This window comes from Sphingopyxis sp. H053, assembly GCF_001468225.1.
Taxonomy (GTDB): domain Bacteria; phylum Pseudomonadota; class Alphaproteobacteria; order Sphingomonadales; family Sphingomonadaceae; genus Sphingopyxis.
The window spans coordinates 228,310-285,040 of record NZ_LNRU01000006.1 but is presented as its reverse complement, the minus strand read 5'-3'; the positions used below and the strand labels follow the sequence as shown (position 1 = coordinate 285,040).

Here is a 56,731-nt window from a genome sequence, read left to right as displayed (position 1 = left end):
GCGTCGCATATTTCTCCAGCACACGCAGGCCCGGGATCGTCTTGCGCGTATCGAGCAAGGTCGCGCCGGTTCCGGCGAGTGCGTCGACATATTGGCGTGTCATCGTCGCGATACCCGACAGATGCTGGACGGTGTTGAGCGCCGACCGTTCCGCTGTCAGCATCGCGCGCGCATTGCCCGCCAGGCGCATCAGGTCGCTGCCAGGCGCGACCTGCGCGCCCTCCTCGACCAGTATCTCGATCTCCATGGCGGGTTCGAGCGCACGAAAGAATCGCTCGGCAATCGGCAAGCCTGCAACGGTGATCGCGTCGCGGCTGTCCATCACTCCGCCAAAGCGTGCATCGGCGGGAATCGTCGCCATCGAGGTGATATCGCCCCCCGCCCCCAGATCCTCGGCCAATGTGGCGCGGACGAAGGCATCGAGGTCGAAATCGGGCAGGGAAAATTGGGTCATGAACCCCGCGATAATCCGCCTGCCCAGCAAATCAACTTGACGTTTACGTCAACTGACGCTGACATGGGTGCAAATAGACAAATGGAGAGGTCCCCCATGCAATCCCCGATCTGCGCAATGCTCGGCATCGAATTTCCGTTGCTCGCCTTCTCGCACTGTCGCGACGTCGTCGTCGCGGTGTCGAAAGCCGGGGGCATGGGCGTGTTCGGCGCCGCATCACTGCCCCCCGAGCGGCTTGAGGAAGAGCTCGCGTGGATCGACGAGCATATTGGTGGGCGCCCCTATGGCGTCGACCTGATCGTCCCCAACAGCTTCGTCGGCAAGGGTGAGGCGCCTTCCTCCGCCATCGCGAAAGTGCCCGAGACGCATCTGAACTTTGCCGCCGGTTTGCTCGAAAAACATGGCGTCGATCCAGCGGGCTTGTCCGAGGCGATGGCGGGTCGGCAGAGCTTCGGCGACAATATGCATGAGGACGGCGCCGCCAAATTGCTCGAGGTCGCCTTTCGTCACCCGATCGCGCTGATCGCCAACGCGCTCGGCGTGCCCCCGCCGTTGATGCTCGAACTCGGCAGGCGTCACGGCGTGCCCGTCGCGGCGCTCGTCGGGACGCGCGACCATGCGCTGACCCAGGTCCGCGCCGGGGTCGATATCCTCGTCGTCGCGGGCGGCGAAGCGGGCGGGCATTGCGGCGAAGTCGCAACGATGGTGCTCGTCCCCGAAGTCGCCGCGGCGGTCGAAGCCGTCGGCGCTAGCACGCCGATCCTCGCCGCGGGCGGCATCGTCACCGGACGCCAGATGGCGGCAGCGATGGCGATGGGCGCGCATGGCGCCTGGACGGGTTCGGTGTGGCTCACCACCGCCGAGGCCGAAACCAATCCGGTTGTGAAGGAAAAGATGCTCGCCGCGTCGTCGCGCGACACCGTGCGATCGAAGAGCCGCACCGGCAAACCCTCGCGCCAGCTCCGCTCGCCATGGACCGACGCATGGGAAGCCGAAGACGCGCCGAAACCGCTGCCGATGCCGTTGCAATCGCTGGTCAGCGAACCGGCGCTGCGCAAGGTCGATAAATTGTCCGAAGGCGGCCACGAAGGCGCGAAAGCGCTCGCGACCTATTGGGTCGGCCAGGGCGTCGGCCTGATGAACGAGGCGATGGGCGCCGGGCAGGTCGTGCAGGAGTTCAAGCAGGACTGGGTCGCGGCCTGCGAGCGGCTTAATGGCTTTATCGGCGACTAGGCAAAAAAATCCCCGCCGAAGCGGGGATTTTCGTAGATCAGCTGACGGTCGCCTTGACGATCTTGCCGGGCTCGCGCGGCGGCTCGCCCTTGGGCAGCGCGTCGACATTTTCCATGCCTTCGATCACTTCGCCCCAGACGGTGTACTGCTTGTCGAGGAAGCGCGCGTCATCGAAGCAGATAAAGAACTGGCTGTTGGCGCTGTTCGGGTTCTGCGCGCGCGCCATCGAGCAAACGCCGCGGACATGCGGTTCGCTGCTGAATTCCTGCGGCAGGTCGGGAAGCTCGCTGCCGCCCATGCCGGTGCCCGTCGGGTCGCCGCCCTGCGCCATGAAGCCCGGAATCACGCGGTGAAACACGACGCCGTCGTAAAAGCCTTCGCTGGCAAGACCGGCGATGCGCTCGACATGCTGCGGCGCGAGATCGGGACGAAGGCGAATGACAACATCGCCGGTCGACAGCGAAAGGGTGAGAGTGTCGGACATGGTAGAACTCCTGCGGTCTATGTTGGCGGTCCCATAGCCGGGGCGGCGGCCAAAGCCACGCATTAAATCGCGAAAAGGCGTTCGCGGCGTTGCTATCCGCGGGCCGCAGCACTAGGGGAAAGCTCGAACGCCGCAACTTTCAGGGAGGACCGCGCGATGGATAAACGCGAAGAATCCCTGCCGCCGGAAGATGTTGTCATCGCCGATGACCGCGACCGCGAACAACCGGCACGCGAAACCGACACCGAACTCGACGAAGACGACCGGCTGAGGCCCGAATTCGTGCGCGACGTGATCGAGTTGGCCGAAGCCGGCGAAGGTGAAGCGGCGCGCGAACGGATCGGCCGCCTCCACCCCGCCGACATCGCCGACCTGTTCGAACTCGCGCGCGCCGACGAGCGCCCAATGCTCGCCGCGGTGCTCGGCGACATGCTGTCCGCCGACGTGCTGGCGGAAATGAACGATTATGTCCGCGAGGAACTGATCGATCTTCTCGCGCCGGAGCAAGTCGCCGAACTCGCGTCCGAACTCGATACCGACGACGCCGTCGCAATCATCGAGGATATGGAGGAGGACGAGCAGCAGGCCGTTCTCCAGGCGATGGAGCCCGAAGATCGCGCCGCGATCGAGGATGCCCTCTCCTTCCCCGAGGAATCCGCCGGGCGCCTGATGCAGCGCGATCTGGTCGCGGTGCCCGAACATGTGACCGTCGGCGACGTGATCGACCGGCTACGCGAAGATGCAGACCTCACCAGCGACTTCTGGGAAATTTACGTCGTCGACCCGCGGCACCGCCCGGTCGGCACGTGCCAGCTGAGCTGGATCCTCCGTACCCCGCGCGACATCGCGATCAGCGACGTGATGAAACGCGAGCAGACGCTGATCCCGGTCGACATGGATCAGGAAGAGGTTGCGCTGCGCTTCCAGAAATATGCGCTGATCTCCGCCGCGGTGGTCGACAAGGGCGGCAGGCTCGTCGGCATGATCACGGTCGACGACGTCGTCCACATCATTCAGGAAGAGGCGGGCGAGGACATTTTGCGCCTGTCGGGCGCGGGCGACGGCGACATCAACGAACCGATCCGCGAGACATACAGCGCGCGGGTGCGCTGGCTGATCGCCAACCTTGGCACCGCGCTGCTCGCTTCGTCGATCGTCGGATTTTTCGGCGGCGCGATCGAGCATATGGTCGCGCTGGCGGCATTGATGCCGATCGTCGCGGGCGTCGGCGGCAATGCGGGCACGCAGACGCTGGCGGTCACCGTGCGTGCACTCGCGATGAACCAGCTCACCGACTCGAACAGCTGGCGTGCGATCTGGCGCGAAATGAAGATCGCGTTGCTCAACGGCGGGACGATAGCCCTAATCGCGGGGACCGCGACTGCGCTATGGTTCGCCAATCCGCAGCTTGGCGCCGTCATCGCCGCGGCGATGGTCGTGAATATCTTCGTTGCCGGTGTCGCCGGGGTCGCGATCCCCCTGCTGCTCGATCGACTTGATCAGGATCCCGCGGTTGCGAGTTCCATTTTTGTCACGATGACGACCGATTCCATGGGATTTTTGGCCTTCCTGGGCCTCGCCGTGCTCAGCGGATTGACCTCTCTCTGAAGGCAAGTCGCTGAAATTCAAGCGATTCAAAAAGACCCGAAAAAAAATTCATTATCGCAATTTTTTTTCGGAACTTATCCGCCGCTTTGGTCGTTTCCCATTTCGAGCAGCGGTCATCGCCCCCCCGCAGCGCTGCTCAGCAACATTGGCCCGGCCCGCATTCCCTCCCCCCCCTCGAAAGCGTGCCGGGCCATTTTGCAACAAATCCTGAGAGGTAGAAATATGACGAGTTACCGCGCAATCCTTCTCGCCCTGATGGCAAGCTTTCTGGTCGCTGGCTGTAACACGGTAAAGGGTGCCGGTCGCGACATCGAATCTGTCGGTCAAGCTGGCAGCGATGCCATCGACTAATCGGGACTGAGACTAACTTACCCTAAGCCTCTTCGAGAGGCTCGACAGGCGCCTCTTCGGCGCCTGTTTTGCGTCGGCGCTGAGTAAACCAGATCGCGAGCAGCGACATTTCGTACAGGAACACCAAAGGCACCGCGAGCAGCAGCTGGCTCAAAATATCGGGCGGCGTGAACACCGCGGCGATCGCAAAGGCCGCAACGATCATATAGCGCCGCGCCGAAACCAGTTGCTCGCGCGTGACCAGCCCCGACCGCTCGATCAGCATCAACAGGATCGGCAGCAGGAACGCGATGCCGAACGCCATGATGAATTGCATCGTGAAGCTCAGATAATTGCCGACCGAAGGCAGCGCTTCCTGCGTAATCCCGCCAATGTCACCCTGATATCCGAGCAGGAATTTGAGCGCGATCGGGATGGTGATGAAATAGGCGAAGCTGGCGCCGATTGCGAACAACACCGGTGTTGCGAGCAGGAAGGGCAGCAGCGCGCGCTTTTCCTGCTTGAACAGCCCCGGCGCGACAAATTTCCACAGCTGGTTCGCGATCACCGGAAAGGCGATCATCATTGCCGCGAACAGCGCGACCTTGATCTCGACGAAAAACGCCTCGAACAGCTGGGTATAGATTAGCTTCCCCTGCCCCGCACGAACGAGCGGCTGGACGAGAATGCCGAAAATCGGCTTGGCAAAATAGAGGCACACGCCAAAGGCGAGGCCGATCGCGATCAGCGATTTCAGCAAGCGCGAACGCAGTTCGATCAGATGATCGAGCAGCGGCATCTTGCCGCCGGCGCCATCCTCATCTGTCGCGGTTTCTTCGGTCACGGCAGCGGGCCGTCCTTCGGCGGTATCGCATGCGTTTCGGGCGGATTGGTAGCCGCGGCCTCGTCGATCTCGGCCTCTGTCGCGGGTTCGGTCTTCGTCGGTTCGGTCGATTCTGCGTTCGCCGACGACGTCGCGGACGATGCGTTCACATCGTCGATGCGCGGGAATTCGCGCATGATCGCGTCATTCTGCTCGCGCCATTGCTTTTCAAGCTCTTCGAGTTCGGCTTCGCGCATCATCGTGTCGAGCCCGGAGCGGAAATGGCGCGCCATGCCGCGCGCTTTCGCCATCCATTTGCCGACAAAACGCATCGCCTTGGGCAGATCCTTGGGGCCGATAACCACCAAGGCCACCAACACGACGAGCAGCAACTCGGTCGGCGCGACGTCAAACATGACCTAAAACTTCCCCCGCAGGCAGACGGCGATCAGAGCTTGTCGTGCTCGGCAGTCGGGGTCGAAATCGGGGTGGCATCGGGCGCGCGCTGGCCCTCGATGTGCTTGGGTGCGGGCGTCGTCGGCGCGTCGTCTTCCGACATACCCTTCTTGAAGCTTTTGATGCCTTTGGCGACATCGCCCATCATGTCCGAAAAACGGCCCTTGCCGAACAGCAGCAGGACAAGAATCCCGACCACGAGCCAGTGCCAGATGCTGAAGCTACCCATCTTAAATTCTCCTTGAGGCCGTCATCTAAGCCTCTTCGCCGTCTTTTACTAGGTCCAGTTCGCCCATCGCTTCCTCGAAAGCGAGATCGACCGGGTCGAGCAGTCCCGCCGCACGCAAATCCTCGATTCCCGGCAGGTCCTTGCGGCTCGTGAGGCCGAAATGTTGCAGGAACGCGTCGGTCGTCTTGTAAATCAGGGGCCGTCCCGGCACCTCGCGCCGCCCCGCGGGCGCGACCCATTCGGCCTCCATCAGCACGTCGAGCGTGCCCTTCGATGTCTGAACGCCGCGGATCGCCTCGATTTCGGCGCGGCTGACGGGCTCGTGATAGGCGACGATGGCGAGCACTTCGGCCGCCGCGCGCGATAATTTGCGCGGATCGTCGCGTTCGCGGCGGAGCAGGTGCGCGAGATCGGCAGGTGTCTGGAAATGCCAATGCCCGCCGCGCTCGACGAGTTCGATCCCGCTTCCCGCATGGCGTGCGGCGATCGTCTGGATGATCGCGCGAACCTCGCCCGGCGTCATTTCATCGCCCAGCCGCCCCGCAACCTGCCGCGCGTCGAGCGGCGTGTCGCTCGCGAACAGCATCGCCTCAATCGCGCGTTCGAGATCGTCGATCATGCCCCGGATGCCTTCAGATAAAGAGGTTCGAACGCGCCTTCCTGTTTCAGGTCGACGCGCCCCTGCCGCGCCAGTTCGAGCGCGGCGACAAAACTCGACGCGATCGCCGAGCGGCGCAGCGGGCCGTCATAATCGGGCGGCAGGAAATCCGACAGTTCGGCCCAGTCGAGCTTTACGCCGATCATCCTCTGCAGATGATGGAGCGCCGCGTCGAGCGTGATCACCGGGCGCCGCGACACCATATGCACGACGGGCTCGGAGCGCAGCTTGACCTGGCCGTAGGCCGAAAGGAGATCGTAAAGGCTGGCGTCCCAGCGCCGCACCTTGATGTCGCGCAGCCCCTCGGGCTTCGCGCGCAGAAAGACGTCGCGGCCGACGCGGTCGCGCGCGAGCAGCCGTGCCGCCGCCTCGCGCATCGCGGCCAGCCGCTGCAGCCGCAATTGCAGGCGCAACGCGAGTTCGTCGGGCGACGGGTCCTCAAGCGGGTCCTTGGGAAGCAGCAGCGCCGATTTAAGATAAGCGAGCCACGCCGCCATGACGAGATAATCGGCCGCGACTTCGAGCTTCAGCTCGCGCGCCTCGGCGATGAAGGTCAGATATTGCTCTACCAGTCCCAGGATCGAAATCTGCTTGAGATCGACCTTCTGGCTGCGCGCGAGCGTGAGCAAAAGGTCGAGCGGCCCTTCCCAGCTTTCGAACGAAAGCTGCAAGGCGTCGTCGCGCTCGGGCGCTGCCGGTACGATTTCGAAATCGAGCGGCAATTCCTCCATCGGCGATCAGGCCGTCGCCAACAGCGCGTCGCGCTGGTCGACCAACGTCGCGAACGCGCGCGCGTCGCTGTCGCCCGAAATCCGGTCCATCGCGCCTTCGAGGCGCGCGCGCGACACGGTGCTGATCGGGTCGAGCGCATTGGCGATGCCGACCATATCGTCCATCTTCGCCCAGCAGTTGAGCGCGATGTCACACCCTGCAGCAATTGCATCGGCGGCGCGCGAAGGCACGTCGCCCGAGAGTGCCTTCATGTCGAGATCGTCGGTCATCAGCAGCCCGTGAAATCCGATACGCTGGCGGATGACGCTGTCGATGACGATCGGCGACAGCGTCGCGGGCCGGTCGGGGTCCCACGCCTCGAAGATGACGTGGCACGTCATCGCCATCGCCGCATCGCGCAATGCCGCAAAGGGCGCGAGATCGGTCTGGAGATCGCGGTCGGGCGCGGCGACGATCGGCAACGCTTCATGCGTGTCGAGCAGCGCGCGGCCGTGGCCCGGGATATGCTTGACGATGCCGACGACGCCGCCGGCCTGCAAACCGCCGAGGATCGCGCGGCCAAGCGCGGCAACACGCATCGGCTCGCTGCCGAGCGCGCGGTCGCCGATGACATCGCTCGCACCCGGCTGACGCACGTCGAGCAGCGGCAGGCAGTCGACCGTAATCCCAACCTCGGACAGCATGGCAGCAAGCGCCATTGCGTTGAGCCGGGCGGCTTCGATCGCACTTGCGGGCGCGCGATCGTACAGCGCGTCGAACGCCGCACCGCTCGGGAAAAGCGGCCATTCGGGCGATCGCATGCGCGCCACGCGCCCGCCCTCCTGATCGATCAGAATCGGCAGATTGGCGCGCCCGTCGAGATCGCGCAGTTCATCGGTCAGCCGCCGCAGCTGCTCCCGATTTTCGATATTGCGCCCGAACAGGATATAGCCCGCGGGATCGCTATCGCGAAAGAAAGCGCGCTCGTCGTCGGTGAGGGTCAGGCCCGACAGGCCGAAAATTGCCGGTATCATCGTGCATCAAACTCCATCGATCGCCGACCCCTCAGGCGATGACCAAGCGGCAACCATGCCATGGCGACGGATTTGCACCAACAGAGTCTGCGGCCAAGCGGGCCGAATCAGCGAACGACGACGCAATTTTCACCGGCAACGCGCAATTTTCCGCACAAATTCTTGGCATTGGCGGCTGTCCCTGCCGAGACGCGCAGCCGATAGACGGTGCCGTCGCCGACTTTCGCGGGCGAAACCGATTTGTTGAGTTCGGCAAGATAGGCAAAGCGCTTCGACAGGTTCGTCCATGCCTTCGCCGCCGCGGCGTCGCTGCTGAACGCGCCGAGCTGGATCATCGCCGCCCCCGATGCCGGAGCGGCCTTGGGAGCGTCGGCGGTCTTCACCGGCGCTGCGGCGGGCTTCGCCTTGTCCGCCGGCACCCCCTTAGTGGCAGCGGCTTTCGTGGCGGCGGCCTTGTCTGCTGCGACCTTCTTTACCGCGGCCTCGCGTTCTTGAGCCGTTACAGCGGGCTCTTCGGGCATGCGCGTCGGGTCGACCTTGCCCGCGGGTTCGGCGCCTTCGCTGGCGGAGAAGCTGGCATCGCCTTCGCCCTCGAACGCCTTGGCGCCGTCATTCTTCGGCGCGACCTTATAGTCGCCGTCCTGCGCCGCGATCAGTTCGCCGTCGCTGCGCGTGCCGCCATTCTGAACCCACCACAGACCGCCGAGGACCACCCCGATCAGCAAGAGCCCGCCGAGCACCATCACGAGCAGACGGGCGGGCGAAACCTCGCCATCCTCCTCGAATCCGTCGGCGGCTTCGAGCCAGGGCAGACGATCCTCGTCATCGAGACCGAGACCTGCATCCCCCTGCTCTGCGTTCTTGTCGCCGGCCATCAGTTCATCTCCTCGAGCGCCTCTACCCCCATCAGGGACAGCCCGTTACGGATGACTTGCCCGATTCCGTCGGCCAAATAAAGGCGCGTCGCGGTCAATTCGGGGTCATTGTCGAGAACGATGCGCAAACTGGGGTCATCGTTGCCGAGATTGTACCAGGCGTGGAACGCCGCCGCGACATCGGCAAGGTAAAAGGCGATCCGGTGCGGTTCGCGCGCCGACGCGGCGGCTTCGACGATCCGCGGGAACTGCGCGAGCAGTTTCACCAGCCCCAATTCATGCGCATTGAGGCGCGCGGGAGCGGGCTCCGGCAGCACGATCCCTGCATCTGCGGCTTTTTTGCGCAGCCGCGAAATCCGGGCATTGGCATATTGCAGATACCAGACGGGGTTGTCGCGCGACGCCTCGACGACCTTGGCGAAGTCGAAATCCATCTGCGCGTCGGCCTTGCGCGTCAGCATCGTGAAGCGCACCGCATCCTTGCCGACCTCGTCGACGACATCGGCGAGCGTGACGAAATTGCCCGCGCGCTTCGACATTTTGAACGGCTCGCCATTTTTGAGCAGCCGCACCATCTGCACCAGTTTGACGTCGAAACGCGTCTTGCCGCCGGTAAGCGCGGCGACCGCGGCCTTGATCCGCTTGACCGTCCCGGCGTGGTCGGCGCCCCAGATGTCGATCAGTTCGTCGGCATTCCGGCTCTTCTGGAAATGATAGGCGAGGTCGGCGCCGAAATAGGTCCAGCTGCCGTCCGACTTCTTGATCGGGCGGTCCTGATCGTCGCCGAATTGCGTCGAGCGGAACAGTGGCAATTCGACTGGCTCCCAATCCTCAGGCGTTTCGCCCTTCGGCGCTTCGAGCTGGCCATCGTAGACGAGATCATGATCGCGCAGCCATTTTTCGGCGGCGGCGGGTTTGCCCTCGGCCTGCAATTCGGCTTCGGACGAGAACAGGTCGTGATGGATGCCGAGCTTGGCGAGGTCGGCGCGGATCATGTCCATCATCGCGCTGACCGCCTCCGCGCGGAACAGGCCGAGCCACGCGCTTTCGGGCGCGCCGACGAAGCGCTCGCCATATTCGGCCGCGAGCTTGCCCGCGATCGGCATCAGATAGTCGCCCGGATACAGCCCCTCGGGGATCGCGCCGATATCCTCGCCGAGCGCTTCACGATACCGCATGTGCACCGAGCGCGCGAGCACATCGACCTGCGCGCCCGCGTCGTTGATATAATATTCGCGGATCACTTCATGCCCGGCATATTCGAGCAGCGCGGCGAGCGCATCGCCGACGACCGCGCCGCGGCAGTGGCCGACATGCATCGGGCCGGTCGGGTTCGCCGAGACATATTCGACGTTGACGCGCCGTCCCTGCCCGATCGTCGAACGGCCATAGTCGCCGCCCTCGCTGAAGATCAGCGCGAGCTCGTCGCGCCAGCTGTCATCGACGAGACGCAGGTTGATGAAGCCCGGCCCCGCGACGCTCGCCTCGGTCACTTCGCCCAGCGCGCCGAGTTCGGCAACGAGCAAATCGGCGAGCGCGCGAGGATTCATGCCTGCGGGTTTCGCGAGCACCATCGCGGCGTTGGTCGCGACGTCGCCATGCGCGGGGTCGCGCGGCGGCTCGACGCTGATCGCGCCGCGGTCGAGGCCGCCCGGCAGGGCATCGCGGGCGGCAAGCGCGTCGAGCGCGGCGCCGATATGGTCGGAAAAGCGGCTGAACAGGGTCACGGGCTGGCCTATCTTCGATCAGGAAAGTCTTGCGCGCGCCCTATAGCAGCTGGGCGGGCGCGAAAAGCCCCGCGTCGCCGATCGGCGCGCGGGGCGTGAAGATGCGAACGGCGCCGCAGCGCCGCCGCGGCCCTATCGTCGGACGTTATATTCGAGCTGTTCCTGCGTCAGCTGGAAGCCCACGAGCAGTTCGAAGCTCGACCGCTGCACCGCGGCGCGCACTTCGGGAAGGCTCAGCGGATCGACCGCCGCGTCCTGGTCGCCCGCCTTGCGCTTGCGCGTGATGCGTTCCTGAATGTCGGCGGGCAGCGTTGCCGCGGCGCGATCGACATAGGCCGAAGCCTGCGCACGACCAGTGCCGCGCACCTGCCCTTCGGCAAAGGTCACTGCGACATTGCCCAGCCGTTTCGCGACAACCGCGGTGCCGCCCTGCAGCACGGTGGCGTAATAGGGCAAGGTCACGGTGCGCGCGGGTCCGGCATCGCGGCGCGTCGCGACCACGTCGAAGCTTGCGAGCTGGTAGACCTTTTCCGCGGCGTCGTTGCATACCGGCGTCACATTGGTGATCGCGGCGACGACATCGACAGCGCGCGCATCACGGCTCGTTGCGGGGTCGAACAGCGTGATGTCGCCGGTGTGCAGCGGCACCGCGACCGCAGGACATGCGGTGCGGGTGGAGGTGATGCCGACGCCGCCTGCGAGGTCGATTTCATTGTCCTTCGCGCAGCCCGCCACCGTCGCCATGGCCGCCGTGCCGCACAGCACGGTCAGGAACTTACGGGACGGAAACGAAATGGGCATCATGATAAACGGGCTTTCCAAACAAGCGCTTTGACAGGCGTCGGGACAGTTGATCCCGCTTCATGCGCGCCGCTTCTTATCGGTGCGATGAACGCGGCGCAACAAAGAGAACAAGAATGCGAAGGGGGACGAAGCGGCTTTACCCCGGATGGCTTGCTGCGCTAGAGCGCGCGCATCATGAACGCTCCCCATCCGATGACGCAAGCTGAAGGCAGCGAAGCGGCAGAACTCAAGGTTTTGATCGCGGCGCCGCGCGGGTTCTGCGCCGGGGTCGATCGCGCGATCCGCATCGTCGAACTGGCGCTGCAGAAATATGGCGCGCCGGTCTATGTCCGGCATGAAATCGTCCACAACCGCTATGTCGTCGACTCGTTGAAGGCCAAGGGCGCGATTTTCGTCGAATCGCTCGACCAGGTTCCCGATGGCGTGCCCGTCGTGTTCAGCGCACACGGCGTGCCCAAAGCGGTGCCGGCGAAAGCCGAGATGCGCGGGCTCGACTATATCGACGCGACCTGCCCGCTGGTGTCGAAAGTCCACCGACAGGCCGAGCGCGCGCACGAGACGGGACGCCATATCGTCTTTGTCGGCCATGCCGGCCATCCCGAAGTGATCGGCACGCTGGGTCAATTGCCCGAGGGCGCGATGACGCTGGTCGAATCGGTCGACGACGTCGCGGCGCTGTCGCCGCCCGATCCCGAGATGCTGTCCTTCCTGACCCAGACCACCCTGTCGGTCGACGACACGCGCGACATCATCGCGGCGCTCCAGCATCGTTTTCCGGCGATCACGGGCCCGCGCGGCGAGGATATTTGTTACGCGACGTCGAACCGTCAGGATGCCGTGAAAGCGATCGCAGGCGAATGCGATCGCATGATCGTGATCGGTGCACCCAACAGCTCGAACAGCCTGCGGCTTGTCGAAGTCGCCGAGCGGCTGGGGACCCCGGCGCATCTCGTCCAGCGCGGCACGGACATCGACCCGGCGTGGCTGCACGACATCGCGACACTCGGGATCACCGCCGGCGCGAGCGCGCCGGAAACACTGGTCCGCGAGGTGATCGACGCCGTCGCTTCGGTTCGTCCCATCATCGAAGACGTGGTCGTCACCGCCGAAGAGAATATGGTCTTCAAACTGCCGCGCGGGCTCGAAGCCGCCTGATGGCTGTCTACACGCACGTCGAGCCCGACGATCTTGCCGCTCTCGTCGCCCGATACGACATCGGCACCGTCGTGTCGTGCAAGGGGATCGCCGAAGGCGTCGAGAACAGCAACTTCCTGCTCGAAACGACGGGCGGACGTTTCATCCTGACGCTTTACGAAAAGCGCGTGAGCGAGGGTGACCTGCCCTTCTTTGTCGACCTGCTCAACCATCTCGCCAGCCAGAACTGCCCGGTCCCGGCGATGATCCGCGACCGGGGCGGCGTCGCGATACAGCAGATCTCTGGCCGCGCGGCGTGCGTCATCCAGTTCCTGCCCGGCATTTCGCTGACGCAGCCGACCCCGGCCCAGTGCGAAGCCGCAGGCGCCGCACTCGGCGCGATGCACCGTGCGCTCGAGGGCTATACTGGTGCGCGCGCGAACAGCATGGGCCATACTCACTGGCGCGCCGTTGCCGAAGCGACCGGCGACCTTGATGTCGTGTTGCCGGGGCTGCAATCGATCGTCGATGACGAACTGGCATTTCTCGACGCGCATTGGCCCGATGACCTGCCCGCGCATGTCATCCACGCCGACCTGTTTCCCGACAATGTGCTGATGCTCGGCGACCGGGTCACCGGCCTTATCGACTTCTATTTCGCCGCGAGCGACTTCCGCGCCTATGACCTGGTCATCACGCATGCGTCCTGGGCCTTTTCCGCCGACGGAAAGCAATGCGACCCCGCGCGCGCGGAAGCACTGATGCGCGGCTATGCGCGCGAAATCACGCTGTCGGACGCTGAGGTTGCTGCGTTGCCGCTGCTGGCGCGCGGCGCGTCGCTGCGCTTCCTGCTGACGCGCGCGCACGACTGGGTGCACACACCCGCCGACGCGCTCGTCACGCGCAAGGATCCGTCGCCGTTCCTTGCCCGGTTGCAGCGCTACAGCGCTCCCGACGCCGCCAGCCTGTTCGCAGCCGGATGAGCGAAAACACCGGCAAGACCGTGATCGTCGCCACCGACGGCGCGTGCAAGGGCAACCCCGGCCCCGGCGGCTGGGGCGCCGTGCTGCGCTGGGGCGACGTCGTGAAAAAGCTGTCGGGGGGCGAACCCGACACGACGAACAACCGCATGGAATTGATGGCCGCGATCGAAGCGCTCGCCGCGCTCAAGCGCAGCTGCAACGTCGAGTTGTCGACCGACAGCGTCTATGTCCGCGACGGCATCACCAAATGGATTTTCGGCTGGCAAAAGAACGGCTGGAAAACCGCGGCGAAAAAGCCGGTCGCCAATGCCGATCTGTGGCAGCGTCTCGTCAAGGAAAACGCACGGCACAAGGTCGAATGGATTTGGGTCAAGGGTCACGCGGGTCACGGCGACAATGAACTCGCCGACCAGCTGGCGAGCGACGCCGCCCTCGAAGTCGCGCGGGCGCGCAGGGCACCCGCGCGTTAGGGTCGAGACCTACTAATTGCGCGATCGAGGTTTGAAGCGATTTTGTTCAGTGCGAGGAGGCAAGGCGCAGGAATATGTCGATATTTCCAGACTTGCCGACGACGCAATGGACAAAATCGGTCAAATCCCGAAGGGACGCCGAAATGGCTTCGATCTCGTGTCCGCGTGACCTTGCGGGTAGCGATGCTACCCGCGGCGGCCACCCGAACCCGATATCTTCGCCATTTCGACGCCTCGATCGCGCAATTAGTAGGTCCCGACCCTGGGCATCACTCGGCTTCGCGGACTTCGGCGCCCGGGCCGTTCTTCAGGATTGAGTCGATGGCATTCTGTGCGGAGGCCTTGCTGCTATAGCCTTCGGTCCAGAAGATGGGTTCGCTATTATATTTGAAATAGGCGACAAATTCGCCGGCCTTGTTCTTCTTGATCTCGAAATAATGGGCCATGCCATCCTCCACAGGTCGGGCCGTGCCGGGGGTGGTACGGCCAAGCCCATGTTAATGCGGTCGTTTCGCTGTGCAAGCGGCTAGATGGCTCAGGCGAAGCGCGATGGCGCGAAGGGCGTCGGATCGACGCGGCCAATGGCGCCGCCGGGCGGCGGGGCGCCAAGCTCAGCCGCAAGCAAAGCGGCGATCGCCGGCGAAGTCTGAATCCCGAAGCCCCCCTGCCCTGCGCACCAGATGAAGGCGCGCTCATGCCGATCGGCGCCAAAAACCGGGATGCGATCGGGCGCGAAGCTGCGCAGCCCCGCCCATTTGCGCTCAACCGCAACGACCGGCCAGTCGACCACCGACTGCATCCGGTCGATCGCGAGTGCGACGTCCAGCTCTTCCGGCGCCGCGTCGTGCGGTGCGGTCGGCGTCTCGTCGTGAGGGGTCAGCCAGACGCGCCCCTCGCTCTGACCCTTGAAATAGAATTCGCCGCCGACGTGGATAACGAGCGGAAGGTCGGCGGGAACCGGAACGCCCAGCCGAACCTGCATCACCGTGCGGCGATAGGGCTGGATGCCGACCGGCGCGATGCCGCACGCGGCCGCGACCTCGTCCGCCCATGCCCCGGCGGCATTGACGATCAGCGCCGCGCGGACCTGCCCGCTGCCCAGTTCGACGTCCCAGCCGTCGCTGACACGGCGCGCCCCCCGCACCGGCGCGCGCGTGACCAATGTTGCGCCGGCGCGCTTTGCCGCGCGAAGATAGGCCGCATGCAGGCCGCCGACATCGATGTCGCGGCACGCCGCCTCATAGGCGGCTTCGCTCCATTCGGGACGAAGACCCGGAACCATGCGCGAAACCGCCTCGCCCGACATTCTTGCAACATCGACGCCCTGCGCCGCGAATTCGGCAACGAAGGCGTCGACCGCCGCGGCCTCGGACCTCTGGCCCAGCGTCAATGCGCCGCGCGGCGACAGGAAGCCATGATCCGAGAATTCGGGCGGCGGACTGTTCAACATCTCCAGCGATGCGTGGGTCAGCGGCTGAACCCCCACCCCGCCATAGCTTTCGTGCCAGAAGGCCGCTGACCGGCCCGTCGCGTGATAGCCGGGCGCGTCCTCCGCCTCGACCAGCAGGACGCGGCGCCAGGGCGCCAGCGCCGCCGCGAGGCTTGCACCCGCGATTCCGGCGCCGACAATCAGCACATCGGTGGCGGAAGGCGGCGCGTCGGTCATGCCCGCCGCATATCGGTTGGACCGCGGAATGCAAGCCGCAGCGTCCCCGCCGACATGGTTACGCTTTGGTAAGCCATGTTGCGTAGGAGAAAACCGATGGATAACGGCACAATCTCGCTCGGCCTGATGGCCTTACTCGGCCTGCTGATGATTGCCGCGGCGATCAGCGACGTCCGGTCGCGCACCATTTCCAACGAGCTCAACGCCGCGATGGCGCTGCTCGCAATTCCCTTCTGGATTGCGAGCGGTCTCGCGCTCTGGCCCGATGTGCTGCTTCAGTTCGGCGCCGCCTTCGCGGTCTTTCTCGTCTTTGCCGGCCTGTTCGCGATCGGCGCGATGGGCGGCGGCGATGTCAAAATGATCGGCGCGGTGATGCTGTGGATTCCGCTTCCGCTGTTCATGCCGACCCTGATGGTCATGGCCATTGGGGGTGGCGTTCTGTCGGCGGTGATGCTTATCCATATGAAATTGCGCCCTTCGGACAAACCGGTCGAGGTTCCCTATGGGGTTGCCATCGCCGCTGCGGGCCTTTGGGCGCTTCACCAACAATATCTTAACCAGTTTCAGGTTATCGGATGACCTGAGGGAAAAGCACGACCGTCTCTGGTGGGTGCAGGAGGGCGACAAATCGTCATGGATACGCGAAAGATTATGCTGATCGTCGGCGCGTTGGTGATTGCCATCAGCGCAGCGTTCGGGGTCAACCAGATGATGCGCGGAGCAGCCACTCCGCAAGCGCGTGCAGCCGCGGCGCCGGACATTACCGGTCCGATGATCCTTGTCGCGACGCGGCAACTGCCCGTCGGCACGATTGTCGGCCCGGACAGCTTCCGTTTCCAGCCCTGGCCCAAGGAATTGGTCGAAAAGGCCTATTTCATGAAGGACAAGACCGACGTGAACACGTTGGTCGGCACTGTCGTGCGCTATCCGATCACCGCCGGCCAGCCGCTGACGCAAGGCGCACTCGTCCATCCCGATGATCGCGGCTTCCTCGCCGCGGCGCTTGGCCCGGGCATGCGTGCCGTTACCGTCAAGGTCAGCCAAGAACAGGGCGTCGCCGGTTTCGTCTTTCCGGGCGACCGCGTCGATGTGGTGCTGGCTCAGACGATCTCGGTCGAGGAAGGCAGCAGCTATCCCGACAAGCAGATATTCACGGCCGAGACGATCGTTCGCAATGTCCGCATATTGGCGACCGATCAGCGTTATGACGCCGAGGATGAAACCGGGAAGACCCCGGTTCGCACCTTTGGCTCGGTAACGCTCGAAGCCACGCCGGAAATTGCCGAGAAGATCGCCGTCGCGCAGGACATGGGCAAATTGTCGCTCGCACTGCGTCCGCTGGCCGAAAGCGCCGGCGAACTCGATGCGGCCATCGCGTCGGGCGACATCAATGTGCCGGCCAAGGGCGGCTCCGCGGCGGAAAAACGGATGCTGGCCGAAGCCGCCGCACGTCCGGTCGCCAGCCGCTCGACAGTGACCACGGGCGGCGACGTGTCGCGCTTCTGGATCCCGGTACGCGGCCGCGTGAACTCCTCGCGGGCGCCGCAGGCTGCGACGAATGGCGGCGGCTTCATGCCGTCTAATGGGGGCGCCGTGTCCGTTCCGACCGGTCCGGTCGTGCGCGTGACCCGCGGCGACAAGATGACCGAAGTTCCGGTTGGGGGTAAGTAAGATGAATAGCACAGCCAAATTCAAGGCGGCGGCTCTGGCCCGCACCCTGGCCATCGGCCTGGTGGCAGCCACGCTGGCAGCGGCACCTTCGGCGCCCGCCATCGCCCAGGCCGTCCAGAATGCCAGCAGCAGCATCGAACTCTCGGTGGGCCGTGGCCGCCTGGTCAGCCTTCCGGCCTCGATGTCCGACGTCTTTGTCGCCAACGACGAAGTCGCCGACGTCCAGGTGCGTTCGGGCCGCCAGCTCTATATCTTTGGCAAGAAGCCGGGCGAAACCAGCATCTATGCCACCGACGCCAGCGGCCGTGTCGTTTTCTCGACCGTCGCCCGCGTCGGCAACAATATCGAGACGATCGACCAGATGCTGTCGCTCGCCATGCCCGACGCCAGCATTTCGGCAAACACGATGAACGGCTTCGTGCTGCTCACTGGTACGGTCCAGTCACCCGACGATGCCGCCGAAGCCGAACGGCTCGTCCAGGCATTCGTCGGCGAGCCGACCAAGGTCTTGTCGCGTCTTCGCACGGCCACGCCGCTACAGGTCAACCTGCAGGTCCGCATCGCCGAAGTAAACCGCTCGCTGGTCAAGGAAATCAGCGGCAACCTGCTGACGCGCGATACCGATGGCCCGCTGGGCAACGGCTTCCTCGGCGGCGTGTTCGGCGGCCGCAGCCCGGGTGAGATCACCAGCATCCCTGCCCCGACCGCGGTTTTCCCGGGAAGCCCGGCTGCGCGGCCTTACGATCCTTCGACCGGCCTGCCGCTTCCCCCTGGCCAGACAACGCTGGGCACCAATTACCGGTTCGATACGCCCGCCGGCAAGCGGAGCCTGGCCGGTGCCGGCCGCCTGTTCGGGCTCGACCTGATGGCTTCGCTCGACATCGGCGAGCGATCGGGTCTGGTCGCGACGCTGGCGCAGCCCAATTTGACCGCCATTTCCGGCGAAACCGCCGACTTCCTTGCCGGCGGCGAGTTCCCGGTTCCGGTCCCCGGCAATTTTGCCGGTACGACGATCGAGTATCGCAAATATGGCGTCAGCCTCGCGTACACGCCGACCGTGCTGTCGAATGGTAGGATCAGCCTGCGCGTTCGCCCCGAAGTATCCGAACTGTCGACCGAAGGCGCGATCGTGATGCAGGGGTTCCAGGTTCCCGCGTTGACGATCCGCCGCGCCGAAACGACGGTCGAACTCGGCTCGGGCGAAAGCTTCATGATCGCCGGGCTGATGAACAATCGTTCGATCGGCGCGATCGACAAGATGCCCGGTCTCGGCGACGTTCCGCTGCTCGGCATGCTGTTCAAATCGGACAGCTTCCGCCGCGGCGAAACCGAACTCGTCATCGTCGTGACCCCCTATCTGGTCCAGCCGGTGTCGGCGAACGACATCAAACTGCCCACCGACGCCTTTCAGGATTCCGACGACCTGCAGCGGATTCTGCTCAACCAGACGAGCAACGGCGTGACGGGCGGGGACCGGCCGAAACCGCGGCTCGACACCTCGGTCGGCGACGCCGATCGCCCGCGGGGCAGCGGCGACGCGTCGCCCGGCTTCAGCATCAAGTGACGCGCTGGATTTCAGGAGCAAAGTGATGAAAAAAATCGCAACTTGGACGATCCTGGCTCTGGCCACGTCGCTCGCCGGCTGCACTGGCGCGGCGGTCAGCAACCGCAGCCTCGATTCGGTCCACCAGCCCGTCGTGCGCAACGCCATCTATCAATTCGATGTTGCCGCTTCGAACGGCGAGTTGCCGCCCAGCGAACAGGGCCGCCTGCAAGGCTGGCTCGATTCGATGGGGGTCCGCTATGGCGACCGCGTCGCGATCGAGGATCCGTCGGCCTATGGCGCCGGCTCAGCGCTGGCGACCGTTCGGTCGATGGTCGAACGCCGCGGGCTGCTGCTCAGCAGGGATGTCCCGGTAACGACCGGTGCCGTGCCGCAGGACCACCTGCGCGTCGTCGTGACGCGGGCGACGGCATCCGTACCCGGCTGCCCCAATTGGGAAAGCAAATCGTCGATCAACCCGACCAACTCGACGTCGTCGAATTATGGCTGCGCGGTCAACAGCAATCTCGCCTCGATGGTCGCCGATCCGAACGACCTGATCAAGGGCGCCAGCAACACGGGCAGCGATCCGACGGCGGCGACGCGTGCGATCCAGACCTATCGTACCAAACCCCAAACCGGTGCAGGCGAATTGACCAAGGCACCTACCAGCGGAGGCAGCCAGTGAACGCTCCTTTCAAATCAGCAGGCGCGCGTGATCCCTTCAACGCCTTCGTTTGCGACGACGATACGCTGGAGCTGATCCGCGCCGCGGTCAACGACATGGGCTGGCCGATCGAAAAATGTAACAAGGGCGGACTGCGCAACGCTGTGCAATCGCTTTCGGTCTCCGCCAGCCCGAACATCCTGTTCGTCGACATGTCGGAATCGGGCGATCCGATCAACGACATCAATGCGCTGGCCGAAGTCTGCGAACCCGGCACGGTCGTGATCGCCGCGGGCCAGGTGAACGACGTTCGCCTGTACCGCGACCTTCTGTCCAGCGGCATCCAGGATTATCTGCTAAAGCCGCTGTCGCTCGACCAAGTCCGCGAATCGTTCACCATGGCGCAGGCCATGCTGTCGGCGCCGAAACATGCCGACATGCACGACGACAAGCCGCATCATATGATGGGGGTTGTCGGTGTACGCGGCGGCGTCGGGGCGTCGCTGGTGGCGACCTCGCTCGCCTGGGCGATCAGCGAACAGGCGGGCCGCCAGACGGCGCTGCTCGATCTCGACATCCATTTCGGCACGGGCGCGCTGACGCTCGACCTCGAACCGGGGCGCGGCCTGATCGACGCGATCGACAATCCCAGCCGCATCGACGGGCTGTTCATCGAACGCGCGATGGTGCGAGCGTCGGACAAGCTTAGCCTGCTGTCGGCCGAAGCGCCGATCCATCAGCCGGTGATGACCGACGGTTCGGCCTTTTTCCAGCTGGAAGAAGAGCTGCGTTCCGCCTTCGAGATGACGATCGTCGACATCCCGCGCCAGGTGCTGATCCCCTTCCCGCACCTCGTGTCGGAAGCCGGTACAATCCTGCTCGTCAGCGATGTGACGCTCGCCGCGGCGCGCGACACGATCCGCCTGCTGTCCTGGTTCAAGCAGAACATCCCGGGCGCGCGTGTCGTGCTCGTCGCGAACAAGTTCCAGAACGCCATCGGCGAGCTGTCGCGCAAGGAATTCGAATCGTCGATCGAACGACCGATCGACATCGTCATCCCGTTCGACCCGAAGCTGGTCGCCCAATCGGCAAAGCTTGGCAAATCCTATGCCGAAACCTGCAAGGGCACCAAGTCGGCGCAGGTGTGGAGCAACCTGATGCGCATCATCCTCGACGGCGCCGATGTCGAAGCCGAGGAAGCGCAGATCGTCGCCGCGAAGAGCAAATCGGGCGGCTCGCTGCTCGGCAAGCTCGGGCTGACGAAAAAGGGTGTGAAACAGGCAGCGTGACGGCGCGCCTGACGGGCCGTCATCACCTCCAGCGATAGAAGCGGACATCAGCTGACCATGAATCTGCCAGTCATCCTTATCATCGCCGGAGCTTTCCTGGCCTTTTCGATCCTCGTGATCCTGCTTGGCGGGCCTTCGTCCGGCAAGGCAAAGACGCGGCGACTGGCAATGGTCAAGGACCGCCACGCGGCCTCGACCGAAGCGGTGGTGGCAGCACAGATGCGCAAGACGATCCAGTCGGGCCGCAACGGCGATTCATCGCTGATCGCTTTGTTGCCGCGCCGGGACGAGCTGGAAAAGCGCATCCGCCGGACCGGCAAAAACTGGACGCTTACACAATATATGTTCGCGTCGATGATCGTGTTCGTCGTGGCAACCGGCGGCATGCTCATCGTGCGCGCGCCGTTCCTGATGGCCGCGTTGGTTGGATTGCTCCTCGGGCTCGGCTTGCCCTATCTTGTCGTCGGCATGACGATCAACAGGCGTGTCAAGGCGTTCAACGCCCGCTTTCCCGATGCTATCGATTTGCTGGTACGTGGCCTGAAATCCGGTCTGCCGGTCACCGAAACCTTTCAAGTGGTGAGCCAGGAACTTCCCGGGCCGGTCGGGGAGGAATTCAAGGGCGTCGTCGAACGCATCCGTATCGGCAACACGATGGAAGCGGCGTTGCAGGAAACGGCGGAAATGCTCGGCACGCCCGAATTCCAATTCTTCTGCATCACGATCCAGATCCAGCGCGAAACGGGTGGCAACCTCGCGGAAACGCTGGCCAATCTGTCCGACGTTCTGCGCAAGCGCGCGCAAATGAAGCTCAAGATCCGCGCGATGTCGTCCGAAGCAAAAGCTTCCGCCTATATTGTCGGCGCACTGCCCTTCTTTGTGTTCGGCGTCGTCTGGACAGTGAACCCCGGTTATCTGGCGGGCTTTTTTGTCGAAGAGCGCCTCATCATTGCGGGGATAGGCGGCCTGATCTGGATGAGCATCGGCGCCGGCATCATGGCCAAAATGGTCAACTTCGAAATCTGACGGGGGCATAGAAATGAACAGCGGCCTCCTTCTCTCTTCGGCTTTCTCTGGCGCACAAGCCGGACCGAAAATCCTTGGTATCGACGTCGTATGGGCCGGTACAATGCTCGCGGCGGTCGGCGTCTTTGCCGTCCTGTTCGCGATCTACAACGCGTTGACCGTTCGCAATCCGATGACCAAGCGCGTCAAGGCGCTGAACGATCGGCGCGAGCAGTTGAAGGCAGGCATCACCGCCTCGACCGCGAAACGCCGCGCACGGCTCGTCCGCAAGAACCAGACCGCCGACAAGATGCGGACGTTCCTTGGCCGGCTCCAGGTGCTGCAGGAAGAACAGGTCAAGGAGGTTCAGCAAAAGCTGGCGCAGGCCGGTATCCGGTCGAAGGATCTCGCCGTGGCGGTCATTTTCGGCCGCATGGTCCTGCCGATCCTCTTCGGCGGCCTCGCTCTTTTCCTGATCTATTGGGTCGATATGTGGCCCGACCTGACGTCGTTCAAGCGGTCCATGTATACGATGGGCGCCTTGATACTCGGCTACAAGGCACCCGACCTTTTTGTGGATAATAAGCGCCAGAAGCGTACCCACGCAATCCGCAAAGGCTTGCCCGACGCACTCGACCTGCTCGTCATCTGCGCCGAAGCCGGTTTGACGGTCGACTCCGCCTTTTCACGCGTCTCGAAGGAGCTGGGCCGGGCCTATCCCGAACTCGGCGAAGAATTCGCGCTGACGTCGATCGAGCTCGGCTTTCTGACCGAACGCCGCCAGGCTTTCGAAAACTTCGCCTATCGCGTGAATCTGGAATCGGTAAAGGGCGTGGTCACGACCATGATCCAGACCGAGAAATACGGCACGCCGCTCGCCAGCGCGCTTCGTGTCCTGTCGGCCGAATTCCGCAACGAGCGCATGATGCGCGCCGAGGAAAAGGCCGCGCGCCTGCCCGCTATCATGACGGTGCCGCTCATTCTGTTCATTCTGCCGGTGCTGTTCATCGTCATTCTTGGCCCGGCGGCCTGTTCGCTGAGCGACGCCATGGCCGGCGGCAGCCTCGGCGCCAAATAGCCCGGCAACACCGGCACGAAATCGGGAGAGGGCGGAAGCAATTCCGCCCTCTTTTGCTATCAGCCCACGCTCTGTTCGATTGCGCCGAAGATGCTGTGATGCCGGTCGTCATCCATCCAGATGCGAACCGTGTCGCCCTTTTGCATGAACGGAGTCTTGGGTTCGCCCTGCTGGATCGTTTCGACCGTCCGCACTTCGGCGAGGCAGCTATAGCCGAGACCGCCGGCGGCGATCGGCCTGCCCGGCCCGCCATCGGCATCGCGGTTCGACACCGTGCCCGACCCGATGATCGTGCCCGCACCCAGGTCGCGCGTCTTTGCCGCATGGGCGATCAGCGCGCCGAAATCGAACGTCATGTCGACGCCGGCGTCGGCGCGGCCGAGCGGCTGGCCGTTCAGATCGACCGACAATGTGCCGTGCAGCTTGCCGTCCTTCCAGCGATCACCCAGTGCATCGGGCGTCACGAACACGGGCGACATCGCGCTCGACGGCTTCGACTGGAAAAAGCCGAAGCCCTTGGCGAGTTCCGCGGGGATCAGGCCGCGCAGCGACACGTCGTTAGTCAGACCGACAAGCAGGATCGTCTCGCGCGCCGCGGTGGCATCGATCCCCTTGGGCACATCGCCCGTCACGACCACGACTTCCGCCTCCATGTCGCAGCCCCAGGCGGGATCGCCGAGCGGAATCGCGTCGCGCGGAGCCAGAAACGCGTCGCTGCCGCCCTGATACATCAGCGGATCGTGCCAAAAGCTGTCGGGCATTTCGGCGCCGCGCGCCTGCCGCACCAGCGCGACATGGTTCACATAGGCGCTGCCGTCGGCCCATTGATAGGCGCGCGGCAGGGGCGACGCGGCGTCATGTTCGTGAAAGCGGTCTTTCGGGATCGCGTCGTGATTGAGATCCTCTGCCAGCGCCGCGAGGCGGGGAGCGGCATAGGCCCAATTGTCGAGCGCCGCCTGCATCGTCGGGACGATCTGGCCGGCGTCGGCGTACCAGGCAAGGTCGTCCGAAACGACGACCAGGCGTCCGTCGCGGCCCTGTTTGAGCGAAGCTAGTTTCACGGGAACTCCTTTGGCTGACGATGCGGCTGAACCGACATCGCCTCAAAGGAGCGAAAATCAGCGCGTCATCGTGATCGATGCGAAACAGGTAAAGCCGCTCTGCCCCGCCTGCAAGCGCCGGATATATTGGAGATAGGCTTGCGACTGGTTGTACGTCGTACCGGGCAGCGTCTGCCCACGGAATGCCCGCTTTACTTCCTCGCCCGTGAAGGGGCGGACCGAGCCCGGAAACGCGCCCTTGGTGCCCGGTGGGACCAGTTTGCCCGCGGTGCTGATATATTTGCCGGCGCCCGTCGGGCCGGGAACGGGAATCTGGCAGTTCATCACCGACACCGCAGTCTGCGCAAAGGCGGGACGGATCGTCAGCGCGGCGGAAACGCCAACGGCACCGAGCGCGAGCATCTTGCGCCGCGACGGGATGGCTTCGTCCGTCTCCATGGCGTTTTCGGCGGGAATGTCGCTATTTTCCATGTCGCGCGCATAACCCAATGAAGCGCCAAGGAAAAGCAAAAGACGGGTCGCCGCCTTGCCCTTCCCGCTTTGGGACATTCGCGGCCAGGACGTTAATTGCCGTAAACATCCTTGCGCATCGTCACCTCTTCGTGCGAGGCGCAACGGCGATGTTCGATCGCCTTTCCAGCCTGGTCATCGCTTTGACGCTGGTCGCCATCGCAGCGATTTTCGCCACGCTGACGGGCGGCGATCCGCTGTCGATCGCCATCATGGTGCTCGCGGGCTTCCTCGCCGCCGCGACAGTCTACGGCGCGCTTCCCGTCGCCTTGCCCGACACGAAGGGCGCCGGGCCCGAACCCGCGGCCGCCCTGCCCGTCTCCTTGCTCCGCCATCCCGATTTTGCCCATTGGGTCGATCAGGAAAAGGAGCCTTTGATCGGCACCGCCGACAATATCGTCACCATCGCCAACGACGCCGCGATCCGGCTGCTGGGCCGGCATATCGTCGGCGCGGACGTCCGCACCGCGATCCGCCATCCCGCGGCGACCGACTGGCTGTCGCGGATCGACGGGCAAGATCCGCTCGAAACGGTCAATCTGGTCGATTTTCCGCGCCCCGGCCAGCGCTGGACGATGCGCATCGCCGCGCTGTCGGGCAGCGAATATATCATCTTCCTGTCCGACCGGTCGGCAATCGATGCCGCGGACCGCATGCGATCCGACTTCGTCGCCAACGCCAGTCACGAACTGCGCACGCCGCTCGCCGCGATCCTCGGCTATGTCGAAACGCTCCAGGAAATGAACGGCGAGGCCGACGCGCCGACGCGCAATCGCTTCCTTTCGATCATCGATCGCGAGGCGCGGCGGATGCAGCAACTCGTCATCGACCTTTTGTCGATTTCACGCGTCGAGGCCGACCGCTTTCGTCGCCCGACGACCCCGGTCGACCTTGCCGTCATCGTCCAGACGACGATCGCGCAGCTGCGCGATAGCGAACAGCCGCGCACCAAAGACATCGTCGCGCGGCTGGGCGACGATCCGCAACCGGTGCTGGGCGACGAAGCGCAGCTCGGACAGCTCGCGCACAATATCATTTCGAACGCGATGAAATACGGTCACGCGGGAACCCCGGTGACGGTCGAGCTGGCGCGCGAGGGCCGCCGCGTGCGGCTGTCGGTCAGCGACGAGGGCGACGGCATCGCCGCCGATCATCTGCCGCGCCTGACCGAACGTTTCTATCGCGTCGACGAAGCGCGCAGCCGCTCGGTCGGCGGCACCGGCCTCGGCCTCGCCATCGTCAAGCACATCAGCGAGCGTCATCAAGGACAGCTCGATATCGACAGCGAAGTCGGCAAAGGCACCCGCGTTTCGGTGACTTTTCCGCTGCTCGCACAGGCATGACGGCGCGCGAATCCAAGCCTATCCTTGACTTTTCATAGCTCAAGCCCCATCTTCGGCAGGCTATCGTCGCCTACGACGGATTTTTTTGCCTGCTTGGCGGACACTTCCATCCTCACGCTACCTGGCGCCATCGGCACATGCCGGTGGTAAATCCGATTCCGTGAAAGGAACGACCCCATGCCGATCGGCACCGTAAAATTCTTCAACACCGAAAAAGGTTATGGCTTCATCGCGAACGAAGACGGTTCGGGCGACAATTTCGTCCACATCACCGCCCTCGAACGCGCCGGGATGACGACGCTGAACAAGGATCAGCGCGTTTCCTATGACCTGGAAACCGACCAGCGCGGCAAAGTCGCCGCCGTCAACATCCAGTCGGCCTGATCTTTTGGCCAAAGAGGAACTACTGACCCTCGACGGCCAGATCGATGAAATCCTTCCCGATGGACGCTTTGGCGTCGTTCTGGAAAATGATCATCGGATCATCGCTTACACGGCGGGCCGGATGCGACGTTTTCGCATCCGGTCGGTCGTCGGCGACGCCGTACGCGTCGAAATGACGCCCTATGACCTGACCAAAGGCCGCATCATCTATCGCGATCGCGGTGCCGGTCCGGCCGGAGGCGGACCCCGCAAGGGCAATCGACGCTGAATACCCAACCAGAATAAAACAATGATTACAGGATATTATGAACTTTAATTTGAATGCATTTCCTTCCCTCCTTCGGCCCTATTCCGCGATCGATGCGCGGGCCGATAAGCCAGCCCGGCGATCGCCGACGCTGACGCGGCGCGAACTTCGCCGCCTGATCGCCCAAATGGTCGACTGACTTTCCCGGTTCAGACCTTCAACCACCTCTACCCTAAGGATTTCCGCCATGTCGAACACCAGCGATTTCTACCTGATCCAGGCGGACAAATGCGCGGCCGACGCGGCGGAAAGCACGCTGTCGCAAGTCCGCGACCGCAATCTGCGCGCCGAACAGGCGTGGCGCACAATGGCCGAACGTCTGATCCAGACCGAAGCCACGCGCGCGCGGCAGGTCGCTGCAGCAGCAGCCAAGGCGGAAGCCAACGCCGACGCCGACTGACGGGCATTCCCGTCAGTCGATGCGGGCCAGCAATTCCGCAATCTTCCCGAACATCTCGTCGATCTGCGCCTTTTCGACGATCAGCGGCGGCGACAGCGCAATGACGTCGCCCGTCGCGCGAACAAGCAAACCATTGTCGAAGCAGGCGTGGAACAATTCCATCGCGCGCGCGGTCGGTGCTCCCGCACGCGGCTCAAGTTCGATGCCCGCGACCAGACCAATCGTGCGAATATCGATGACATGGCGCGCGCCTTTCAGGCTGTGCGCAGCATCCTCCCAATAGCTGCCGAGTTCATTCGCGCGGTCGAACAGGCCATCGCGCGCATAAAGATCGAGCGTCGCAAGACCCGCCGCGCTGGCGAGCGGATGGCCCGAATAGGTGTAGCCGTGGAACAGTTCGATCCCGCCCGGCACGCTGTCGATCACCGCATCGTGGAGTTCGCGCTTCACCGCAACGGCGCCCATCGGCACCGCGGCGTTGGTCAGCCCCTTCGCCATGGTGATGATGTCGGGCGTCACGCCCCATTCTCCCGCCGCGGTCGCGCCGCCGACGCGGCCGAACGCCGTGATAACCTCGTCGAAAATCAGGATAATGCCGTGTTTGTCGCAGATTTCGCGCAGGCGCTGAAGATAGCCGACCGGCGGGACGAGCACCCCGGTCGAGCCCGCCATCGGTTCGACGATGACCGCCGCAATGGTGTCGGCACCATGCAGGTCGACGAGCCGCTGGAGGTCGCCCGCCAGTTCCGCGCCATGCTGCGGAAAGCCGCGCGTGTACGCGTTGCGTTCGACGTCGTGCGTGTGACGAATATGGTCGACCCCGGGCAGCCCGCCGCCGAATGCGCGGCGGTTGTTCACAAGGCCGCCGACGCTGATCCCACCAAAGCCCGTGCCATGATAGCCACGTTCGCGCCCGATCAGCCGCGTCCGCGTTCCCTGCCCCTTCGCACGCTGGATATTGAGTGCGATTTTTAGCGCAGTATCAACCGATTCGGATCCGCTGTTGGTAAAGAATATCCGGTCGAGCCCATCGGGCATCAGCGCGGCAAGTCGCTGCGCCAGTTCGAACGGCAGCGGATGACCTAGCTGGAAAGTCGGCGCAAAATCGAGCGTCGCCGCGGCATTGGCGATCGCCTCGGTGATTTCGGGCCGGCAATGCCCCGCGTTGCTGCACCAGAGGCCCGACGTGCCGTCGAGGATGGTCCGCCCATCGGCGCTCTGGTAATGCATGCCGCTCGCGGAGACGAGTTGGCGCGGGTTCGCCTTATACGCGCGGTTGGCAGTAAACGGCATCCAGAAGGACGCTAGATGGTCGTTTTCTCCCCGCATCGCCTCAATCTCCTTCCAGCATATTCGAATGCGACTATCGCGCGGCGCCGAGGATGCGGCGGATGCAGGGTCAAGTCCAGTATGACGAAGATGACGGGGCGCCGATTTCGCGCAAGCAAAGAATCCGGCATGAAATGATACCCGAGATGGCCGGATAACGGCCCCCTCTGGCGCTTCCTTCAACCTTGCGATACGCTGCCCATTCCACAGACGGGTCGAGCCTCGGCCCAATCGGGGGCGCATGTCAGTCAATCTGGAACAATGGATCAGCGACCATAAAATCGACGAAGTCGAATGCATCGTCCCCGACATCAACGGGGTCCAGCGCGGCAAGGTGCTGCCGGCCAAGAAGTTCCTCTCCTCGGTCAAGGACAAGTCGCTCCGCATCCCGGGCAGCGTCTTCATCTGCACGATCGACGGCCATTATCCCGAGGATATCGACGATATCTGGGACAAGGATCCTGACAAGATATTGATCGCTGACCCGACCACGATCTGCGTCGCGCCGGGGTTCACTTCGCCGACCGCATTTGTGATCGCCGATGCCTATAATGGCGATGGCAGCGAGGTCGACATCGCGCCGCGCACGATCCTGAAAAAAGTGCTCGGCCTCTACGCCGAGAAAGGCTGGAAACCGATCATCGCGCCCGAGGTCGAATTCTACCTCGTCTCGCAGAACGCCGACCCCGATTTCCCGCTGACCCCGCCGGTCGGCCAGTCGGGACGCAGCGAAACCGCGAGCCAGCCCTATGGGCTCGAGGCGATGAACGAATATGAGGATATCATCGATCATATCTATGACGATTGCGAGCTGATGGGGCTCGATATCGACACAATGATCCACGAAATGGGCGCCGCGCAGCTCGAAGTGAATTTCGAGCATGGCGACCCGCTGCGGCTCGCCGACGAGGTGTTCCTGTTCAAGCGCGTGGTGCGCAACGTCGCGAAGCAGCACAATGTCTATGCGACCTTCATGGCGAACCCGATGGCGGGCCAGCCGGGCAGCGCGATGCATATCCATCAGTCGGTGGTCGATGCGGTGACGGGCAAGAACCTGTTTTCGGTCGCCAACGGCCGCGATAGCGCGATGTTCCGCAGCTATATCGCCGGGCTCGTGCGCTATATGCCGCAAATCTCGCCGCTGTGGGCGCCCAATGTGAACAGTTTCCGCCGCATGCGGCCCGACAGCGCGGCGCCGATCAACGTCCAGTGGGGCGAGGACAACCGCTCGTGCGGGTTCCGCGTGCCCATCTCGGACAAAAACAACCGCCGCGTCGAAAACCGCCTGCCGGGCGCCGACAGCAACCCCTATCTCGCAATCTCCGCCTCGCTGATCTGCGGCTATATCGGGATGGTCGACCGCATGGTGCCGGCAAAACCGATCACCGGCAGCGCGTATAACCGCGCCCGCACCCTGCCACGAACGCTGGAGGCGGCGCTCGATCGCTTCGCTTCGTGCAAGAAGGTTCGCAATCTGCTCGGCGACGATTTCTTCGAAATCTTCTTCGCGGTGAAGGATTATGAGCTCTTCAACTATCAGTCGGTCGTGTCGAGCTGGGAACGCGAACATCTGTTGATGCGGGTCTGACCCGCGCGCCGGCCATGACCGATCCGCTCGCCAACAGCTATTATGCCGCAACCGCGCACCGGTGGCGTTCGGCATATGAAATAGGCGAAGAGCTTTCGTTCGATGTCGCAGTCATCGGCGGCGGCTTCACGGGGCAGTCCGCTGCCCTCGCCTGTGCCGAGCGCGGCTTCTCGGTGATCCTGATAGAGCGCGAACATGTCGGCTTCGGCGCGTCGGGCCGAAACGGCGGGCAGTTGATCCCTGGCCTTCGCTGGTCGGCGTCCGAGCTTGAGGGTGAATTCGGTCGCGAGCGCGCCGAGGCGCTGTTCAACCTATGCTGGCGCGCGAATCCGGTGAAAGCGCGCATCGAAAAGCACGGCATCGATTGTGATCTCAAGACCGGGCATCTTGAGGCCGCGTGGACGCCGAAAGATTTCGGCGCGATGAAGCGCGAGGCCGAGTTTCTGGCGACGCGCTTTGCCTATCAGAGCCACGTCATCGAGAAGAACAACATGGGCGCGCATATTGCCAGCCCGCTTTACCACGGCGGCATCCACGATCCGCAGGGCGGGCATTTCCATCCGCTGAACTATGCGATCGGCCTTGCGCGCGCCGCCGAAGCCGCGGGCGTTTGCATCTGGGAAGATCAGCGCGCCCGCAGGATCACCGACACGCCGGATGGACTGGGCGTGATGACCGATCGCGCGCACGTCGCCGCGCGCTATGTCATCGACGCAACCGATAGCTGGGTCGGCGACGTCGAACCGGACCTCGGCCGCTTCACCGTGCCGATCATGAACTATAACATCGCAACCGCGCCGCTCGCAAATGCCGACGCGCTGCTGCCGAGCGATGCCGCGGTTGCCGATAGCCGCTTCGTGCTCAACTATTTCCGCCTCTCGGCCGACAAGCGTCTGATCTTCGGCGGCGGCGAGCGTTATTCGCAGACGCCGCCACGCGATATCGCAGCCTTTGTTCGCCCGTTCATGGCAGAGGTCTTTCCGCAGATCGCCGATGCGAAGATCGACTATGGCTGGGGCGGCGCGGTCGCGGTGACGATGAATCGGCTGCCGCACATCGGGCGGCGCGGGAACGTCTTTTACGCGCATGGCTTTTCGGGGCATGGCGCGCTGGTCACGACGCTCGCGGGCGAATTGATTGCCGAGGCGATGGCGGGCACCGCCGAACGCTTCGACGTGCTGGCGAACCTTCCTTCGAAACCCTTCCCCGGCGGCAAATGGCTGCGCCAGCCGCTCGCGACGCTCGGGCTGCTCTATTATGCGATGAAGGACAAGCTCGGGTGATATCCGATGCTGCTATCGCCCGCGTTGCAAGCCGCGAGGCCGAACGTTTCCGCGCCGCCAACCGCCAAGCCTTCGCGCATCACGCGGCCGCGACGGGCTGGTTTCAGTCGGTTCCGTTCCACTGGATGCGCGACTGGCCCAGCCCCGTGCCGATCGTCGCCGCATCGGCGAAACACGCGACGCTGACCAGCATCGACGGGCAGCGCTACGACGATTTCTGCCTCGGCGACACGGCAAGCCTGTTCGGCCATTCGCCGCCGGCCCTCGCCGCCGCGCTGGCGAAGCAGGCCGGCGAAGGGCTGAGCTATATGTTGCCGACCGAGCGGGGTGCGGCGCTGTCGCAGCGACTCGCGGCGATGTTCGGCCTTGAGCAATGGCAGGTCACGACGACCGCCAGTGAGGCCAATCGCGCGGTCATCCGCTGGTGCCGCGGGATCAGCGGGCGCCCCAAAATCCTGACCTTCAACGGCGCCTATCATGGCGCGGTCGACGACGCTTTTGTCGATCTGAAGGGCGGCGCGCCCGCTATGCGGGCCAGCCTGGTCGGCCAGGTTCACGATTTGCGCGACACCACCACGGCGATCGAATTCAATGACGAGGCAGCGCTGGCGACGGCGCTCTGCGGCGGCGACGTCGCGTGCGTACTCGCCGAGCCGGTGATGACCAACGTCGGCATGGTGCGCGATGCACCCGGCTTTCTGGCGACGCTTCGCCGGCTTTGCGACGAGACCGGCACCTTGCTGATCTTCGACGAAACGCACACCATCTCCTCGGGATATGGCGGCCATGGCGTCACGCACGGCCCCACCCCAGACCTCATCGTCGTCGGCAAGTCGATCGGCGGCGGCGTGCCCTGCGCCGTCTACGGATTTTCGGCGGCGGTCGCTGATCGCATGGCGGCACTGAACACCTCGCGCCCCTCCGGGCACAGCGGCATCGGCACCACGCTGTCCGCCAACGCGCTCGCCATCACCGCGATGGATGCGATGCTGTCCGACGTCATCATGCCCGCCGCCTATGACCACATGCTGCGCGGAGCGGCGCGGCTCGTCGCCGGGCTGGAGCAGGAAATCGCCACCGCCAATCTCGACTGGCACGTCATGCAGGTCGGCGCCCGCGTCGAATTCCTGACCTGCCCTACCCCGCCGCGCAACGGCGGCGAAGCGAAGGCGGCGATGCATCCCAAGCTGGAGGCGGCGATCCACCTGTTCCTCGCAACCCGCGGGATTTTGCTGGCGCCGTTTCACAATATGATGTTGGTGAGCCCGGTCACGTCGGACGAACAAATCGACCGGCTCGTCGACGTATTTGCCGACTGCGTGCGGGCATTGAAGGAGTAGTGGGGCGATGTCGAAGTCATCGGGCGTGATCGCGCCGCGTTCGGAGGCCGAGGCCTTTTTCAAGGCCAATCCCGACGTCGATTCGATCGAGATGATCTACACCGACTTTGGCGGCGTCCCGCGCGGCAAGCGACTGCGCCAGCATGAGGTGCTTGCCGTCTACGAAAGCGGCCGCATGTTCCCCGGCTCGATCACTGTCGTCGACATCACCGGGCAGGACACGATCGAAACCGGCCTCGTCTGGGAGGATGGCGACGCCGATCGCTCCATGAAGCCGATCCCCGGCACGCTTGTCCGCACCCCATGGGGCGGCGACCATGCCGCGCAGTTCCTCGTCGATTTCTACGAGCTCGACGGCACCCCGCACGACCTCGATCCGCGCCATGTGCTGGGCGGCGTGATCGACGCCTTCACCGCCGACGGGCTGACCCCGGTGCTCGCGGTCGAACTCGAATTCTATCTCGTCGACCCGCGCCGTGCCCGCGATGGCAGGGTCCGCCCCGCGCGGCCCGGCTACAGCCGGGACACCCCGCGCAATGTCGAGGTCTATGGCCTGCGCGAACTCGACGACTTCCGCCCCTTCTTCGACGCGCTTTACGCCGCGACCGACGTTCAGGGCTTGCCGCTTGAAAGCGCGATCTCGGAATTCGCGCCCGGCCAGTTCGAACTGACATTGCGCCATAAGCCCGACGCGCTGCGCGCCTGCGACGATGCGATCATGTACAAGCGTCTCGTCAAGGCGATCGCGCAGCAACAGGGCGTCGAGGCGACCTTCATGGCCAAGCCCTTCGCCGAGCAGGCGGGCAGCGGGATGCATATCCATGTGTCGGTCAACGACGGCAGCGATACCAACATCTTTGCCAGCGACGATCCCGAAGGCACGCCCGCGCTGCGCCACGCGATCGGCGGGATGATCGGCACCGTCGGCGACGCGTTTGCGCTCTTCGCGCCGCACGCAAACAGCTATCGCCGCTTCAAGGCGAACAGCTATGCCCCCGTCGCGCCCACCTGGGGCGTCAACAACCGCACCGTGTCCTTCCGTATCCCCGCCGGCCCGCCGCCGAGCCGCCATGTCGAGCACCGCGCATGCGGCGCCGACGCGAACCCCTATCTGGCGGTCGCGGCGGTTCTTGCGGGCATGCATCACGGCATGACGAACAAGATCGATCCCGGCGCGGCGGTCGTCGGCAACGGCTATGACCGCGACAACAGCGGCGACGACAAGCCGCCGTCGAACTGGTTCGCCGCGGTCGACCGCTTCCATGCATCGACGCTGATGCGCGACTATCTCGGCGCGCGCTTCGTCGACATGTTCAGCATCGTGAAGCGCGTCGAGCAGGATCGCTATTTCAGCGTCGTCCCGACACTCGATTACGATTGGTATCTGCGTAACGCATGAAAGTTTCAAAGAAACTTGGTGCAGCGCAAAAAAGCTCTTCCCAAGCCGACCTTATTGAGTCAGCTTGACGTCACATACAGGGAGGCTGCGACATGGACCCGTTCGAACTGATCAAGCAAACCCGCGGGCGCCGCTCGCTTCTGCAAGCGATGGGGGTCGCGGCAATCGGCATCAGCTTCGGCGGCCTGGCGGCGTGCAGCAAGGAGGGCGGCAAGAAGCTCTCGAACGGCGAGGAAGCCAAGCTCAACTTCTACAACTGGGACACCTATATCGGCGAGAATACGCTCGACAATTTCAAGGAAGCGACCGGCGTCGACGTCACGATGGACCTGTTCGACAGCAACGACGTGCTGTTCGCCAAGTTCAAGGCCGGCAATCCCGGTTATGACGTGATCGTGCCGTCGAACGACTTCGTCGAGCGGATGAGCAAGGCGGGCATGCTGCTGCCGCTCGACCATGCGCAAATCCCGAACAAGAAGAATATCGATCCGGCCTACATCAACGTCGAATATGACCTGCAGCGCAAATTTTCGATGCCCTACACCTGGCTCGCGCTCGGCATCGGCTATCGCAAATCGAAAGTGTCGGCAAAGCCCGACAGCTGGAAGGTCCTGTTCGACAGCCCCGAATATGCGGGCCGCATCGCCTGGCTGTCGGAGGCCGGCGACATGTTCCGCCTTTATGGCAAATATCTCGGCAAATCGGTTAATGCGCTGACCCCGGCGGACATTGCGACGATCGAAAAGATGATGATCAAGCAAAAGCCCAATGTGAAGAAATTCCACGAGGACGACGGGCAGGATTTGCTGCTCAAGGGCGATGTCGACGTCGTGCTCGAATATAATGGCGACATCGCGCAGGCGATGCTCGAGGACAAGGATATCGATTTCGTCATCCCGAAAGAAGGCAGCCAGCTCAATTCGGACAATCTGTGCATCCCGAAGGGCGCGCCGCATCCGAAGAATGCGCACGCCTTCATCAACTATATTCTCGACGCCAATGTCGACAAGGAAATCACCGAGACGATCCTCTACCCGACACCCAATGCCGCCGCGAAGAAGCTGATGCCTGACAGCTACAAGAACAACCCTGTCATCTTCCCGCCCGCCGAAGCGCTGGCGAAATGCGAATATGCGCGCTTCAATCCCGAGCTTCAGCCACTCTATGAGGAGGCGTTTACAAGGGTTCGGGCTGCGTAACGGTCTGAAGGGGGCATCGGGGGATGGCCGAACAGGACTGGAAAACGAACAAAGGGGTCTTTGCAGCGGTATCGCTACCGACGCTGTTCTGGATCATCCTCTTCTTCCTCGTGCCCATGGCGATCGTCTGGCTCTACAGCTTCGGCGAGAATAAGGGGCTGACCGAAATCGACATTTCGGGGACGCTCGACAATTACAAGCGCGCGACCGAATGGCTGTACCTGACCATTTTCGGCAAGAGCTTCGCGGTTGCGGCGCTCGTCACCCTAATCTGCCTGATCATCGGCTTTCCCGTTGCAATGGCGATCACGTTCGCCAGCGAGAAATGGCGGCCGTGGCTGCTGCTCGGCATCATGCTGCCCTTCTGGACGAACCTCCTCATCCGCACTTACGCGCTCATGATGCTCCTCGGGACGCAGGGGTTCGCGAACAAGGGGCTCGGCGCGCTGTGGGAAGGGACGAGCTGGATCAAGACGCTCGTCGGGCTCCAGCCGCTCCCGACATGGGAGCCGGTGCAGCTGCTCTTCAACAATTTCGCGGTCGTCTTCGGGCTCGTCTATGTCCACCTGCCCTTCATGGTCCTGCCGCTCTACGCCGCGCTCGACCGGCTTGACCGCAGCCTGATCGAGGCGAGCCTCGATCTCGGTGCCGGGCATTTCCGCACGATCATGCGCATCGTCGTGCCGCTCGCCGCACCGGGCATCGTCGCGGGCGTGATGATCACGCTGATACCCGCGCTCGGCGCATACCTAACGCCCGACCTGATGGGCGGGACCGACAGCCAGATGATCGCCAACGTCATCGAACGCCAGTTCAAGAAAGCGAACGACTGGCCATTCGGCGCCGCCCTCTCCTTCCTGCTCATCTATGCGATGTTCGCGCTGATCGCGATCCAGTCGATGCGCAAAAAAGTGCCCGAGGTTCGCTGATGGCGCTCTTCGCCCGCACGCCCGTAGCGCCGCTCGAATATAGCCGTACCTTGTGGATGCGCCTCTGGGTCGGCGCGGTGATGATCTTCCTCTATGCGCCGCTCGTCGTGCTGGTGATCTTCAGTTTCAACGACAGCAAGCGCAACGTCGTGTGGCGCGGTTTCACGACCAAATATTACGAGAAAGCGATGGGCAATGACCAGCTCGTCGAGGCTTTGCTCAACTCGCTGACCATCGCGGCGCTCGCAACGATCGTCAGTCTCGTTCTCGGCGCGGTCGCCGCGGTGATGCTGTGGCGCTTCCGCTTCCCGCTCAAAAGCGCGATCGACGGCACGATCTCGCTGCCGATCATCGTCCCCGAAATATGCCTCGGCGTCGCCTTCCTGATGTTTTTCGCCGCGGTGAACTGGCCAACCGACCTCATCTGGCCGTTCAACCTCGGCGCGATCACCATCGCGCACATCACCTTTTGCTTCCCCTTCGTGACGATGGTCGTGCGCTCGCGGCTCGCGACCTTCAACCGCGAGCAGGAGGAAGCGGCCAAGGATCTCGGCGCGAGCGAATGGCAGGTGTTCCGCGACGTGCTGATCCCGCACATCAAACCCGCGCTTGTTGCCGGCGCGCTTCTCTCCTTCACATTGAGCCTCGACGATTTCGTGATCACCTATTTCACCAGCGGCCCCGACACGATCACCTTCCCGGTGAAAGTCTATTCGATGGTCCGCTTTTCGGTGACGCCCGAGGTCAACGCCGCCTCGACGCTGCTCATTCTCCTCACCGTCGCCCTGACCTTCGTCGCGCTCAAGCTTCAGGGCGTGAAAGCCATTGCGGAAACCCACTGACCATGACCGAAACCGCACGCCCGATCATCCAGATCCAGAACGTCTCGAAACGCTTTGGCAAGGTGACAGCGGTCGACAATGTCACCCTCGACATCAATGCCGGCGAATTCTTTGTGCTGCTTGGCCCGTCGGGGTGCGGCAAGACGACGCTGCTGCGGATGATCGCAGGGTTCGAGCTGCCGTCCGAGGGCAAGATATTGATCGACGGGCATGATATGGCGGGCATCCCGCCGAACAAGCGCCCGGTGAACATGGTGTTCCAGAGCTATGCCGTGTTCCCGCACATGAGTGTTGCCGACAATGTCGCCTATGGCCTGAAGATTGCGGGCGTGAAGGGCGGCGAGATCAAGGACCGCGTCGCCGAGGCGCTCGAGCTGGTCAAGCTCGGCGGGTTCGAAACGCGGATGCCCGACCAGATGTCGGGCGGCCAGCGCCAGCGCGTCGCGCTCGCGCGCAGCCTGGTGATGCGGCCGAAAGTGCTGCTGCTCGACGAACCGCTATCGGCGCTCGATGCCAAGCTGCGTGCACAGATGCAGTTCGAACTCAGCGATCTGCAGGAAAAGGTTGGCATCACCTTTGTCACCGTCACCCACGATCAGGACGAAGCGCTCTCTATGGCGTGCCGTATCGGGGTGATTAACAAGGGCGAGGTCGCGCAACTCGCGACGCCGTCGGACCTCTACGAATATCCCGCCAACCGCTTCGTCGCCGATTTCGTCGGATCGGTGAACATCTTCGAGGGCAAGCTGACCCTCGACGATCCGGACAAGGCCGCGGTCGATTGTCCGGGGCTGGGCAAGGTCTACCTCAACCACGGCGTCACCGGCCCGCACGGCGCCGATGTGTGGATCGCGCTACGCCCCGAGAAAATCTACCTCCACGTTCCCGGCGAGGGCAAGGCGGTCAAGGCCGCGGCGCAGGACGCGCCCGACGGTTATAATTTTGCGCGCGGCAAGATCAAAGGGATGAGCTATCTCGGCGACATCACCCTGTTCGAGATCGAGCTGGAATCGGGTGCGTGCCTGCGCGTATCCCGCCCGAACCTGTCGCGCCACGACCAGGAGGATTTCACCTGGGGCGACAAGGTGAGCATGCACTGGCGCGCGGATAGTCCGGTGGTGTTGCTTGGCTGACGCGCTCGGCAAAAGAAGCTTTCCTACATTGCGGTCGTGTGAGAGCCTCTCGCTTCGGCTCTTTCTACCCGTTCATATTTCGCTTTGCCAAACGGGGCTTACCCGGCCTTAAAACCACAAAGGACACAAATGCAGTGTCTCCATGCGGGGCTTTTGTGGCTTTAAGGCTCGTTCGGGAACGGATTCCACTTTCGTCACCCCGGACTTGATCCGCGGCCCATGACTTCGGCGCCGCAATGGATCCCGGATCAAGTCCGGGATGACGAGGTCAATGGGCCTTCTTGCCCGGCAACAAGTGCAGCAGGCCGACGATCACGCCGCCGAGCAGCAGCCCGAACACGCCTGCGCCGCCCGCATTGATCAGCCACTCCCAAACGCCCGCGCCCGGCAGGTTCCCCGCCACCGCATGCGCGAAATCGTGGAGCCCATGCCCGATGTTGCCGATGTGATATTCGTCGAGGCCGTGAATGAAAATCTGGCCGCCGACCCATAGCATCGCCGCGGTGCCGATCAGCGCGAGCGCCGCCAGCAGCTTCGGCATAAAAGCAACCAGCCCGCGCCCGATCGACCGCCGCGCTGCATTGCCCTCTTTCGCCATATGCAGGCCGATGTCGTCCATCTTCACGATCAGCCCGACGACGCCGTAAACCGCGATGGTGATCGCGATCGCAACCACCGCGAGCGTCGCAGCGCGCATCGCGAAATGCTCGTCGAGCACTTCGTTGAGCGCGATCACCATGATCTCGGCCGACAGGATGAAGTCGGTGCGCACCGCCCCCTTCACCATCGCCTCTTCATGATCCTGGTCGGCAACGATCGCTGCGTCTTCGGCGAGGCTCGTCTTGTCCTTCTGCAGCGAGTGCAGCACTTTTTCGGCGCCTTCGAAGCAAAGATAGGCGCCGCCGATCATGAGCAGCGGGGTGATCGCCCATGGAACGAACGTCGACAAGAGCAGCAGCGCCGGCAGGATCAGCACCAGCTTGTTGAAGATCGACCCCTTGGTGATCCGCCAGATGATCGGCAGTTCGCGGTCGGGGGTGAAGCCGGTGACGTAACGCGGCGTTACCGCGGTATCGTCGACCACCACGCCCGCGGCCTTGACCCCGGCCTTCGACGCCGCAGCGCCGATATCGTCGATGCTCGCGGCGGCGACCTTGGCGATCGTCGCAATATCGTCGAGCAGGGCAAAAAGGCCGGAGGGCATAAGGTCTTGGTCTTTCCTGTTTAGAGCGCGCGGAGTTTCGGCAGCACCTCATCGAGAGATTTGCGGATGATGGCAACCATCTCGTCGATCTGCTCGGTCGAAATGATCAGGGGCGGGCACATGACCAGGCTGTCGCGGATGCCGCGCACCATCAGCCTGTTGGCAATGCACGCATCGCGCGCCATCGGCCCCGCCGTTCCCTCTGCGCCGCCGAACCGTGCGCGGGTTGCCTTGTCGGCGACGATCTCGACCGCACCGAGCAGCCCGATCGAGCGCGCTTCACCGACGAGCGGATGATCGTTCAGCGTCGCGAGCGCCTTCGCGAGATGCGGGCCGGTGATGCTGCCCGAGCGCTCGACGAGGCCTTCGCGCTCGATGATCTCGATATTCTTGAGCGCCACCGCCGCGGCGACCGGATGGCCCGAATAGGTGAAGCCGTGGACGAAATCGCCGCCGGTCTTGAGCACTTCGACGACATGCGCCGCGACCGCGGTCGCCGAAATCGGCAGGTAACCCGACGACAGCCCCTTCGCCATCGGCATCAGGTCGGGGGTGAAGCCCATCGTCTCATGCCCCCACATCTTGCCGGTGCGCCCGAACCCGCAGATCACCTCGTCGGCGACGACGAGCAGGCCATATTTGCGCGCCACCGCCTCGACCTTGGGCCAATAGCCTTTGGGCGGGATGATCACGCCGCCGGCACCCTGCACGGGCTCACCGATGAAGGCGGCGCAATTTTCGGGGCCGACCTCGAGGATCTTGTCCTCGATCGCCTGGACGCAAGCGTCGCAGAATTCCTCCTCGGTCATCCCATGCCCTTCATTGAAGGCATAGGGCTGGCGGACATGCTCGACGCCCGGGATCGGCAGGTCGCCCTGCACGTGCATCGCCTTCATCCCGCCGAGCGAAACCCCCGCGACGGTCGAGCCGTGATAGGCGTTCCAGCGGCTGATGAAGACGGTGCGTTTGGGTTCGCCCTTCAGCTTCCAATAATGGCGAACCATGCGGAACACCGTGTCGTTCGCTTCGCTGCCCGAGGCATTGAAGAAGATGTGCGGCAGGCGATTGCCGGTCAGGCTCGCGATCTTCGCGGCAAGCGTCACCGTCGGCGGCGTCGCGGTCTTGAAGAAGGTGTTGTAGAAAGGCAGCTCGCGCATCTGCGCCGCTGCCGACTCGACCAGCTCCTCGCGGCCGTAACCGACGTTGACGCACCACAGGCCGGCCATCCCGTCGAGGATGCGGTGCCCGTCGCCATCGTGGATATAACAGCCCTCGGCGTGCGTGATGATGCGGCTGCCGCCAAGTTTTTCGATCTCGGCCCAGTCGGCTTGTGCTGGAAGATGGTGCGCGACGTCGAGGCGGCGCAGTTCGGCGATGTCGTGATTGCGGGGCATATTTCTGATCCTGATCTCCCCTCCCTCATAGGGAGGGGTCGGGGGTGGGTAGGCGCGAAGCGCCGAGAACGTCGAAGGGAAGAGCGCTCGCCTTTGGCGAGCCACCCACCCCTAACCCCTCCCTTTTGGGGAGGGGAATCCAGGTCAGGGAGAGAAGCAGAGCCGCGCGAGATAGCGATCGTAACGGGTGACGCGCCGGTTCATAGCTCGCCCCGCAGCGCCTGTCCGAGCAGGCGGAAATAGGTCTGGCTCTCTTCATTGCCGTCGACCGCCCATTCGGGGTGCCACTGGACTGCCAGCAAGGGTGCGCCGTTCGGCCGCGCGCTGAAAGCCTCGACCAGTCCGTCGGGCGCACGCGCCTCGACCGACAAGCCGTCGGCGAGCCGTCCGATGCCCTGATAATGGACCGAATTCACATCGAGCGATTCCGCCCGATAGGCCGACGCCAGCATGCCGCCATCGACGAGGTCAACATGATGCCGATGATCGAACATCGCATCGAACAATGTCCCGTCAGGCGTATGGTGGCGCAGCAGTTCGCCGTTCGTCGCGGTGTCGCGGCGCAGCGTCCCGCCGAGCGCGACATTGATGTCCTGGAACCCGCGGCAAATGCCGAATAACGGCCTCTGCGCCGCGATCACCGCCTCGACCAGATCGCGCATCATCCGATCGCGATCGGGATCGAACGGCCCCTCCCCTGCATCTTCCTCACCATAACGTGCCGGCTCGACGTTCGATGGCGAGCCGGTGAGCAAAACGCCGTCGAGCCGACCGACGATCTCGTCGGCGCGCATATAGTCCGGAAGCGACGGAATGAGCAGCGCGGCACAGTCGGCATGGCGCATCGCGGCCTTCGCATAACGGTTCATCACCGCCTGCGCATATTCGGAGCCGACCTGCCGGTTACAGGCGATGATGCCGAGGACGGGACGGGCGGACACGAGCGATGGAATCCTTCAGAAATCGAAGTTCCATTGCTGCCGATTTTCGCCGCCCGATGCCAGCGGTATTTGCGGATTCAGGTGTATTGGCGCGCGAACGCCGCCGCGGCACCAAACAGGCCGGGCTGTGGATGGGTGATGAGCTTTACCGGCAGCGCGGACATAAAGCCTTCGAAACGCCCCTTTTCGATAAAGCGTTCGGGGAAACCCGAACGCACCAGACTGTCGCGGATGCGCAAGCCCAGCCCGCCCGCAACGACCACCCCACCGGCACCTTGCGCCAATGCAAGGTCGCCCGCGACGCTGCCGAGCGACAGGCAGAAGCGATCGACCGCCGCCGCCGCCAAGCTGTCCTCGCCGCTCAGTGCATTGGTCCAGATCGCCTTGTCGTCGAGCCGCGGGATCGCGCGCCCTTCAAGCGCCGCCAGCGTTTCGTAGATGTCGACGATTCCCGGTCCCGACACGATGCGTTCGATCGACACGCGCCGATGGCGTTTGCGCAGCCGCGCGAGGATCGCATCCTCGATGCTGTCCAGCGGCGCGAAGTCGATATGTCCACCCTCGGTCGCCTGGACGCGATAGTCGGCACCGTCGCGCCAGACATGCGCAACGCCAAGGCCGGTGCCGGGGCCGATGATGGTGATCGTCCCGGTCGCGGGAAGCTGCTCGTCAGGACCCGTCAACCGCTCGAAATAGCTGTCGTCGGCCTGCGCGACGGCATGACCGACCGCCTCGAAATCATTCACCAGCGCATATCGATCGACGCCCAGCTTCTCGTTGATCAAAGCCGGGCGGATGATCCACGGGTTGTTCGTGAAGCGGATGATCTCGCCGCGTGTCGGCCCCGCGATGGCTATCGCAACCGCCCGCGGCAAAGTTCCGCCCTGCTGACGTTCGAAATCCTGCCAGGCGGTTTGGAAACTTGCATGGTCCTTTGTATGGAGCGTCGTCGCCTCGCCGAGCGCCAGAACGCGCCCGCCTTCGATCTCGGCAATCGCAAAGCGCGCGTGCGTGCCGCCGATGTCCACCGTGACGATCTGTTCGCTCATGACTCTCCCTTGCCGGTCCCACGCGGCCGGTCCTGCCGGTGGAATGTCGCATGGCCGGGAGCGATGCAACAGGGCATAGCTATTCGGACGAGCCTTGCGCTCGGCCGGAGATTGGCGTAGTTGCGAATTATTCGCAATAAAGGAGCAAGCGCATGTCCGATGTCGAGACCGTCCCCACGCATGACTGGAACGGCGACAGCGGAACACGCTGGGCCGCGAACCTGGCGCGGCTGGATGTGATGCTCGAGGACTTCGGCAATGCCGCGATCGCAGCGGCCGATGCGCGGCCCGGCGAACAGGTTCTCGACATCGGTTGCGGATCGGGCACCTCGACCTTTCCGCTTGCAGAGCAGGTCGGAGCCGGCGGCCACATCCTTGGCGTCGACATATCGGAACAGCTCGTCGAGATCGCCCGCGCCGCCGCCCCTGCTGGCGCGCCCGTCGAATTTCGATGCGCCGATGCCGCGACCGCCCCGCTGCCCGCAGGAAAGTTCGACCTTCTCTTCTCGCGCTTCGGCGTGATGTTCTTCGACGAGCCCGTTGCGGCCTTCACCCATATGCGCCGGGCCCTGAAACCCGGCGGACGGCTGGCGTTCGTGTGCTGGCGCGGGGCGCAGGAGAATGACTGGGTGCGGCTGCCGATGGCGGCGATCCGCGACATCGTGCAGCCGGTGCCCGCCGATCCGAATGCCCCCGGACCCTTCGCCTTTGGCGATCGGCAAAAGGTCGCGGATATTCTCTCGGCAGCAGGCTTTACCGCGATCGACATCACGCCCTTTGACACGAGTATTTCCTATGGCCGCGGCGCAACGCGCGAAGAGGCGATCGACGATGCACTCGACATGGCGTTCCAGGTGGGTCCGCTATCGCGCGCGCTCGCCGACCAATCCGAAGATATTCGCGCGAAATCGGCGGCAGCTGTCCGTGCGGCGTTCGCTAAACGCCCTGGCGAGACGTCTGTGCAGATCGACGGCGCGGCGTGGATTGTGACCGCACGGAATTAGCCGCGCTTAGACCGCGCGCGATTGAGGTGATTTTTTTCCAAGGCTGCGCCGACACCGCTCCGTCTTGTGATTGTCGCCGGGAAGACATCCCGGCCCCGATCTCAAGAGGAACCCGATGCGCAAAACCTTGCTGGCCTCCACCTGCCTGGCCACCCTCATTTCGACCGCCGCCTATGCCGAGACGACGATCAGCACCGCCACTACGGCGCCGGTGCGGACATCGACGATCAAATCGGGCGCCGCCGACGACATCAAGATCGTCGCAGCGGGTTCGATCAAGCCCACCGTCACGGGCCCGGCAGTCACCATCGACAGCAATCACAAGGTCGTTAACGAAGGCACGATCGAGTTCAGCAACGTCGACGGCGCCACGGGCATTCTCGCGAATGCCGGCACGTCGGGCGGAATCACCAACAGCGCGAGCGGCAAGATCACCATCGGCGAAACCTATGCGCCGACCGACATCGACAATGACGGCGACATCGACGGCGCGTTCGCTATCGGCAGCAACCGCGTCGGCATCGCGACCGCCGGTGCGTTTTCGGGCAACATCGTCAACTCGGGTGCAATTGCGATCGAGGGCAATAATTCGGCGGGCATCCGCCTCGGCGGGCCGCTGACCGGAAATTTCACCAACGACGGCACTATCAGCGTCATCGGCGACCGCGCGCTTGGCGTCGGGATGCAGGATGTGACGGGCAACGTCCGCCTTGCCGGCACGATCAGCGCGCAAGGCGTCGATGCGATCGGCGCACGGATTGCCGGCAACGTCACCGGCGCACTGGTCGTCCAGGGCAATCTGACCGCCACCGGCTACCGCTTCACGACGCCGCCTGCCGATCCGTCGAAGCTCGACGCCGATGACCTGCTGACCGGCGGCAACGCGCTGTCAATCGAAGGCAATGTCACCGGCGGCATCGTCCTCGCCGCCGCGCCCAAGGACACGAAGCCCGACGACAAGGACGAGGACAAGGACGGCATCGACGACGACAAGGAAGGAAACGCCGTCGTGCGCTCCTTCGGTTCGGCCGCCGCGATCCGCATCGGGTCAGCCGACCGCGCCGTCACAATCGGCCCCGTCGCCGGAACGGGCACCGGTCTCGGCCTCATCATCGACGGCGCCGTGCTCGGCAACGGCCTCTACGCCGGCAAGGACGGCAACGGCATGCAGATCGGCGGCCTCGGCGGTGCGGTCACCATCGCGGGCGGCATCGGCATCGGTGCCACCGGCAGCGTGACGGCATTGTCGAAAGACACGGCGGCAACCGCAATCCGCTTCGGCAGCGGTGCGACCACCCCCGAACTTCGCAATGCGGGCAAGATCGAAGCGACGACCGGCGGCAACGCCGCGGGTGCGGTCGCAACCGCGGTGCTGATCGAGGCCGGCGGCGATGTCCCGCTGATCCGCAACAGCGGTTCGATCACCGCCAAGACCGGCGGCGACAATGGCACGGCGCGCGCCATCGTCGATCTGTCGGGCAAGGTCGGCACGGTCGAAAACAGCGGCACGATCAGCGCCACCGGCGCCCTCGCCTCCTCCGACCGCAACATCGCGATCGACCTGTCGGCGAACAACAACGGCGCGACGGTCAAGCAGACCGCGGTCGCCGCAGGCATCACCGCCCCCAGCATCGTTGGCGACGTCCGCTTCGGCGGCGGCAACGATGTGTTCGATATCGCCGATGGCTCGGTAAAGGGAAACAGCTTCTTCGGCGCCGGCAACAACAAGCTCGCGCTGTCGGGTGACGCGACCTACGCCGGCAACGCCCGCTTCGGCGCTGGCAGCGACACGATGACGCTGGCCGGCACCTCGAAGTTCACCGGCCTGGCCGACTTTGGCGGCGGCGCCGATACGCTGACGATCGGCGGCACCTCGATCTTCTCGGGCACGCTCGCCAATTCGCAGGGTCTGGTGGTTTCGGTCGCTGGCGGCACCTTTGACGTCGGCGGCGCCGCGACGATTTCGTCGCTCGCCGTCACCGACAAGGGCACGCTTGGCGTGATGCTCGATACCGGCACCACGGGCACCAACCTTCAGGTCAGCGGCAACGCCAGCTTCGGGGCTGAATCGAAGCTCGCGCTCAAGCTGTCGAGCCTCGAAAAGGCCGAGGGTCAGCATATCGTGCTGACCGCGGGGACGCTCACCGGCGCGAGCAACCTCACCGCATCGCAGACGTTGCTGCCCTTCCTCTACAAGGGCACGCTGACATCGAACGCGACCCAGCTGATCGTCGACGTATCGCGCAAGACCACGACCGAACTCGGGCTCAACCGCTCGGAATCGAGCGCGTTCGACGCGGTGCTCGACGCGGTGGTAGCCGACCAGAAGATCGAGGACGTCTTCCTCGGCATCACCGACGGCGAGCAGTTCCACAACCAGCTTGGCCAGATGCTGCCCGAACATGAAGGCGGCGTCTTCGAAACCGTCACCTCGGGCTCGCGCGCGCTGTCGCGCTACCTGCAGGACCCCAACGCACCGTTCCAGGACGAGGGCAAATGGGGTTATTGGGTCAACCAGGCCGTCTGGGGCACGTCGAAAGGCGTCGGCAACACCGCGAGCTATGACGTCAGCGGCTGGGGCATTTCGGGCGGCGCCGAAATCAAGAGCAACTTGGGCAACTTCGGCGGCTCGATCGCTTACCTCAGCGGTAAGGATGGCAACGGCAGCAACGCCAATGAAGTCAGCACCAGCCAGTTCGAAGGCGCGCTGCACTGGCGCCTGCGTTCGGACGGTTTTATGGCGAGCGCCCGTGTTTCGGGCGCGCCGATCAGCTTGAAGGGCACGCGCATCTTCCGCGCTGAAGCCGGCGCCGAGGACATCGAAAAGACGATGAAGGGCAAGTGGGACGGCACTTTGTGGTCGGCCTCAGGTTCGGTCGCTTACGACACGCGCGTCGGCGGCCTGAGCTTCCGCCCGATGGTCGCGGTCGATTACTTCAAGCTGAAGGAAGACGGCTATCAGGAAACCGGCGGCGGCGACGCGCTCGATCTCACGGTGCTGAGCCGCGACAGCGACGAGCTTGCCGTGTCGGGCACTGTCGCCATCGGTCTCGATTTTGGCGGCGCCGACGAATATGACGGCTGGACGCGTTTCGAACTCGAAGGCGGCCGCCGCCAGATCGTCAGCGGCACCCTCGGCACGACGACGGCGTCGTTCAAGAACGGCACGCCTTTCACCCTTGTTCCTGATGATCGCACGAGCGGCTGGGTCGGCCGTTTCCGTGGCATCGCCGGAAATTCGGCCTTCCAGGTCGCTGGCGAAGTGTCCGCGGAAGAACAGCAAAGCCATATCGGCTGGGCTTTCCGTGCGAGCTTGCGGGTCGGCCTCTAGCCCCCCGGCCGGCCCCGCCCGCAAGGGGGAAGCGTAACCCCTACCCACGCTTCCCCCTTGCCTAGGGTCAGGACCTACCAGTTGCGCGATCGAGGTTTGAAACGATTTTGTTCAGTGCGAGGAGGCAAGGCGCAGGAATATGTCGATATTTCCAGACTTGCCGACGAAGCCATGGGCAAAATCGGTCAAATCCCGAAGGGACGCCGAAATGGCTTCGATCTCAGGCCCGCGCGGCCTTGCGGGTAGCGATGCTACCCGCTGCATCCGCTCGAGCCCGATATCTTCGCCATTTCGACGCCTCGATCATGCAATTGGTAGGTCCTGACCCTCGAGAAATGAATGAACGAACCGATGCTTGCACTTGCCACCGCTCCTCTCTTTCCGCCGCAGTTGCGCGGCTGGGCAATGGCGCTATATGACGGCGTCATCAGGGGGACGTATGGCGCAGGGCGAAGCGGCGCTTACCGACAGAAGATGGCGTTCCAAAGCAAGCAATCCATGACCGAGTCGCGTGATCGAACCGACGCCGCCCAAGGCATCGAAGGCGTATTGCTCGCCAACCGGGATCGTATCGTCCGCTTTCTGGAAGTGCGCGGCGCGGGTGACGGCGCCGAAGATCTGTTCCAGGACCTATGGATGCGCCTGACCGACCGGAAGACGGGCCCCATCGCCGACCCCCTGCCCTATATCATGCGCGCCGCGAACAATCTGATGCTCGACCGCTATCGGTCGGCGCGGCAGAGCGATCTGCGCGACAAGGCATGGGGCGAAGCCGCCGCCACGCAAAGCCCTTCGACCGAAACCGCGTTGATCTCGCGCGAACAGCTCGCGCTTGTTGAAGCATCGATCACCGCGACGGGCGAGCGGCCGGCACGCATCTTCCGCCGGTTCCGTGTCGACGGCCAGAACCAACGCGATATAGCCAGTGAAATGGGGGTCAGCCTGAGCACCGTCGAAGCCGATCTGCGCAAGGTCTATGCGGCGCTCGCCGTGATCCGGAGGCAGTTCGATGCAAGCTGACGCGACAAACGCCGAAGCGCGCGCCATCGACTGGCTGATCCGCCAGCGCGACCCCGCTTTCGACGACTGGGACGGTTTTGCCGACTGGCTTGCCGAGGATCCGGCGCACAATGCGATCTACGACGCGGTCGCGAGCCTGGACCGCGATCTCGACGCCCTGCCCGCGGCGCCCAAGCCATCGGTCGTGATTGTGCCCGATGCACCGCGCCGCGCGTCGCGGCGCGCCTGGTTTGGCGGGGCAATGGCCGCGGCACTGGTCGGCGCGATCAGCCTGTCGGGCCTCGGCCTGTTCGGAACCGAAGGCCGGATCGAAACCAAGGCCGGCGAGCATCGCACCATAGAGCTGGCCGATGGCTCGAAGATCGAGGTCAACGGTGCCTCGGTGATCGAGATCGACAAGGAGCGACCGCGCTTTGCCCGGCTGGAATCGGGCGAGGCGATGTTCCATGTCGTCCACCGCGACGATGATCCGTTCGTGGTCGAAACGGGCGGCGCAAAGATCGTCGACCTCGGAACCGCGTTCAATGTCGTGCGCCGTGACCGCCAGACGTCGGTCGCAGTGTCGGAAGGCATCGTCCTCTACAATCCCGACCGCGACAAGGTCCGCCTCGTCGCGGGCAAGGGCATCGAAGCGCGCGATGGCGACCGTCAGCCCCCGGTCGTCCAGGATGTCGATGTGGCCAGCATCGGCGGCTGGCGTAGCGGCCTGCTCGTTTACAATGGCACGCCGCTCGCTGTCGTCGCCGAGGATCTGAGGCGCACCGCCGGGATGCAAGTGAGCATCGCGCCCGAAGCAAGCGATCTGTCGTTCCGCGGCGCGTTGATCATCGACAAGAACCGGAACCGCACGATCGCCGATCTTGCCGCGCTGTCGGGAACGAAGGCCGAGCGGCAAGGCGATGGCTGGATATTGACCCGCTGAGCATGCACCCGCGCCTTTCCCTCGCCGCAGCAGCGATAGCGCTGTGCCTGCCCGCGCAGGCGCAGGCGGCGGAGGAACGCGCGTTCGACGTGCCCAAAGGCAGCCTGTCGACCGCGCTGCCCGTCATCAGCCGGCAGGCCGGGGTCAGCATCAGCGTCGGCGATGCGAAACTGTGGCAGGGCCGCGTCAAACCGGTGCGCGGGCGGATGAGCGTCGAAGAAGCGATCCGCCGCCTGCTGGCGGGGTCCGACGCGCGCGCCGTAAGGGTCAGCGCGACGAGCTGGCGCATCGAGCGTCGCCCTGCCCCCGCCCGTGTCGCGCGGGCGGCACCGGCACCGCGACACGCACCGCAGCCAAGGGCACGCGAGCCATCGCAAGATGCGGTCGCGGCGGCGCAGGACGAAATCATCGTCACCGCGTCGAAGACCGACTTGCCCCTTTCGCACTTCGCCGGCGTCGTCACCAAACTGGATGGCGGCGATTTGGCGTTTGGCGGCGAGCGCGGGATGGATTCGATCCTGTCGCGGACCGCGACCGTGTCCTCGACCCATCTGGGTTCGGGGCGCAACAAGCTGTTCATTCGCGGGATAGCCGATTCAAGCTTCACCGGCCCGACGCAGTCGACCGTCGGCCAGTATCTCGGCGATATCCGCCTCAGCTATAATGCGCCCGACCCGGACCTGCGCCTCTACGACATCGACAATGTCGAAATCCTCGAAGGGCCGCAGGGCACACTCTATGGCGCCGGGTCGCTCGGCGGGATCATCCGCGTCATCCCGAAAGCCCCCGACCCGCGCGAGATGACGGTGCAGGCGATTGCCGGCGTCTCGATCACCCAGCATGGCGACCCCGGCGGGGACATCGCCGCGATCGCCAATATCCCGGTCAGCGACAACGGGCACGCGCTGCGCCTCGTCGGCTATATGCTCACCGACGGCGGCTATATCGACAATCCGCTGCGCGGGCAGAACGACGTCAACCGCGTGCATGTCCGCGGCGGGCGCGGCACTTTCCGGTTCGAGGCGGGCGACGACTGGACGGTCGACCTGGGCGGCGTCTATCAGGCGATCACCTCCGACGACGCGCAATATGCCGACAAGGATGGCGCGCCGCTCACCCGTAATTCGATGGTCGAGCAGAATGCGACCGCGCGCTATGGCATGGGCACCGTCGTCGTGATGAAGGACTGGGACGATCTGCATTTCCAGTCGTCCAACGCCTATATCGATCACCGGCTGTTCGAACGCTTCGACGCCAGTCTGCCCGAAGCGCGGCAAGGGACCGATATGTCCAGCGGCGGCGTTCCCGCGCCGCCTTCGGTTGGAAGCGTCGATGTCGAGCGCCTGTTCGCGCCGGTCCAGGTCATTCCGCTGAACGATGTTCCGCGCGTGCTCGACCAGCATAATGCGACGCGCATGTTCGTCAGCGAAAACCGCCTGTCGCGCCCGTATCGCGACGGCCTCGGCTGGGTGATCGGCGCGAGCTTTATCGACAATCGCGCGCGGCAGGACCGCGAATATGGCTATGGCCCGCTTCGTGCGACCCTGCCCGGCGTGACCAACAAGATCACCGAATTCACCGGCTATGCCGAGGCGACCGTCGAGGTGATGCCCGACCTGATCGCATCGGGCGGCGTTCGCCTGTCGCACGCCAAACTGGGCGGCGCGGCCGAGGGCGTCTCCCATGCCCTCGCGCAGGCCAACCGTGCGGCGACCGCATCGCGTAAAGAAACCGATTTGCTGCCGTCCTTCTCGCTGCTCGCGACGCCGCTCCACAATGTCCGGCTCTATGCGCGCTATCAGGAAGGTTTTCGTCCTGGCGGGCTCGCGGTCGACGGCAATTTCGTGCGGCGTTTCCTCAACGACCAGGTCCGCACATGGGAAGCCGGCATGCGCTTCGGCGACAAGGGGCAGAGCCTGCTCGACGCCAGCATTTCGATTTCGCACAGCCGCTGGCGCAATATCCAGGCCGATTTCATCGACAGCACGGGCTTCCCGACGACCGCCAATATCGGCGACGGCCGCATTACCAGCGTGTCGGGGGCAGTCGCGATGCGGCCGACGAGCGCGCTGACCTTCGAACTCGGCGCGGTTTACAATCATAGCCGGGTCGACGATCTCGCGCCGCAGATCCTGCCGGTGTTCGACGCCGCGCCGGGCCGCCTCGGACGCATTCCCAATGTCGCGAGCCATGCGGTGCGCGGGTCGGTCAATTACGCCACCGTCATCGGTGACGAGGATTTCCGCGTGAACGGCTGGGCCAATTATATCGGCCCGTCGCGGCTCGGTATCGGGCCGGTACTCGGCGAAAGTCAGGGCGACTATGTCGATACCGGGGTTGCGATGCGCGTTGGCAACGAACGACGCGGCCTGTCGCTGACGCTCACCAATCTCTTCGATTCGCGCGGCAATCGCTTTTCGCTCGGAACGCCGTTCCTTGAGGGGAATGAGGGCTTCCTCACGCCGCTCCGCCCGCGCACGCTCCGGATCGCCGTCGACGTCGCTTATTGAGATCCTCCCTGTGTCGCAGGCATGGGAAGGTGGCAGCCCCGAAGGGCTGATGGAGGGGCTAAGGACGCGACGTCGCGGCCCCTCCACCATTCGCTTCGCGAACGGTCCCCCTCCCCATCGCTACGCGACAGGGAGGACAAGCGGTCAATCCGCCAGCGTGATCCGCTCGTAGCGGTCCATATGATGGTCGGCGCTGCCGAACTGGCCTTCGATCATCGTCGCGCGCTTGAAATAATGGCCGATCGCCAGTTCCTGCGTGATGCCGATCCCGCCATGCGTCTGGATTGCATTCTGCCCGACAAAGTTCGCGCCGCGCGCGACCTTCGCCTTCGCAGCAGAGACCGCCGCCATGCGCTCGTTCGCGGGCAGACCCAGCTTCAGCGTTCCCATGATCGTCATCGAGCGCGCCTGTTCGACTTCCATGAACATGTCGACCATGCGGTGCTGGAGCACCTGGAACTTCGCGATGGGCACGCCGAACTGCTTGCGCTGCTGCGTATATTCCAGCGTGCCTTCGTGCAGCTTCTGCATCACGCCGGTCGCTTCGGCGCAGACTGCAACGGTCGCCTCGTCAACGATCTGTTCGATCAGCGGCAGGCCGGTGCCTTCGCCGCCGAGCAGCGCATCGCCGGGGATCGCGACATTCTCGAAATAGATTTCGGATGCGCGGCTGCCGTCGACCGTCGGATAGTCGCGGCGGACGATGCCCGGCAGGTTCGCGTCGATCAGGAACAGTGACACACCATCACGGTCGCGCGCATTACCGCCGGTGCGCGCGGTGACGAGCAGATGCGTCGCCCAAGGCGCGGCATAGACGACCGATTTATGTCCGCTCAGCACATAGCCCGCGCCGTCCTTCTTCGCGGTGGTGCGCAGGTTCGCGAGGTCATAGCGGCCCTGCGGCTCGGCGTAAGCGAAGGCGATGATCGCATTGCCCGCGATGATCTCGGGGATCATCGCATCGGCCTGCGCGCCGCCGACGGCCTTGAGCGCACCGCCCGCGATGACAACGGTCGGCAGATAGGGCTCGACCCCGATAACCTTGCCGAGCTCCTCCATCACGATCGCGTTTTCGAGCGCGCCGCCGCCAAGGCCGCCATGCTCTTCTGCAAAAGGCGCGCCCAGCATGCCGAGTTCATGCGCGAGCGCGGTCCAGATCGCCGGATCGCGACCCGCGTCGCTATTGATGAACTTCTGACGCGTTTCGAAATCATAGGTGTCGCCGAGGAAGCGGGCGAGCGTGTCGCGGATCATGTCCTGCGTTTCGGTGTAGGTGAAATCCATTTTTTATCCCCGTCGCCCCCGCGAAGGCGGGGGCCGCTGTAGGTTTATGCTGCGGCGTCAGGTCAGGCCGATGCGGCCCCCGCCTTCGCGGGGGCGACGCGTTCAGAGACCCAAAACCATCTTCGCGATGATGTTGCGCTGAATCTCGTTCGACCCGCCATAGATCGTCGTCTTGCGCATGTTGAAATAGGTCGGCGCGGCGCGATGCGCATAGTCCGGCCCGATCGGATGCTCGTTGTCGCCTTCGCCGAAACCGCGGAAATAGGGCGCGCCATAATGGCCGACGGCTTCGAGCGTCAGTTCGGTCAGCCGCTGCTGGATTTCGCTGCCCTTGATTTTGAGCAGGCTCGATTCCGGCCCCGGACCGCGATTTGCGTTGGGGCCGGCAAGGCTGCGCAACTCGGTGAATTCGAGCGCCGCCAGGTCAACTTCGAGCTCAGCCACCTTGCGCTTGAAGAAGGCGTTGGCGAGCAGCGGCTTGTCGCCGTCGAGTTCGGTTCGGGCGATCGCCTTCACCTTCTCGATCCCGCGCTTCGACGCCGCGACGCCGGCGATGCCGGTGCGTTCGTGCGCAAGCAGGAACTTGGCACAGGTCCAGCCCTTATTCTCATCGTAAACCCGCTGCGATTGCGGCACGCGAACATCTTCGAGCCACACTTCGTTGACTTCATGCTCGCCGCCCAATGTGATGATCGGGCGCACGGTGATGCCGGGCGATTTCATGTCGATCAGGAGGAAGCTGATGCCTTCCTGCTGCTTCGCTTCCTTGTCAGTCCGGACAAGGAAAAAGCCCCAGTCGGCATGCTGCGCGAGCGTCGTCCAGGTTTTTTGCCCGTTGACGATATAATCGTCGCCATCGGCAACCGCGGTGGTGCGGAGCGAGGCAAGGTCCGAACCCGAACCGGGTTCCGAATAGCCCTGGCACCACCAATCCTCGCCCGACAGAATGCGCGGCAGGAAATGGGCTTTCTGCTCGGGGGTGCCAAAGGTGTAGATCACCGGGCCGACCATCGCGAGCCCGAAGGGCATCAGGCGAATGCAATCGGCGCGCGCGGTTTCCTCCGACCAGATGAAACGCTGCGTCGGCGTCCAGCCGGTGCCGCCATATTCGACCGGCCATGCGGGCGCGATCCAGCCCTTTTTGTACAGGATCTTGTGCCAGGCGAGGAAATCCTCCTTGGACATCTCTTCGCCTTCGTCCTGCTTGTCGCGCAGGTCGGCGGGGTAATTTTCGGCGATGAAGTCGCGCACTTCCTGCTGGAAGGCGAGATCTTCGGGGCTGAATTCCATGTCCATCACGAATCTCCCATTGGGCAATGGCGCCCTTATACTGAGCGCTCACCTTTACGTAAACGGCAAGTTGCGTCTTGCAACCTTCCTTGCCCCGATGATTGCGCTTAACAGCCCGGCTTGTCCAGCACGCGCAGCTGCCCACCGGCAACATGGCTATCGATCGCGGGAGCTGGTTTTAGCCGTGTCTGCGCGTGACGAGTACCACCGCACCCTCGCTGGCATAAGGCCCGCGAACCTCGGCTATCGTCAGGGCAACGTCGACGACCGAGCCGTCGCGCGTCACCATCTGCGATGCGACGTGTGCGGGGACGCCCGACCGAAAAACCGATTCGAGCGCCTCAACGAACGCCGACCGCTGCCCAACCGCGAGCAGCGCCGAAAAGCGGACACGCCGGATCGCAGCCGCATCGACTCCGAGCAGGTCGGTCAGCATGGCGTTCGCCGCCTCGACTGTTTCGCGCACCGAGATGCGGGCGTGGCCGATGCCGCCATCGATCTCGACGGCATCAAGCATCGCCTGCCGCATATCGCCGGCGGCAAAGCCCTCGATCGCGTCGCTGACATCGCGCAGGACGATCGCGCCGCCGACCGGCAGGGGGACAAGGTCGACGTGCAGCCATTGGCGAGGGCGCAATATGCCGGGGACGTCGCCCGAGAACCGCTCGCGATGGTCGAGCAGCCGATTGATGTGATGAAAGATCAGGCTGTCCCGAAGTCCAGGCACCGCGACCGTCAACTCCTCCCCGACCAGACCGGCGGCCGCGACCTCCAGCATATCGGACGCCGCGGGGTTGAGCGCGGCGACACGCCGTTGCCGGTCGATCAGGATCACGCCGTCGCGGACCGATTCCACGAGACCGGCAAGCGAGGACTGCAATATGTCGGATGCCGCCGCGACCTCCCGCGCCACATCGCCGTCTAGGCGGCGGTAGTCGTCGAGCGAAATCAGCACATGCGCATCCTTGCCGTGATGCGTCACGACCACGGGTTTGCGCGCCGACTGCAATCGCCAATTGGCAAAGCCGCGGATGAAATCGGCCGCCGATACGCGCTGTGGTTCCTGTGCTGTTGCCACCATATCCCCCTGAAAACCGGTCAATCCCTTGCCCCTATAGCGCGGCGTCGGCCTGCTTTCGGTCGGGAAGGGATCAATCGGCGGGCGGTCATGTCCAGAACGGCGCCATTGCGCGGGAGATCAGACCAGTCGCGCTTTTCCGCAGCGCAGCGCGTTGACCCGCGTATCGGCCTGCCCGACATGAACCCCGAGCAGGCCGGTGAGGTCCGACAACACGGTGTCGAGCACCGGCGCAGCCAGCGCCACCGTCTCGCCGATCACCGTCGTCAGTGGCTTCAGGTTCAGGCCTAGCCCGAGGACGTTGACGTCGAGGTCCATCCGGTCCGAAAGCGATTTCGCGGCGCCCGCGACCAGGCCGGTGCTCGACACGGTCTTCACCTTGCCGTCGTCGATCTCGGCGCGCGAAAATGCGACCGGCTTCTCATTGAGGTCCGACAGGATGAGTTCGGCCTCCGCATCGACGCTGACGAGCGGCAAGGTGACGACGCGCGCCGGCGCCGGATCCAGCGGGCGCTTCATGTCCTGAAAATCGCTGTCGGGAACCGTCCCGATCGCCACCATCGCTGGGGAAGTCACGACGCCAAGCGACACCGCAGCGCTGCTGTTCGGCCGGCAGTCGATGCCGGTGATCCGCGCCGATGCCGACCCCAGTTCGGCAAGCACGGGGACATGGACGCTGGCGAGCGGCGTCGCGACGCGCGTATCGATCTTCAAACGCACCTGCGCGGTGCGGACAATGACATCATTGGTGTCGGTCACCGCGATCAATGGCGAGTCCACCGGCGGCTCGCCGATCATCAGCGCGATATTGACCCCCGACCCGCCCGGCAGGCTGCCCGCCAGCGACAGGTCGACCTGCCGGTTCGCATTGCCGAGCAGCAGCATCGTGCGCAGCAGGCCGAGCGCGTTGACCTTTACCGGGTTCGCCGCATCGACCCGGATGCTCGACGACCGCGGGCCGAGGTCGATCGCACGCGACGGCAGCAGGGTGCGCGGCAGCACGCGATCCGCGATATGCTCGAGCGCGGTCGCCGCCTGTCCGTCCGACGCGCTGGCGAGCGCCGCCACGACCTGCGGCAACGTCGCCTGCGTGTCGAGCGTCTGGCCAAAGGTCAGCACGTCGGCGTTAAGTTCGGTCCGCAGCGCATCGGAGAAAGCCAGCAGATCGATATCGGTGCTCGCGAGCGCATTATAGTCCATCACCGACAGGTTGACCTGGCTGCCGGTGAGGCTCGACAGCAGCGCATTGGGAAGGCCGCCGTTCACCGCTGCGACCCGCGATCCGAGCGAAAAGGCCGCATAGCCGCGCCGGGCGCCGGTCGCGGTCGCACGAATGATGCTGTCCTGCCGGCCCGTCAGAAAGCTGCCGAAGAATAGCGGGCGATCGCGCGTCAGCGTTATGCGCACGGCGTTCGGCGACGCACCGCCGCCCGTAAAGCGCTGTTCGGCCTGGATCGACGGATCGGCGGTGTAAGTGCCGGGGTCGAGCACCGCGATACGGATGCCGCACTCGCAATTGGCGGCGATGATCCGCTCCGCCGCCGCGCGCTCCTCGCCGGGCCGCCCCGCCGCCGCCATCGCCGCGGCATCGGCGATGCCCTGCAACTTGCGGCGGTCGAGATAGAGCGAGCCGAGATCGACCGCGAATGCCGCCGATCCGATCAGCATCGTCATGCCGAACGCCGTCGTGATGCTGATGCTGGCGCCGCGGTGGCGGACAATACA

The 56,731-nt window shown here is 64.2% G+C and carries 54 protein-coding genes (2 of these 54 running past the window's edge); 30 read left to right on the top strand and 24 right to left on the bottom strand.

Translation table 11 applies throughout. The annotated features are described in order from the left end of the window. Nucleotides 1-454, bottom strand: partial view of a carboxylating nicotinate-nucleotide diphosphorylase gene (gene nadC, locus ATE70_RS13830; protein ID WP_058538469.1) — the 5' portion only. The gene continues 395 nt to the left of window position 1, outside the view; only the first 454 of its 849 coding nucleotides appear in the window; the start codon lies at nt 452-454; its stop codon lies beyond the left edge, outside the window. A 96-nt stretch (nt 455-550) separates the two neighbouring features. Between nadC and ATE70_RS13825 the strand changes: the two genes are divergently transcribed. Beyond that, nucleotides 551-1,687: an NAD(P)H-dependent flavin oxidoreductase gene (locus ATE70_RS13825; RefSeq protein WP_058538468.1), complete on the top strand. Its 1,137-nt coding sequence runs from the start codon at nt 551-553 to the stop codon at nt 1,685-1,687. Nucleotides 1,688-1,724: 37 nt separating this feature from the next. On the opposite strand, the gene ATE70_RS13820 is transcribed toward ATE70_RS13825, so the two are convergent. Next, the gene (locus ATE70_RS13820) at nt 1,725-2,171 is read right to left on the bottom strand and encodes a peptidylprolyl isomerase (protein ID WP_058538467.1); all 447 of its coding nucleotides are present in this window, start codon (nt 2,169-2,171) and stop codon (nt 1,725-1,727) included. 156 nt (nt 2,172-2,327) lie between these two features. Between ATE70_RS13820 and mgtE the strand changes: the two genes are divergently transcribed. Both mgtE and ATE70_RS13810 read left to right on the top strand, forming a co-directional pair. After that, nucleotides 2,328-3,779 carry a magnesium transporter gene (gene mgtE / locus ATE70_RS13815; RefSeq protein WP_197411458.1) on the top strand — a complete coding sequence of 484 codons (1,452 nt, stop codon included), beginning with the start codon at nt 2,328-2,330 and terminating at the stop codon, nt 3,777-3,779. A 222-nt stretch (nt 3,780-4,001) separates the two neighbouring features. Beyond that, nucleotides 4,002-4,130 (top strand): entericidin A/B family lipoprotein, encoded by a 129-nt coding sequence (locus ATE70_RS13810; protein ID WP_037515306.1) that lies wholly within the window; start codon nt 4,002-4,004, stop codon nt 4,128-4,130. Nucleotides 4,131-4,152: 22 nt separating this feature from the next. Here ATE70_RS13810 and tatC read toward each other — a convergent pair whose 3' ends face one another. The 9 genes from tatC to ATE70_RS13765 form a co-directional block, all read right to left on the bottom strand. After that, on the bottom strand, nt 4,153-4,908 hold the full coding sequence (gene tatC, locus ATE70_RS13805; RefSeq protein WP_058538614.1) for a twin-arginine translocase subunit TatC: 756 nt from the start codon (nt 4,906-4,908) through the stop codon (nt 4,153-4,155). 41 nt (nt 4,909-4,949) lie between these two features. Next, entirely contained in the window at nt 4,950-5,348 is a 399-nt protein-coding gene (gene tatB, locus ATE70_RS13800) for a Sec-independent protein translocase protein TatB (protein WP_058538466.1), read from the bottom strand. A 32-nt stretch (nt 5,349-5,380) separates the two neighbouring features. Beyond that, nucleotides 5,381-5,617, bottom strand: coding sequence for a twin-arginine translocase TatA/TatE family subunit (locus tag ATE70_RS13795; protein WP_037515303.1), 237 nt, complete (start codon nt 5,615-5,617; stop codon nt 5,381-5,383). 25 nt (nt 5,618-5,642) lie between these two features. Next, nucleotides 5,643-6,236, bottom strand: coding sequence for an SMC-Scp complex subunit ScpB (scpB, locus tag ATE70_RS13790; protein WP_058538465.1), 594 nt, complete (start codon nt 6,234-6,236; stop codon nt 5,643-5,645). Beyond that, nucleotides 6,233-7,006 (bottom strand): segregation and condensation protein A, encoded by a 774-nt coding sequence (locus ATE70_RS13785; protein WP_058538464.1) that lies wholly within the window; start codon nt 7,004-7,006, stop codon nt 6,233-6,235. Before ATE70_RS13785 ends, scpB begins: the two co-directional genes overlap by 4 nt. Nucleotides 7,007-7,012: 6 nt before the next feature. Further along, a complete protein-coding gene (gene nagZ, locus ATE70_RS13780; protein WP_058538463.1) occupies nt 7,013-8,020 on the bottom strand; it encodes a beta-N-acetylhexosaminidase in 1,008 nt (335 codons plus the stop codon). Nucleotides 8,021-8,127: 107 nt separating this feature from the next. Continuing rightward, nucleotides 8,128-8,895 (bottom strand): SPOR domain-containing protein, encoded by a 768-nt coding sequence (locus ATE70_RS13775; RefSeq protein ID WP_058538462.1) that lies wholly within the window; start codon nt 8,893-8,895, stop codon nt 8,128-8,130. Further along, entirely contained in the window at nt 8,895-10,622 is a 1,728-nt protein-coding gene (gene argS / locus ATE70_RS13770; protein WP_058538461.1) for an arginine--tRNA ligase, read from the bottom strand. Before argS ends, ATE70_RS13775 begins: the two co-directional genes overlap by 1 nt. A gap of 132 nt (nt 10,623-10,754) precedes the next feature. Further along, nucleotides 10,755-11,426: a hypothetical protein gene (locus ATE70_RS13765; protein WP_058538460.1), complete on the bottom strand. Its 672-nt coding sequence runs from the start codon at nt 11,424-11,426 to the stop codon at nt 10,755-10,757. 174 nt (nt 11,427-11,600) lie between these two features. Here ATE70_RS13765 and ispH point away from each other — a divergent pair, with 174 nt between their 5' ends. From ispH to rnhA, 3 genes are read left to right on the top strand one after another with little or no spacing between them, the layout of a single operon-like run. Beyond that, the gene (gene ispH, locus ATE70_RS13760; protein ID WP_231732694.1) at nt 11,601-12,581 is read left to right on the top strand and encodes a 4-hydroxy-3-methylbut-2-enyl diphosphate reductase; all 981 of its coding nucleotides are present in this window, start codon (nt 11,601-11,603) and stop codon (nt 12,579-12,581) included. Next, nucleotides 12,581-13,543 (top strand): homoserine kinase, encoded by a 963-nt coding sequence (thrB, locus tag ATE70_RS13755; RefSeq protein ID WP_058538458.1) that lies wholly within the window; start codon nt 12,581-12,583, stop codon nt 13,541-13,543. Before ispH ends, thrB begins: the two co-directional genes overlap by 1 nt. After that, entirely contained in the window at nt 13,540-14,013 is a 474-nt protein-coding gene (gene rnhA, locus ATE70_RS13750) for a ribonuclease HI (RefSeq protein WP_058538457.1), read from the top strand. Before thrB ends, rnhA begins: the two co-directional genes overlap by 4 nt. Before the next feature lie 269 nt (nt 14,014-14,282). On the opposite strand, the gene ATE70_RS24305 is transcribed toward rnhA, so the two are convergent. Together ATE70_RS24305 and ATE70_RS13745 are read right to left on the bottom strand one after the other, a co-directional pair. Next, nucleotides 14,283-14,459: a YegP family protein gene (locus tag ATE70_RS24305; RefSeq protein ID WP_081933099.1), complete on the bottom strand. Its 177-nt coding sequence runs from the start codon at nt 14,457-14,459 to the stop codon at nt 14,283-14,285. Between the two features lie 89 nt (nt 14,460-14,548). Further along, nucleotides 14,549-15,679 (bottom strand): NAD(P)/FAD-dependent oxidoreductase, encoded by a 1,131-nt coding sequence (locus ATE70_RS13745; RefSeq protein WP_058538456.1) that lies wholly within the window; start codon nt 15,677-15,679, stop codon nt 14,549-14,551. A 96-nt stretch (nt 15,680-15,775) separates the two neighbouring features. Between ATE70_RS13745 and ATE70_RS13740 the strand changes: the two genes are divergently transcribed. Genes ATE70_RS13740 through ATE70_RS13710 form a run of 7 tightly spaced genes read left to right on the top strand, consistent with a single transcriptional unit; the run spans nt 15,776 to nt 22,932 of the window. Further along, on the top strand, nt 15,776-16,258 hold the full coding sequence (locus tag ATE70_RS13740) for an A24 family peptidase (RefSeq protein ID WP_058538455.1): 483 nt from the start codon (nt 15,776-15,778) through the stop codon (nt 16,256-16,258). 54 nt (nt 16,259-16,312) lie between these two features. After that, nucleotides 16,313-17,350 carry a Flp pilus assembly protein CpaB gene (gene cpaB, locus ATE70_RS13735; protein ID WP_058538454.1) on the top strand — a complete coding sequence of 346 codons (1,038 nt, stop codon included), beginning with the start codon at nt 16,313-16,315 and terminating at the stop codon, nt 17,348-17,350. A gap of 1 nt (nt 17,351) precedes the next feature. Then, a complete protein-coding gene (locus ATE70_RS13730) occupies nt 17,352-18,914 on the top strand; it encodes a type II and III secretion system protein family protein (protein ID WP_058538453.1) in 1,563 nt (520 codons plus the stop codon). A 25-nt stretch (nt 18,915-18,939) separates the two neighbouring features. Further along, nucleotides 18,940-19,581, top strand: coding sequence for a CpaD family pilus assembly protein (locus ATE70_RS13725; protein ID WP_058538452.1), 642 nt, complete (start codon nt 18,940-18,942; stop codon nt 19,579-19,581). Beyond that, nucleotides 19,578-20,849 (top strand): AAA family ATPase, encoded by a 1,272-nt coding sequence (locus ATE70_RS13720; RefSeq protein WP_058538451.1) that lies wholly within the window; start codon nt 19,578-19,580, stop codon nt 20,847-20,849. The genes ATE70_RS13725 and ATE70_RS13720 overlap by 4 nt, the downstream gene beginning before the upstream one ends. 57 nt (nt 20,850-20,906) lie before the next feature. Next, a complete protein-coding gene (locus ATE70_RS13715) occupies nt 20,907-21,875 on the top strand; it encodes a type II secretion system F family protein (protein ID WP_058538450.1) in 969 nt (322 codons plus the stop codon). Between the two features lie 13 nt (nt 21,876-21,888). Then, a complete protein-coding gene (locus ATE70_RS13710) occupies nt 21,889-22,932 on the top strand; it encodes a type II secretion system F family protein (protein ID WP_082639763.1) in 1,044 nt (347 codons plus the stop codon). A 59-nt stretch (nt 22,933-22,991) separates the two neighbouring features. Here ATE70_RS13710 and ATE70_RS13705 read toward each other — a convergent pair whose 3' ends face one another. Together ATE70_RS13705 and ATE70_RS13700 are read right to left on the bottom strand one after the other, a co-directional pair. Next, the gene (locus tag ATE70_RS13705) at nt 22,992-23,993 is read right to left on the bottom strand and encodes a fumarylacetoacetate hydrolase family protein (protein ID WP_058538448.1); all 1,002 of its coding nucleotides are present in this window, start codon (nt 23,991-23,993) and stop codon (nt 22,992-22,994) included. Nucleotides 23,994-24,050: 57 nt separating this feature from the next. Continuing rightward, entirely contained in the window at nt 24,051-24,464 is a 414-nt protein-coding gene (locus ATE70_RS13700; protein WP_058538613.1) for a hypothetical protein, read from the bottom strand. Between the two features lie 149 nt (nt 24,465-24,613). Here ATE70_RS13700 and ATE70_RS13695 point away from each other — a divergent pair, with 149 nt between their 5' ends. The 4 genes from ATE70_RS13695 to ATE70_RS13680 all read left to right on the top strand — a co-directional run bounded on the left by ATE70_RS13695 (nt 24,614) and on the right by ATE70_RS13680 (nt 26,937). Further along, nucleotides 24,614-25,846 (top strand): sensor histidine kinase, encoded by a 1,233-nt coding sequence (locus ATE70_RS13695; protein ID WP_058538447.1) that lies wholly within the window; start codon nt 24,614-24,616, stop codon nt 25,844-25,846. A 177-nt stretch (nt 25,847-26,023) separates the two neighbouring features. Beyond that, complete coding sequence (locus ATE70_RS13690; RefSeq protein WP_058538446.1) at nt 26,024-26,230, top strand: cold-shock protein; 207 nt, start codon at nt 26,024-26,026, stop codon at nt 26,228-26,230. Between the two features lie 4 nt (nt 26,231-26,234). Continuing rightward, nucleotides 26,235-26,498, top strand: a complete 264-nt coding sequence (gene infA / locus ATE70_RS13685) for a translation initiation factor IF-1 (RefSeq protein ID WP_058538445.1) — start codon at nt 26,235-26,237, stop codon at nt 26,496-26,498. Between the two features lie 226 nt (nt 26,499-26,724). Further along, nucleotides 26,725-26,937, top strand: coding sequence for a hypothetical protein (locus ATE70_RS13680; protein WP_058538444.1), 213 nt, complete (start codon nt 26,725-26,727; stop codon nt 26,935-26,937). A gap of 12 nt (nt 26,938-26,949) precedes the next feature. On the opposite strand, the gene ATE70_RS13675 is transcribed toward ATE70_RS13680, so the two are convergent. Further along, on the bottom strand, nt 26,950-28,266 hold the full coding sequence (locus ATE70_RS13675) for an aspartate aminotransferase family protein (protein ID WP_058538443.1): 1,317 nt from the start codon (nt 28,264-28,266) through the stop codon (nt 26,950-26,952). A 241-nt stretch (nt 28,267-28,507) separates the two neighbouring features. On the opposite strand from ATE70_RS13675, the gene ATE70_RS13670 reads away from it, so the two are divergent. The 8 genes from ATE70_RS13670 (at nt 28,508) to ATE70_RS13635 (ending at nt 37,979) form a co-directional block, all read left to right on the top strand. After that, nucleotides 28,508-29,854 carry a glutamine synthetase family protein gene (locus ATE70_RS13670; RefSeq protein WP_058538442.1) on the top strand — a complete coding sequence of 449 codons (1,347 nt, stop codon included), beginning with the start codon at nt 28,508-28,510 and terminating at the stop codon, nt 29,852-29,854. A 14-nt stretch (nt 29,855-29,868) separates the two neighbouring features. After that, nucleotides 29,869-31,137: an NAD(P)/FAD-dependent oxidoreductase gene (locus ATE70_RS13665; protein WP_058538441.1), complete on the top strand. Its 1,269-nt coding sequence runs from the start codon at nt 29,869-29,871 to the stop codon at nt 31,135-31,137. After that, nucleotides 31,134-32,477 (top strand): aspartate aminotransferase family protein, encoded by a 1,344-nt coding sequence (locus tag ATE70_RS13660; RefSeq protein WP_058538440.1) that lies wholly within the window; start codon nt 31,134-31,136, stop codon nt 32,475-32,477. The genes ATE70_RS13665 and ATE70_RS13660 overlap by 4 nt, the downstream gene beginning before the upstream one ends. A gap of 7 nt (nt 32,478-32,484) precedes the next feature. Continuing rightward, nucleotides 32,485-33,876 carry a glutamine synthetase family protein gene (locus tag ATE70_RS13655; protein WP_058538439.1) on the top strand — a complete coding sequence of 464 codons (1,392 nt, stop codon included), beginning with the start codon at nt 32,485-32,487 and terminating at the stop codon, nt 33,874-33,876. A 92-nt stretch (nt 33,877-33,968) separates the two neighbouring features. Next, nucleotides 33,969-35,075 carry an ABC transporter substrate-binding protein gene (locus ATE70_RS13650; protein ID WP_058538438.1) on the top strand — a complete coding sequence of 369 codons (1,107 nt, stop codon included), beginning with the start codon at nt 33,969-33,971 and terminating at the stop codon, nt 35,073-35,075. A gap of 23 nt (nt 35,076-35,098) precedes the next feature. After that, entirely contained in the window at nt 35,099-36,004 is a 906-nt protein-coding gene (locus tag ATE70_RS13645) for an ABC transporter permease (protein ID WP_058538437.1), read from the top strand. Beyond that, nucleotides 36,004-36,846, top strand: a complete 843-nt coding sequence (locus ATE70_RS13640) for an ABC transporter permease (RefSeq protein WP_058538436.1) — start codon at nt 36,004-36,006, stop codon at nt 36,844-36,846. Before ATE70_RS13645 ends, ATE70_RS13640 begins: the two co-directional genes overlap by 1 nt. Nucleotides 36,847-36,848: 2 nt before the next feature. Beyond that, nucleotides 36,849-37,979 carry an ABC transporter ATP-binding protein gene (locus tag ATE70_RS13635; RefSeq protein ID WP_058538435.1) on the top strand — a complete coding sequence of 377 codons (1,131 nt, stop codon included), beginning with the start codon at nt 36,849-36,851 and terminating at the stop codon, nt 37,977-37,979. Between the two features lie 268 nt (nt 37,980-38,247). Here ATE70_RS13635 and ATE70_RS13630 read toward each other — a convergent pair whose 3' ends face one another. The 4 genes from ATE70_RS13630 to glk form a co-directional block, all read right to left on the bottom strand. Continuing rightward, entirely contained in the window at nt 38,248-39,183 is a 936-nt protein-coding gene (locus tag ATE70_RS13630; protein WP_058538434.1) for a DUF808 domain-containing protein, read from the bottom strand. Nucleotides 39,184-39,203: 20 nt separating this feature from the next. Then, the gene (locus ATE70_RS13625) at nt 39,204-40,577 is read right to left on the bottom strand and encodes an aspartate aminotransferase family protein (protein WP_058538433.1); all 1,374 of its coding nucleotides are present in this window, start codon (nt 40,575-40,577) and stop codon (nt 39,204-39,206) included. A 200-nt stretch (nt 40,578-40,777) separates the two neighbouring features. After that, nucleotides 40,778-41,518: a gamma-glutamyl-gamma-aminobutyrate hydrolase family protein gene (locus ATE70_RS13620; protein WP_058538432.1), complete on the bottom strand. Its 741-nt coding sequence runs from the start codon at nt 41,516-41,518 to the stop codon at nt 40,778-40,780. Nucleotides 41,519-41,595: 77 nt separating this feature from the next. Beyond that, a complete protein-coding gene (glk, locus tag ATE70_RS13615) occupies nt 41,596-42,567 on the bottom strand; it encodes a glucokinase (protein WP_058538431.1) in 972 nt (323 codons plus the stop codon). A 152-nt stretch (nt 42,568-42,719) separates the two neighbouring features. Between glk and ATE70_RS13610 the strand changes: the two genes are divergently transcribed. The 5 genes from ATE70_RS13610 to ATE70_RS13590 all read left to right on the top strand — a co-directional run bounded on the left by ATE70_RS13610 (nt 42,720) and on the right by ATE70_RS13590 (nt 51,354). After that, complete coding sequence (locus ATE70_RS13610) at nt 42,720-43,571, top strand: class I SAM-dependent methyltransferase (RefSeq protein WP_058538430.1); 852 nt, start codon at nt 42,720-42,722, stop codon at nt 43,569-43,571. Nucleotides 43,572-43,686: 115 nt separating this feature from the next. After that, a complete protein-coding gene (locus ATE70_RS13605) occupies nt 43,687-46,902 on the top strand; it encodes an autotransporter domain-containing protein (RefSeq protein ID WP_058538429.1) in 3,216 nt (1,071 codons plus the stop codon). A 498-nt stretch (nt 46,903-47,400) separates the two neighbouring features. Continuing rightward, nucleotides 47,401-47,922, top strand: coding sequence for a sigma-70 family RNA polymerase sigma factor (locus tag ATE70_RS13600; protein ID WP_058538612.1), 522 nt, complete (start codon nt 47,401-47,403; stop codon nt 47,920-47,922). Further along, nucleotides 47,912-48,844 (top strand): FecR family protein, encoded by a 933-nt coding sequence (locus ATE70_RS13595; RefSeq protein WP_058538428.1) that lies wholly within the window; start codon nt 47,912-47,914, stop codon nt 48,842-48,844. The genes ATE70_RS13600 and ATE70_RS13595 overlap by 11 nt, the downstream gene beginning before the upstream one ends. A gap of 2 nt (nt 48,845-48,846) precedes the next feature. Continuing rightward, entirely contained in the window at nt 48,847-51,354 is a 2,508-nt protein-coding gene (locus ATE70_RS13590) for a TonB-dependent receptor domain-containing protein (RefSeq protein ID WP_058538427.1), read from the top strand. Nucleotides 51,355-51,498: 144 nt separating this feature from the next. On the opposite strand, the gene ATE70_RS13585 is transcribed toward ATE70_RS13590, so the two are convergent. From ATE70_RS13585 to ATE70_RS13570, 4 genes are all read right to left on the bottom strand, one after another. Next, complete coding sequence (locus ATE70_RS13585; protein WP_058538426.1) at nt 51,499-52,638, bottom strand: acyl-CoA dehydrogenase family protein; 1,140 nt, start codon at nt 52,636-52,638, stop codon at nt 51,499-51,501. A 102-nt stretch (nt 52,639-52,740) separates the two neighbouring features. Further along, nucleotides 52,741-53,934, bottom strand: a complete 1,194-nt coding sequence (locus ATE70_RS13580) for an acyl-CoA dehydrogenase family protein (RefSeq protein ID WP_056374895.1) — start codon at nt 53,932-53,934, stop codon at nt 52,741-52,743. Nucleotides 53,935-54,106: 172 nt separating this feature from the next. Beyond that, nucleotides 54,107-55,009, bottom strand: a complete 903-nt coding sequence (locus ATE70_RS13575) for a PAS domain-containing protein (RefSeq protein ID WP_231740072.1) — start codon at nt 55,007-55,009, stop codon at nt 54,107-54,109. A gap of 117 nt (nt 55,010-55,126) precedes the next feature. Beyond that, nucleotides 55,127-56,731 carry the 3' portion of a TadG family pilus assembly protein gene (locus tag ATE70_RS13570; RefSeq protein WP_058538425.1) on the bottom strand. The gene runs 24 nt beyond the window's last position, so 1,605 of the gene's 1,629 nt are visible here — the last part of the coding sequence; its start codon lies off the right edge, out of view — the gene reads right to left on this strand; it ends in the stop codon at nt 55,127-55,129.

Bases quoted from the DNA above. Each gene is read 5' to 3' on its own strand.
- rnhA (WP_058538457.1), top strand. From the start codon at position 13,540: ATGAGCGAAAACACCGGCAAGACCGTGATCGTCGCCACCGACGGCGCG.
- scpB (WP_058538465.1), bottom strand. From the start codon at position 6,236: ATGATCGACGATCTCGAACGCGCGATTGAGGCGATGCTGTTCGCGAGC.
- ATE70_RS24305 (WP_081933099.1), bottom strand. From the start codon at position 14,459: ATGGCCCATTATTTCGAGATCAAGAAGAACAAGGCCGGCGAATTTGTC.
- ATE70_RS13710 (WP_082639763.1), top strand. From the start codon at position 21,889: ATGAACAGCGGCCTCCTTCTCTCTTCGGCTTTCTCTGGCGCACAAGCC.
- ATE70_RS13635 (WP_058538435.1), top strand. From the start codon at position 36,849: ATGACCGAAACCGCACGCCCGATCATCCAGATCCAGAACGTCTCGAAA.
- ATE70_RS13625 (WP_058538433.1), bottom strand. From the start codon at position 40,577: ATGCCCCGCAATCACGACATCGCCGAACTGCGCCGCCTCGACGTCGCG.
- ATE70_RS13785 (WP_058538464.1), bottom strand. From the start codon at position 7,006: ATGGAGGAATTGCCGCTCGATTTCGAAATCGTACCGGCAGCGCCCGAG.
- ATE70_RS13700 (WP_058538613.1), bottom strand. From the start codon at position 24,464: ATGGAAAATAGCGACATTCCCGCCGAAAACGCCATGGAGACGGACGAA.
- ATE70_RS13590 (WP_058538427.1), top strand. From the start codon at position 48,847: ATGCACCCGCGCCTTTCCCTCGCCGCAGCAGCGATAGCGCTGTGCCTG.
- ATE70_RS13580 (WP_056374895.1), bottom strand. From the start codon at position 53,934: ATGGACATGGAATTCAGCCCCGAAGATCTCGCCTTCCAGCAGGAAGTG.
- ATE70_RS13820 (WP_058538467.1), bottom strand. From the start codon at position 2,171: ATGTCCGACACTCTCACCCTTTCGCTGTCGACCGGCGATGTTGTCATT.
- mgtE (WP_197411458.1), top strand. From the start codon at position 2,328: ATGGATAAACGCGAAGAATCCCTGCCGCCGGAAGATGTTGTCATCGCC.
- nagZ (WP_058538463.1), bottom strand. From the start codon at position 8,020: ATGATACCGGCAATTTTCGGCCTGTCGGGCCTGACCCTCACCGACGAC.
- ATE70_RS13640 (WP_058538436.1), top strand. From the start codon at position 36,004: ATGGCGCTCTTCGCCCGCACGCCCGTAGCGCCGCTCGAATATAGCCGT.
- tatB (WP_058538466.1), bottom strand. From the start codon at position 5,348: ATGTTTGACGTCGCGCCGACCGAGTTGCTGCTCGTCGTGTTGGTGGCC.
- ATE70_RS13655 (WP_058538439.1), top strand. From the start codon at position 32,485: ATGTCGAAGTCATCGGGCGTGATCGCGCCGCGTTCGGAGGCCGAGGCC.
- ATE70_RS13645 (WP_058538437.1), top strand. From the start codon at position 35,099: ATGGCCGAACAGGACTGGAAAACGAACAAAGGGGTCTTTGCAGCGGTA.
- ATE70_RS13740 (WP_058538455.1), top strand. From the start codon at position 15,776: ATGGATAACGGCACAATCTCGCTCGGCCTGATGGCCTTACTCGGCCTG.
- ATE70_RS13765 (WP_058538460.1), bottom strand. From the start codon at position 11,426: ATGATGCCCATTTCGTTTCCGTCCCGTAAGTTCCTGACCGTGCTGTGC.
- ATE70_RS13595 (WP_058538428.1), top strand. From the start codon at position 47,912: ATGCAAGCTGACGCGACAAACGCCGAAGCGCGCGCCATCGACTGGCTG.
- ATE70_RS13725 (WP_058538452.1), top strand. From the start codon at position 18,940: ATGAAAAAAATCGCAACTTGGACGATCCTGGCTCTGGCCACGTCGCTC.
- ATE70_RS13630 (WP_058538434.1), bottom strand. From the start codon at position 39,183: ATGCCCTCCGGCCTTTTTGCCCTGCTCGACGATATTGCGACGATCGCC.
- ATE70_RS13650 (WP_058538438.1), top strand. From the start codon at position 33,969: ATGGACCCGTTCGAACTGATCAAGCAAACCCGCGGGCGCCGCTCGCTT.
- tatC (WP_058538614.1), bottom strand. From the start codon at position 4,908: ATGCCGCTGCTCGATCATCTGATCGAACTGCGTTCGCGCTTGCTGAAA.
- ATE70_RS13810 (WP_037515306.1), top strand. From the start codon at position 4,002: ATGACGAGTTACCGCGCAATCCTTCTCGCCCTGATGGCAAGCTTTCTG.
- ATE70_RS13730 (WP_058538453.1), top strand. From the start codon at position 17,352: ATGAATAGCACAGCCAAATTCAAGGCGGCGGCTCTGGCCCGCACCCTG.
- ATE70_RS13610 (WP_058538430.1), top strand. From the start codon at position 42,720: ATGTCCGATGTCGAGACCGTCCCCACGCATGACTGGAACGGCGACAGC.
- cpaB (WP_058538454.1), top strand. From the start codon at position 16,313: ATGGATACGCGAAAGATTATGCTGATCGTCGGCGCGTTGGTGATTGCC.
- ATE70_RS13665 (WP_058538441.1), top strand. From the start codon at position 29,869: ATGACCGATCCGCTCGCCAACAGCTATTATGCCGCAACCGCGCACCGG.
- ATE70_RS13775 (WP_058538462.1), bottom strand. From the start codon at position 8,895: ATGGCCGGCGACAAGAACGCAGAGCAGGGGGATGCAGGTCTCGGTCTC.
- ATE70_RS13605 (WP_058538429.1), top strand. From the start codon at position 43,687: ATGCGCAAAACCTTGCTGGCCTCCACCTGCCTGGCCACCCTCATTTCG.
- ATE70_RS13675 (WP_058538443.1), bottom strand. From the start codon at position 28,266: ATGCGGGGAGAAAACGACCATCTAGCGTCCTTCTGGATGCCGTTTACT.
- ATE70_RS13695 (WP_058538447.1), top strand. From the start codon at position 24,614: ATGTTCGATCGCCTTTCCAGCCTGGTCATCGCTTTGACGCTGGTCGCC.
- ATE70_RS13680 (WP_058538444.1), top strand. From the start codon at position 26,725: ATGTCGAACACCAGCGATTTCTACCTGATCCAGGCGGACAAATGCGCG.
- ATE70_RS13670 (WP_058538442.1), top strand. From the start codon at position 28,508: ATGTCAGTCAATCTGGAACAATGGATCAGCGACCATAAAATCGACGAA.
- ATE70_RS13825 (WP_058538468.1), top strand. From the start codon at position 551: ATGCAATCCCCGATCTGCGCAATGCTCGGCATCGAATTTCCGTTGCTC.
- ATE70_RS13585 (WP_058538426.1), bottom strand. From the start codon at position 52,638: ATGGATTTCACCTACACCGAAACGCAGGACATGATCCGCGACACGCTC.
- ATE70_RS13600 (WP_058538612.1), top strand. From the start codon at position 47,401: ATGACCGAGTCGCGTGATCGAACCGACGCCGCCCAAGGCATCGAAGGC.
- ATE70_RS13575 (WP_231740072.1), bottom strand. From the start codon at position 55,009: ATGGTGGCAACAGCACAGGAACCACAGCGCGTATCGGCGGCCGATTTC.
- ATE70_RS13745 (WP_058538456.1), bottom strand. From the start codon at position 15,679: ATGACCGACGCGCCGCCTTCCGCCACCGATGTGCTGATTGTCGGCGCC.
- glk (WP_058538431.1), bottom strand. From the start codon at position 42,567: ATGAGCGAACAGATCGTCACGGTGGACATCGGCGGCACGCACGCGCGC.
- thrB (WP_058538458.1), top strand. From the start codon at position 12,581: ATGGCTGTCTACACGCACGTCGAGCCCGACGATCTTGCCGCTCTCGTC.
- ATE70_RS13690 (WP_058538446.1), top strand. From the start codon at position 26,024: ATGCCGATCGGCACCGTAAAATTCTTCAACACCGAAAAAGGTTATGGC.
- ATE70_RS13715 (WP_058538450.1), top strand. From the start codon at position 20,907: ATGAATCTGCCAGTCATCCTTATCATCGCCGGAGCTTTCCTGGCCTTT.
- ispH (WP_231732694.1), top strand. From the start codon at position 11,601: ATGAACGCTCCCCATCCGATGACGCAAGCTGAAGGCAGCGAAGCGGCA.
- ATE70_RS13795 (WP_037515303.1), bottom strand. From the start codon at position 5,617: ATGGGTAGCTTCAGCATCTGGCACTGGCTCGTGGTCGGGATTCTTGTC.